Raw genomic sequence first — 56,783 nt, 5'->3', positions numbered from 1 at the left:
AAGTGCTTAAACGCTCGATCAAACGCGTAGTCGCCAACCCCCAGGATATTCAGCGCTGCATCGCCGAGTTCTACCGGCTGGCCAGGTCGGTCAGCGGCGCAGATCAGAAGGCGGCGGCGCCCGGTAACTTCGAGCTGCTCAACCTGAGTGCCGGCGACGAGGAGCCGGATGCCAACGATGCGCATATCGTCAACATCGTCGACTGGCTGCTGCAGTACGCCTTTGCCCAACGGGCCAGCGATATCCATATCGAACCCTGCCGCGACCAGAGCCGTGTGCGTTTCCGCATCGACGGGTTATTGCACGACGTCTACCAGTTCCCGCCGCAGGTCACCATGGCGGTGGTCAGCCGCTTGAAAAGCCTGGGCCGGATGAATGTGGCAGAAAAACGCAAACCCCAGGACGGTCGGGTCAAAACCAAGAGCCCGACGGGCGCGGAAGTGGAACTGCGCCTTTCCACCTTGCCGACGGCCTTTGGCGAAAAGCTGGTGATGCGGATTTTCGACCCGCAGGTATTGCTCAAGGATTTTGATCAATTGGGCTTGTCGCCCGCGGATCAGCAACGCTGGCACGCGATGACCGGCCAAGCCAACGGCATCATTCTGGTCACCGGCCCTACCGGCTCGGGCAAGACCAGCACGCTTTACGCCACGCTCAAGCAACTGGCGACCCGCGAGGTCAACCTGTGCACGGTAGAGGACCCGATCGAGATGGTCGAACCCGCCTTCAACCAGATGCAGGTGCAGCACAACATCGGCCTGACCTTCGCCAGCGGCATACGCGCACTGCTGCGTCAGGACCCGGATATCATCATGATCGGCGAAATTCGCGACCAGGAAACCGCAGAAATGGCGATCCAGGCCGCGCTCACCGGGCACCTGGTGCTGTCGACCCTGCACACCAACGATGCCCCCAGCGCCATCAGCCGCCTGCAGGAACTGGGCATTGCTCATTATTTGATCAAAGCTACGCTGATAGGAGTGATGGCGCAGCGTTTGGTGCGCCTCTTGTGCCCTCACTGCAAGCAAAGAGTAAATGCACCGGAAACTGCCCACGAGGCGGTCGGATGCGTGGAGTGTCGCGACAGCGGATATCGAGGCCGAGCCGGGCTCTACGAAATCATGCTGATGGACGAACCGCTCAAGGGATTGATCACGCCCGGGGCCGACGTGCAGGCGTTGCGCCGGGCGGCTGTCGAGCGAGGCATGTGCAGCCTGCGCATGGCCGGCCTGGAGAAAGTGAATGCCGGCCTGACCACATTGGCGGAAGTGTTACGGGTCACGCCTGGGGATTCAGAAACAAATCCTTTGATTGTGCAGCCGTGAAACCGTCCTTATCCGTGACCAGACCGTTACAATCGGTCGAACATCGTTTTACTGACACCTTCAGATAGGGAATCGCCATGCAGATCGGAACCGTACTGCTTTTGTTCGTGGGGTTGGCCGCCGCCATCCTGTTCATGGGTTTTAAAGTGGTGCCCCAGGGCTACCAGTGGACAGTCGAGCGTTTCGGCCGCTACACCAACACCCTCAAACCCGGCCTCAACATCATCATCCCGGTCATGGACCGCATCGGTCGCAAGATCAACGTGATGGAAAGCGTGCTGGATATTCCCCCTCAGGAAGTGATCACCGCCGACAACGCCACCGTGCAGATCGACGCCGTGTGCTTCTTCCAGGTGGTCAACACCGCCCAGGCGGCCTACGAGGTCAACAACCTCGAACACGCCATCCGCAACCTGCTGCAAACCAATATTCGTACCGTGCTCGGCTCCATGGAGCTGGATGCCATGTTGAGCCAGCGTGACGGCATCAACGAAAAACTGCTGCGCACCGTCGATGAAGCGACGGCACCCTGGGGCATCAAGATCACCCGCATCGAGATCAAGGACATCAGCCCACCTGCCGACCTGATGGCCGCCATGTCGGGCCAGATGAAGGCCGAGCGGATCAAGCGTGCGCAAATCCTGGAGGCCGAGGGCCTTCGGGCATCGGCGATCCTGACTGCCGAAGGCAAGAAGCAGGCGCAGATCCTTGAGGCCGAGGGTAGCCGTCAGGCGGCGTTCCTGGAATCCGAAGCCCGTGAACGTCAGGCCGAAGCGGAAGCCCGTGCGACCCAGGTGGTTTCGCAGGCTATCGCATCGGGCGACGTGCAGGCGGTGAACTACTTCGTCGCGCAAAAATACATCGATGCGCTGGGCAAGCTGGCTTCGGCCAACAACAGCAAGGTGATCCTGATGCCGCTGGAGGCCAGCCAAGTGATCGGCGCCGTCGGTGGCATCGGCGAAATCGTCAAGGCCACCTTCGACAACAAGAAAGGCTGAGGCACTCGTCATGTGGGATTTCCTGCAGCATCTGTCGTTCTGGGATTGGCTGGCACTGGGCACGGTGTTGTTGATCCTCGAGGTCTTCGGCGCCGGTGGTTACCTGCTGTGGATGGGCATCGCGGCGGCGGCCGTGGGCGTGATCAAGTTCCTGATCCCGCCGCTCGGGCTGGAATGGCAACTGCTGCTGTTCGCCGTGTTGTCGATCCTGACAGCGGTGTACTGGTGGAAACGCCAGCGCAGCAGCGCCAAGGTCAGCGATCAGCCGGGGCTGAACATGCGTGGTTCGGAGTTGATCGGTCGCACATTTGTGGTGCACCAGGCCATCGTCGATGGCCGGGGCAAGATAAAAGTCGGCGATGGGGTGTGGATGGTGACCGGGCCGGACAGCGCCGTAGGCGCTCAAGTACGCGTTACCGCGCAGAACGGGGCAGTTTTGCAAGTCGAAACTGTTTAGTCAGTGATGGAACTCGGTTGGGTTAACTACAATCAAATCGTTCAGATAACCCACCCGGAGTCACCCATCATGCGTCTTAAATATGCTGTCGCAACCCTTGCCGTGCTTTCTCTTCCTGTCGGCTCAGCCATGGCCGACAGCTTCTGGCGTAACGTCATCTCATCGGGTGCTACCACCGGCTCGACCTACCTGACCTTCAAGGACCACAAGATGGTCGTTGCCGCGCAAGACGACGCCGGCAGCTTCGTTGCCAGCGATGGTGGTATTCGCGGGCCGTACCTGGAAGCCGCCATGCAGAAAGTCCGCGCCGACAACCCTGGCCTGAAGGCCACCGACATGGAACTGGCTAACGCCATCCTGGCGAAAAATGCCGTTACCGAGTAATAGCACTCGCTGAAAAAATGCCGCTTTCTGAAGCGGCATTTTTTTGCCCGTACCATGACGATTCATTCACGTGTGACAGCCTATATTCAGTCAAACCGTGCAACCATGCGGTATTGATACGTCTATTATTCATCGTTTACCTGAAACGGATGCCTTCTTCGTCATGAGCCAACAGCCTTTTCTGCCGTTCTCCAAACCTACCATTGATGAAGCCACCATCGCGGCAGTCGGCGATGTATTGCGCTCCGGCTGGATTACCAGCGGGCCGAAGGTGCAGGCATTCGAAGCTCAGCTATCGGAGTACTTTGGTGGGCGCCCGGTGCGCACTTTCAACTCGGGCACCTGCACCATGGAGATCGCCTTGCGCATCGCCGGTATCGGTGCTGGCGATGAAGTCATCACCACTCCGATCTCCTGGGTCGCCACAGCCAACGTGATCCTGGAAGTGGGCGCCAAGCCGGTGTTTGCCGATATCGACTCGGTCACCCGCAATATCGACCTGGCTCAGGTAGAAGCCGCAATTACCCCGCGCACCAAGGCGATCATCCCGGTGTTCCTGGCGGGCCTGCCCCTGGACATGCCAATGCTTTATGCGCTGGCCAACAAGTACAATCTGCGCATTATCGAAGACGCCGCTCAGGCGTTGGGTTCCAGCTGGGACGGCGAACGTATCGGCGCTACCGGTGACTTCGTGTCGTTCAGCTTCCAGGCCAACAAAAACATCACCTCTTCTGAAGGCGGTTGCCTGGTGTTGAACAACGCCGAGGAAGCGCGCCTGGCAGAAAAATATCGCCTGCAGGGCGTGACGCGTACAGGTTTCGATGGCCTGGACGTCGACGTGTTGGGCGGCAAGTTCAACATGACCGACATCGCCGCCGCCATCGGCCTTGGGCAGTTCGCTCATATCGAGAAGATCACCGCCCATCGCCAGAACCTGGCACGACACTACTTCAAATGCTTCGGCAGCGATTTTGAAGATAAATACGGCGCACAACTGCCACCCGCGGATTTCGAAAACAGCAACTGGCACCTGTTCCAACTCGTGCTGCCTGAACGCCAGGACGGCCTGCCGGCACGTGCGACATTCATGGAGCAGATGCAGGCCCACGGCGTCGGCATTGGCTATCACTATCCACCGATCCACCTGCTGAGCCTGTATCGGGCACAGGGGTTCAAGGAAGGCATGTTCCCGGTAGCCGAGCGTGTTGGACGTTTGATCGTGTCGTTGCCGATGTTCACGGCGATGACAGAGGCGGATGTCGAGCGGTCTGTAGCTGCTGTAAAAGCGGTATTGCAGCGCTGAAAAGCGTCGCTGGAGCCGGGTTGCCCGGCTCCAGCGGCAGCATCACTCGCCGATGGCGGCCTTGTAGCCGGCGGCATCCAGCAGTTTTTCCAGGTCAGCCGGGTTGCTTGGCTTGAGCTTGAAGATCCAGGCGCCGTAAGGATCGGAGTTCAACAATTCAGGGCTGGCACTCAGCTCTTCGTTGACCGCAATCACTTCGCCAGCAATCGGCGAGTAGATATCCGAAGCCGCTTTCACCGACTCGACCACCCCCGCCTGGGCCTCTGCGGCAAACACGTTGCCGACTTCCGTCAGCTCAACGAACACCACATCACCCAGCGCTTCCTGAGCATGGTCAGAGATCCCGACGGTCACCGTGCCGTCAGCTTCCAGACGGGCCCATTCGTGGCTTTCGGCAAAACGCAGTTCGGCAGGGATATCGCTCATAGTCTGTGTCCTCAAGAAGAAATGTCAGCGGCCTTCGGCCTGCCGGAAATAGGTTAGATCAAGGTTTTGCCATGGCGCACGAAGGTCGGCTTGACCACTCGAACCGGGTACCACTTGCCGCGGATTTCCACTTCGGCCCGATCGGCGGTGGCCGTCGGTACACGCGCCAAGGCAATGGATTTACTCAGCGTAGGAGAGAAACTACCACTGGTGATCTCTCCTTCGCCAACATTGGCGATACGAACCACTTGATGAGCGCGCAAAACCCCGCGTTCCTCCAGCACCAGCCCGACCAGTTTGAACTGCACACCTGCGGCTTTTTCCGCCTCCAGTGCCGCACGGCCGATGAAATTGCGCTCGACAGGCTCCCAGGCAATGCTCCACGCCATATTGGCCGCGAGCGGTGAAACGTCCTGGTGAATATCCTGGCCATACAGGTTCATACCGGCTTCCAGGCGCAACGTATCGCGGGCGCCAAGACCGATGGGTGAAATGCCGGCGCCGACCAGGTCGTTGAAAAAGCCCGGAGCCTGATCGGCAGGCAGGACAATCTCCAGGCCGTCTTCGCCGGTATAACCCGTGCGGGCAATAAACCAGTCGCCGTCGGCCTGGCCCTCAAAGGGCTTGAGCTGGTGGATCAGGTTGCTGCGGGACTGGGTCACCAGTTCGGCGATTTTCTGCCGGGCATGCGGGCCTTGGATAGCCAGCATGGCCAACTCGGACCGCTCTTGCAGCTGCACCGAAAAATGCCCCAACTGCGCCTGCATCCACGCCATGTCCTGGTCGCGGGTGGCGGCATTGACCACCAGCCGGTAACCGGTTTCGGTGCGGTAGACGATCATGTCGTCGACCACCCCGCCCTGCTCGTTGAGCATGGCGCTGTACAACGCACGGCCGCTGCCGTGCAAACGATCCACATCATTGGCCAGTAAATACTGAAGCCATTCCTTGGCCTGACGGCCTGTGACATCGATCACGGTCATATGGGATACATCGAACACCCCGCAGTCGCGTCGCACCTGGTGGTGTTCTTCAACTTGCGAACCGTAATGCAGAGGCATATCCCAACCGCCAAAATCGACCATTTTCGCGCCGAGGGCGAGATGCAGGTCATACAGAGGCGTACGCTGTCCCATGGGTTTCTCCTTCCGGGCTTGGCGAAGGTGCGCGGAGCAGCTATTCGCGCCTGAACGCCTTGAATTACAAGGCCCGCAGCCACGTCCAGCGACCCGCTCCGAAAGACGAAGCGCACCGAATGCCGCGCATTGTAGCCGCAAGCCGGAGTACTGACACCTAACCGATTTGCCTCGCAGACCTGCGGATCAGCCCAATCACCGGCAAAAGGCCGACCAGTACCAGCGTCAGTGCCGGCAAGGAGGCCCGTGCCCATTCGCCCTCGCTGGTCATTTCAAAGATGCGCACCGCCAAGGTATCCCAGCCGAACGGGCGCATCAGCAAGGTAGCGGGCATTTCCTTGAGGACATCCACGAACACCAGCAGTGCTGCGCTCAACGCCCCGGGCAGCAATAACGGCAGATACACTTTGAAAAACAGTCGCGGGCCACCGACGCCAAGACTGCGCGACGCTTCCGGCAACGATGGGCGTATTCGCGCCAGGCTGCTTTCCAACGGCCCGTAGGCCACCGCCAGGAATCGCACCAGATACGCCAACACCAACGCCGACAAACTACCCAGCAACAGCGGCTTGCCCGCGCCACCCAACCAGCCCGACAGCGGCACCACCAGCTCGCGGTCCAGATAACTGAACGCGAGCATGATCGACACCGCCAGTACCGAGCCCGGCAAGGCATAGCCGACATTGGCCAGGCTGATGCCGGAGCGAATCGTTCGTGTCGGTGCCAGACGGTTAGCGAAGGCCAGGATCAACGCCACGCTGACCGTTATCAGCGCCGCAATGCCCCCCAGGTAGAGCGTGTGAACAATCAGCCCGGCGTAGCGCTCATCCAGGTCGAACCGGCCTCGCTGCCAGAACCAGGCAATCAGTTGCAGCATCGGAATCACAAACGCGCAGGCGAACACCAGCATGCACCAGCCGCTGGCCGCCAGAGCCTTGAACCCGTGCAGCTGATACAGTGCCTTGCCCCGCGGCCGCTCGTTGCTCGGTCGACTCGCGCCACGGGCGCGCCGTTCGCCGTAGAGCACCAACATGACGACCAGCAACAACAAGCTGGCAAGCTGTGCCGCGCTGGACAGGCTGAAAAATCCATACCAGGTCTTGTAGATCGCGGTGGTGAAGGTGTCGAAATTGAACACCGATACCGCGCCAAAATCCGCCAGTGTCTCCATCAGGGCCAAGGCGACGCCGGCGCCAATCGCCGGCCTGGCCATGGGCAACGCCACGCGCCAGAACGCTTGCCACGGCGACTGCCCCAACACGCGCGCGGCCTCCATCAAGCCTTTGCCTTGGGCGAGAAACGCGGTGCGCGCCAGCAGGTAGACATACGGGTAGAACACAAGCACCAGCACGATAACCACACCGCTGGTGGAACGCACCCGTGGCAGGCGCAAGCCCGCGCCGAACCACTCACGCAACAGCGTTTGCAACGGGCCTGCGAAGTCCAGCAGGCCGACAAACACAAAGGCCAGCACGTAGGCGGGAATCGCAAAGGGCAGCATCAGCGCCCAGTCGAGCCAGCGGCGTCCGGGGAATTCACACAGGCTGGTCAACCACGCGAGGCTGACACCCAGCAGCGTCACGCCAACACCCACGCCCAGCACCAAGGTCAAGGTATTGCCCAGCAGGCGTGGCATCTGGGTTTCCCAGAGGTGGGACCAGATCTGCGGGTCGATGCTTTGCCAGGACAACAGCAGCACGCTCAGCGGTAGCAGCACCAGCGCCGCTACGGTGAAGACCGGCAGGTACCAGCGGCGTTGGGCGGGGTGGGCCAAAATCAGTGCTCAGTCAATAAATTGCATGCCATCACCGCAGTTCGATGTGGGAGGGGGCACCCCCTCTCACATTTGCAACTGCGATGCCGTTCAGTTCCAGCCGGCGCGATCCATCAACCGAATGGCCTCGGCCTGACGCTTGCCCGCCACTTCAACCGGCAGGGTGTCCGCCACGAATTTGCCCCAGGTCGCCACTTCGGCCGAAGGTGGCACCGCCGGGTTGGCCGGGAATTCCTGGTTCACATCCGCAAAGATCTGCTGAGCCTCGGGCGTGGTCATCCATTCCACCAGCGCCTTGGCCGCTTCCGGGTGGGGAGCATGCTGGGTCAGGCCGATGCCCGACAAGTTCACATGCACGCCACGGTCGCCCTGGTTCGGCCAGAACAGTTTCACCGCCAGGTTCGGGTTCTGTTTATGCAGGCGGCCGTAGTAGTAGGTGTTGACGATACCCACGTCGCACTGCCCGGCGTTGATGGCTTCGAGCACGGCAATGTCATCGGAGAACACGTCGGTGGACAGGTTGTTGACCCAGCCCTTGACGATTTCTTCGGTCTTGGCCGCGCCATGGGTTTCGATCAACGTGGCGGTCAGCGACTGGTTATAGACCTTCTTCGCCGTGCGCAGGCACAGGCGGCCTTCCCACTGCTTGTCGGCCAGGGCTTCGTAGGTGGTGAGGTCGCCCGGCTTTACCCGGTCGGTGGAATAGGCGATGGTCCGCGCGCGCAGGCTCAAGCCGGTCCAGGTGTGCTTGGACGAGCGGTATTGCAGGGGAATGTTCTTATCGATCACCGGGGAAGTGAACGGTTGCAGGATGCCCATTTGCTCAGCCTGCCAGAGGTTGCCGGCATCGACGGTGAGCAGCAGGTCGGCGGTGGCATTTTCACCTTCGGCCTTGATGCGCTGCATCAACGGAGCCTCCTTGTCGGTGATGAACTTCACCTGCACACCGGTCTTCTGGGTGTAGGCGTCGAACACCGGCTTGATCAGCTCGTCGATGCGCGAGGAGTAGACCACGACTTCGTCGGCGGCCTGCACGGTGGTACTGCCGATGAGGGTGAGTGCCAGGGCAGTCAGGAGGCGCTTGGGTGCCGACATGGGTGCGGTCTCTCATTTGCAAAAAGAGGGCAAATGATAAGGACTCACATTTGGTAGCGCTCAGCGGAGGCGTTACCAGATGTTGCACATCGGCCTCAGGGCCTGGCCAGCTCCGGCAGATCTCCGCTCAATCCCAAAGCCTGGCGCACAAACACCGCCTTGGCCTCAGGCATCTGATCGACCATTTTCAAGCCTGCATTACGCAGCCAGCGCAACGGCAACTGGTCGGCCTGGAACAACCGCTCAAACCCTTCCATCGCCGCCATCAGCGCGAGGTTATGCGGCATACGCCGACGCTCGTAACGACTGAGTACCTTCACGTCCGCCAGACGCTCACCACGCTCGGCGGCCGACAACAACACTTCGGCCAGCACCGCTGCATCGAGAAACCCCAGGTTCACGCCCTGCCCCGCCAGCGGGTGGATCACATGGGCCGCGTCGCCGATCAATGCCAGGCCTTCGGCTACGTAGCGCTTGGCATGACGCTGGCGCAACGGCACGCAGACACGTGGGTCGGCGCTGACCACCGTGCCGAGACGCCCTTCAAAGGCACGCTCCAGCTCACGGCAGAAGCCTTCATCATCCAGCGCCATCAGGCGTTCAGACTCAGCCGGCGTCGTTGACCAGACGATCGAACACCAATCCTCCTGCCCATCACGCACCAAGGGCAGGAACGCCAGCGGTCCGGTATCGGTAAATCGCTGCCACGCCGTGCGCTGATGCGATTGGCTGCTGCGCACGCTGGTGACGATGGCGTTATGCAGGTAATCCCATTCACGGGTCGGCGTGCCGGTCAGGCGGCGCACGGCAGAGTTGGCGCCATCGGCGGCGATCACCAGTGGCGCACGCAACGTGCGGCCGTCGGCCAGGGTCAGCAGCCAGTCATCGCCGGAGCGGCGCATCTGTTCCAGGCGCGCATTGGCCAACAGGCCCAGGTCGCAGTCATGCAGCCGGTCGAGCAAGGCATCCTGAACCACGCGGTTCTCGACGATATGCCCCAGTACGTCAGCGTGCACGCTGGCCGCCGAAAAGTGGATCTGCCCCGTACCGCTGCCATCCCACACCTGCATCTCGCCGTAAGGGCTGGCACGCCGTTCGACGATGCCTTCCCACACGCCAAGTCGCTCGAGAATGCGCTGGCTGGCGGCCGACAACGCGCTCACGCGAGGCTCGAAGGCCGCCTCAAGGTCGAACGGCTTGACACTCAGCGGGCTGCCGTCGAGCAACAGCACCTGCAGGCCACTGCCCTGCAACGCCAGCGCGAGCGCGCTTCCGACCATTCCGGCCCCGACAATCAGCACATCTGCGCGCATGTCCATGCTTTAAGCCTTGTCTCGTGTGCGGCACAGGCCGCGAATAAAGAAGTGGGCCGGTTCAAACATCGGGACGCGTGCCCAGCCCCATGGCCTGGCGGGCGAACCAGCGTTTGGCCGGTGGCAGTAGATCCAGCCCCAGCAGCCCGAGGTTGCGGCCCAAGGCCACTACCGGTTGTGCGCTGCCAAACAAACGCGTGACCTGGTCGGAGAAGCCCACGGTCAGGTTCTGGTCCAGGCGCTGGCGCTCGCGATAGCGCTGCAGGGTCGCCAGGTCACCCGGTATCGCCGGCCCGGCCAACAACGCCTCGGCCAGGGCACTGGCATCGCGCAGGGACAGGTTGAACCCTTGCCCGGCGATCGGGTGCAGGCTGTGGGCGGCATTACCGAGGATGACCAGGTGCGAACGTACCTGCTCTTCGGCCTCCACCAACGTCAACGGGTACAGGTGACGGGCGCCGACTTGCTTGAGGGTGCCCAGGCGATAGCCGAACACGCCCTGCAGCTCGCTCAGGAAACTGCGCTCGTCGAGGTTGGCCAAGCGCTGGGCGTCCATGCCAAGCCGCGTCCAGACCAGTGCGCAACGGTTGTCCGGCAACGGCAGCAGGGCCATCGGGCCTTCATCGGTGAAGCGTTCGAAGGCCTCGCCGTTGTGAGCTTCGCTCGGCGTGATGTTGGCGATCAAGGCGCTCTGGTTGTAGGGGCGGGTTTTGACCCCGATGCCCAGTTGCTCGCGCAAACCGGAGCGACCACCGTCGGCCAGCACCGCCAGGTCGCATTCCAGCACGGTCTCATCGTTAAGCGTCAGGCGATAGCCGTCGGGCAGCGGCTCCAGGCGGGTCACTTCCGCCGGGCAGCGCCAGCTGATCACGTCTTTGTCCAGACCTTGCCACAGGCATTGGCCGAGCCAGGCGTTTTCCACCACGTAACCCAGGGCAGGCACGCCCTCCTCCAACGCGGACAACCGCGCGGTGGAGAAACGACCACGGTCCGACACGTGAATCTGCTTGATCGGCTCGGCGCGTCGGGAGATTTGCTGCCACAGGCCCAGGCGCTGATAAATCTGCCGGGCACCAAACGACAGCGCCGATGAACGCGCGTCATAGCTGGGTTGGTAAGTGTCACCGGGGGCGAACGGCTCGATCAGCACGATCTTCCAGCCCCGTGCCTTGGCCCCGGCCTGCAGGGCCAGCGCCAGGCTGGCACCTACCAGGCCGCCACCGATAATCGCCAGGTTGACGCGGCTCATCGGGCAGCCGCCATCAACGCTTCGATGTCAGCGACGGTCTTGGGTACGCCGCCGGTCAGGATTTCACAGCCTTGCTTGGTCACTACCACGTCGTCCTCGATGCGTACGCCAATGCCACGCCACTTCTTTGCCACGTTCTGGTTGTCCGGCGCGATATAAATCCCCGGCTCCACGGTCAATGCCATGCCGACTTCCAGCACACGCCATTCACCGCCCACCCTGTATTCGCCCACATCGTGCACATCCATGCCCAGCCAATGGCCGGCGCGATGCATGTAGAACGCGCGGTAGGCCTCGCTGGCGATCAGTTCATCGACATCGCCCTGTAACAACCCCAGGTCCACCAGCCCCGTAGTGATGACGCGCACCGTCGCCTCATGGGCCTGGTTCCAATGCTTGTTCGGCGCGATCTCGGCAAAGGCGGCTTCCTGGGAGGCCAGCACAATTTCGTAGATCGCCTTTTGCTCGGGCGAAAACTTGCCGTTGACCGGCCAGGTGCGGGTGATGTCACTGGCATAGCAGTCGATTTCGCAACCGGCGTCGATCAGCACCAGGTCACCGTCCTTGAGCAGTGCGTCATTGCGCTGGTAATGCAGGATGCAGCTGTTGCGCCCGGCGGCGACGATGGAGCCATAGGCCGGCATCTTGGCACCACCCTTGCGGAACTCGTAATCCAGCTCGGCTTCCAGGCTGAACTCATACAAGCCGGCGCGACTGGCCTGCATCGCCTTCACGTGGGCCGCACAGGAGATACGTGCAGCCTCACGCATCACCTTAACTTCTGCCGCCGATTTATACAGGCGCATGTCGTGGAGCAGATGATCCAGGGCAACAAATTCGTTCGGCGGCTGCGCGCCCAGGTGCGCTTTGGAGCGGATCACGTTGATCCACTCCATCAGGTGCCGGTCGAACTCGGCGTTGCTGCCCATGGCCGAATACACCCGGTCGCGGCCTTCGATCAGGCCGGGCAGGATGTCGTCGATATCGGTAATGGGAAAGGCGTCGTCGGCGCCAAAGTCACGCACTGCGCCTTCGGTGCCGGCGCGCAGGCCGTCCCACAATTCGCGTTCGGCATTGCGCTCGCGGCAGAACAGCACGTACTCGCCGTGCAGGCGACCGGGCATCAGCACAATCACCGCTTCAGGCTCGGGGAAGCCGCTCAAGTACTGGAAGTCGCTGTCCTGGCGGTATATGTGTTCGACATCACGGTTGCGGATCGCCACGGCGGCGGCCGGCAGGATCGCGATGCTGTTGGGTTCCATCTGCGCCATCAGCGCCTTGCGGCGCCGGGCGTATTCCGCTCTGGGGATATGAATCATGGGCAGATGGGCGTCCTTTCTTAATGCAGCGAAGGCTTGGGGGCAGCCGGCTCAGCGGACTTGCGGGTCTCGGTGAACAGCAGCAGCGGTGCGACGCGCAGGTATTCCATCACTTCCATATAGTCGCTTTCACCGTCTTCGGACTCTTCCAGGGCGTCTTGCACCTGGGAGATGGCTGCCAGGTCCTGCAGCACTTCCTTGGCGTCGGTGCTCAACTCCAGGCCGGCGGCGTTGACGCCAAAACCGTGGAGGAAGCCTTGGCACCATTGGCCCAGCGCTGCAGCGCGCTCGGTGAGTGGCGCGTCGTCGGTCGGCAGCAGCAGCACCACGGTGACATCGTCTCCCGTCAGCTCGCCCTTGACCATTTCCTGCAGGCCGATCAGCGCGTTGCGCACGTTATCTTCTGGCTCTTTCTCCAGCAGCTCGGCCACATCGGCCAGCCAATTGTCCGCGTCAAAGCCGACACCTGTGCAGCTGCGGCCCACCAGCACACCGTGCAGTTCGGCAGGCGAGCAAGGATGACCGCTGGTGCTCAGCAGTTTGGAAAAAGCATCATACGGGGAGTTCTGAATAGGCATGGTGAGCTAGGCGCCAGCCGGCGCAATGTCTAGAATGAAGCGCTGTATCCTAGCACCGGCAGACGTACCAAGACTATCGAGGGCGTCAGATCGTTTATCCTGAAGTTGCCATTCATCAGACAAATCCAGTGGAACCCAATGGAAGACACCGACCTGCAAGCGCTGATGGCCAGACTCGAACTGCTAATTGATCGGGTCGAGCAACTTAAGAGTCAAAACGGACTCCTATTAGCTCAGGAAAAGACCTGGCGCGAGGAACGCGCTCACCTCATTGAAAAAAACGAAATCGCCCGGCGTAAGGTCGAATCGATGATTTCGCGCCTGAAGGCCCTGGAGCAAGACTCATGAGTTCAAGCAATAGCGTAACCGTGCAGATCCTCGATAAAGAATATTCGATCATTTGCCCCCAGGAAGAGCGCAATAACCTGGTGAGCGCCGCCCGTTACCTGGATGGCAAGATGCGTGAGATCCGCAGCAGCGGCAAAGTGATCGGTGCCGACCGTATCGCGGTGATGGCCGCGCTGAATATTACCCACGACTTGCTGCATAAGCAGGAACGGCCTGACGTACAGGCCAGCGGGTCGACGCGTGAGCAGGTGCGTGACCTGCTGGAACGCGTTGATCTGGTGCTTTCCAGCGATTCGGACGCACCCAAGGGCTGATTGACGCCTCGGTTTAAGGTATACTCGCCCCACTCCCTGGCGTGTTTGCCAGTCGGCGATGTCCCTGAGCCGATTCGCACTACCCTGGAAGTTGCACGTTGGGCTGGTGTGCATGTCCGCTAGACGGAAAGCCTTAAAGCCTACTGCTTCTTCCACCTTGAACTTTCGGGTTCAAGGGCTAAGTCGACAGCGGCTCTGTCGGGGAGCCTGAATTCCCAAACTCAATGCCAGTCTCAGGACTGGCATTGTTTTATGAGCCGAAAAACCATGACCGAACCTGCGCCGCTTTCCCGTCCGCAACTTCGACGCATGTTGCGCAAGGCCCGCCGCGAACTATCGCCGAGCGAGCAGCGCAAGGCCGCCCATGGCTTGTATCGGCAACTGGCACAGCATCCGCTGTTTCGCCGGGCCAGGCATATCTCCTTGTATCTACCGACAGACGGCGAAATCGATCCGCGCTTGCTCTTGCGCGCCGCTCAGCGTCGGGGCAAGGCTACCTATCTACCGGTACTCAGCGCCTGGCCACGGACCAAAATGGTGTTCCAGCGTGTGCGGCCTGGGGATAAGTTGTCGCCTAATCGCTTTCGCATTCTTGAACCGCAAGTGAATGCCAACCGCCAACGCCAGGTCTGGGCGCTGGATCTGGTGCTGTTACCGCTGGTGGGGTTCGATGATGTGGGCGGGCGCCTGGGCATGGGCGGTGGGTTTTATGATCGCAGCCTGGCTTACCTGTCGCGCCGTCAGAGCTGGCGCAAGCCGACGCTGTTGGGGCTGGCCCACGAATGTCAGAAAGTCGATCGCCTGACGCAGGCAAGCTGGGATGTGCCGCTGGCGGGCACCGTCACCGATAGGCAGTGGTATGTCGCGCAAGCGCCGCTGCAAACAGCGACGCCTTGAAAGGAAGGGTTAACGCTTGAACGGTTGCTGCTGAGCCAATTCAATCGGCGCATCGGTCTTGTTCGACCACAGGCTCTGGGCATATCCCGTGGTCACGACGCCCAGACCAAACAAAATAACCAAAATCCATAGTAAATCCGGTTTACGTTGCATCGACTGCCCCCCTTCAGGCACCTCGTACACGATGACAACAACGTTCCAAAGTAGTCCGTTGCAGCTGCGTCAAGCTTTAAAAGGCGGCATTCTGCGGTAACGTGAACCAACACGCAAACCTTGACGCCAACCGACTGTCGGTTTGTCATGGAATTGCCTGACAACTTGCCCAATGCCTTTTTCAGGAGCCTAAAAATGGCCTATTGGCTGATGAAATCCGAGCCCGATGAACTCTCCATCAACGGCCTGGAAAAGCTCGGCGAAGCCCGCTGGGACGGGGTGCGCAACTATCAGGCGCGAAACTTCCTACGAGCCATGGCCGTGGGCGATGAGTTTTTCTTCTACCACTCCAGTTGCCCCGAGCCGGGCATTGCCGGCATCGGCAAAATCATCGAAGCGGCGTATACGGACCCGACGGCACTGGAACCGGAAAGCCACTATTTCGACGCCAAGGCCAGCGCGGAAAAAAATCCGTGGAGCGCCATCAACGTCGCTCACGTGAAAACCTTTCCCAAAGTACTGAGCCTCGGTTACCTGAAACAGCAAGCGGCTCTTGCCGAACTGCCATTGGTGCAAAAAGGCAGCCGGCTTTCAGTGATGGCCGTCACGCCTGAGCAATGGGCCGCCGTGATCAATCTGCTTTAACTGACCGGCATCAAGTCCTCGCCAGGGCACACCGGTCACACTAGGACGTTAATGCCGCAGGATGCAGCCATGTCAACGAACCACACTCTGTCGCGCCTGTTTGCCAGCGCACTGATAGCCCTGCTGATCGGTGCCGGTAGCTTCGGTTACTGACGCTCCACCCAGGACCGCTTGCCCGCCGGCTTGAGCATGGGCAACGGTCGCCTGGAATCCACCGAAGTGCAGATCGCCGCCAAGATCCCCGGACGCCTGGCCGAAGTGCGGGTGGATGAAGGCGACAAAGTGCTCAAAGGCCAACTCCTGGCGCGCATGGATACACGCACCCTTGAAGCCCAACGCGCCCAGGCCGAAGCCGAAGTACTGCGCGCCAAGGAAAACTTCGCGGCCGCCGAGGCCAACGTGCAATTGCGCCAAAGCGAGCAACTGCTGGCCAACCAGGAACTCAAGCGTACCCAGGAGCTGTACAAGCGGGGCTTCGCCAGCAGCCAGTTGATCGACCAACAGCAGGCGCGCCAAAACACCGGCAATGCTGCCGTGATTGCCGCACAAGCCCAGGTCAACTCAGTGAAGGCCGCCATCGGCGCCGCCGAGGCCCAAGTCGCCCAGCTCACCAGCGAGATTGACGACAGCAGCCTGCGCGCGCCCATCGACGGGATTATTCAGCTCCGCCTGGCCGAACCTGGCGAAGTGCTTGGCGCGGGTGGACGCGTGTTGTTGCTGATCGATCCGAATGATCAGTACATGAACCTGTACCTGCCCGCCTCCGTCACCGGGCGCCTGACCGTCGGCAGTGACGCACGCATCGTGCTCGACGCCCTCCCTCAGCAACCGCTGCCGGCAACCATCAGCTTTGTTGCCGCCAAATCCCAGTTCACCCCCAAAGAGGTGGAAACCCGTGACGAACGCCAGAAGCTGGTGTTTCGCGTCAAATTGCGCCTGACCCAACCCAGTGCCGTGCCCCAAGCCAAACCAGGCATGCCCGGTGCCGGCTATGTGCGCACCGCTGACATCGCCTGGCCGGCCAATCTGCAATGACCGGCCTGGCGCTGCATGCCACGGGGATCAACCACCGCTACGGCAAGCAACCGGCACTGGTCAACATCGCCTTCAGCCTGCCCGCCGGCACCCGCTGCGGGTTGATCGGCCCGGATGGTGCCGGCAAATCGAGCCTGCTGGGGTTGATCGCCGGAGTCAAAAAACTCCAGGAAGGCCAACTGGAAGTACTCGGCGGCTCCATCGAAGACCGCCGCCACCGTAACAGCCTGTACCCGCGCATCGCCTTCATGCCCCAGGGCTTGGGCGGCAACCTGTACCCCGAGCTGTCCATCAACGAAAACATCCGCTTCTTCGCCACGCTGTTCGGCCTGTCGCAAGCCGATTGCGAACAGCGCATGCACAACCTGCTGCTGGCCACCGACCTCGCACGCTTCGCCGAGCGCCCCGCCGGTAAACTCTCCGGCGGCATGAAACAAAAGCTAGGCCTGTGTTGCGCGCTGATCCATGACCCGGACGTGTTGATCCTCGACGAACCCACGACGGGCGTCGACCCACTGTCACGCCGACGCTTCTGGGAACTGGTTGAAACCGTACGCAGCGAACGCCCACAACTGACACTGCTGGTGGCCACGGCCTACATGGAGGAAGCCGAGCAGTTCGAACACTGCCTGATGCTTGATCGCGGCAAGCTGATTGCGGATGGCCTGAGCCGCGAGCTGGCCGCCGCCACGCCCAGCGGCAAACTGGACGATGCGTTCACTCACTTCCAGGGTCACAGCGCCCACGACAACCAGCCGCTGGTGATTCCATCGCGTGCAGGCGACAACGCCGCAATCGCCATCGAAGCCCACGACCTGACCCTGCGCTTCGGTGACTTCACTGCCGTCGATAAAGTCAGTTTCGCCATCGGTCGTGGCGAGATTTTTGGCTTCCTCGGCTCCAACGGCTGCGGCAAGACCACCACCATGAAAGTGCTCACCGGGCTAATGCCGGCCACCGAAGGCAGCGCGACGCTGCTGGGCAACCCGGTGAACGCCAAGGACCTGGCGACCCGCAAGCGCGTGGGGTTCATGTCGCAAAGCTTCTCGCTGTACGGCGAACTCAGCGTGCGGCAAAACCTGTTGCTTCATGCGCAATTGTTCGACTTGCCCAAGGCCGACAGCGGCCCACGCATTGATGAACTGATCCAGCGCTTCGACCTGGGGGAGGTGGCCGAGCAACCTTCCGGCGAATTACCCCTCGGCCTGCGCCAGCGTTTGTCGCTGGCCGTGGCGGTGCTGCATCGCCCTGAAGTGCTGATCCTCGATGAACCGACCTCGGGCGTCGACCCGGCCGCCCGGGATGACTTCTGGCGGCTGCTGATCGAGCTGTCCCGGGAGCAGGGCGTGACGATCTTCCTGTCCACCCACTTCATGAACGAAGCCCAGCGCTGCGACCGTATTTCCCTGATGCACGCGGGTAAAGTGCTGGCCTGTGACACACCGCAGGCACTGCAACAGCAGTTCCACGGCGACACCCTCGAAGCGGCCTTCGTCACCTGCCTGGAGCAGGCCCAAGGTGGGCCGGAACCCACTGCGCCCAGCGCCACCGTCAGCGAAGCCGGCGCGCCGCCCGTCAGCAAGCGCGGTTTCAGCCTGGCCCGGCTGTTGGCCGTGGCCAGCCGCGAAGGCAAGGAGTTGCTGCGCGACAAAGTGCGCATGGCCTTCGCCCTGCTCGGGGCGATGTTCATGATGGTGATCTTCGGCTACGGCATTTCCCTGGACGTGGAAAACCTCGCCTTCGCCGTCTATGACCAGGATCAGAGCCCACAAAGTCGCGCCTACCTGGAAGCCTTTCGCAGCTCGCGCTACTTCGCCGAACAAGCGCCGATTCACGACGCCAACGAACTGCACCGGCGCCTGCAACGCTCGCAAATCAAACTGGCCCTGGAGATCCCACCCGGTTTTGGCCGCGACCTCTATGCCGGGCGTCAGCCCACGGTGGCCGCCTGGCTCGATGGCGGCATGCCGTTTCGTGCAGAAACCAGCCGCAACTATGTAGAGGCGGTGCACCTGGGCAATCTCCAACAGTTGGCCGAACTGAGCAGCCTGCCCCGGGGTAACCAGGCCGCGGCCAAGCTGGAAACGCGCTTTCGCTACAACCAGGACGTGGTCAGCGTCAATGCCATCGGCCCAGGGGTGATGGCACTGATTCTGGCGTTTATCCCGGCCATGCTCACGGCCCTGGGCATTGTGCGCGAAAAAGAATTGGGCTCGATCACCAACTTCTATGCCACGCCCCTGACGCGCCTGGAGTTCCTGCTGGGCAAGCAGGCACCGTACCTGGCCGTCAGCCTGGTCAACCTGGCGCTGCTGGTGGCGATGAACCGTTGGCTGTTCGGCGTGCCCTTCAAGGGCAGCGGTGTGGCCCTGGCATTCGGCGGTTTGTTGTATGTGCTGGCCACCACCAGCATGGGTCTGCTGATTTCTGCGTTCACCCGCACCCAGATCGCGGCGATCCTCGGCACCATGATTATCACCAGCCTGCCGACCATCCAGTTTTCCGGGCTGATCGTGCCGCGTTCGTCCCTGGAAGGCGCGGCCGCGCTGATGGGCACGCTGTTCCCGGCGGGACACTTCCTGGACATCGCCGTAGGCACCTTCACCAAGGCCCTGGACCTGCGCCAGTTGTGGCCGCAATGCCTGGCGCTGTTCGGGTTTTTCGTCGGGTTCACCGGGTTGAGCCTGATCATGCTCAAGAAGCAGGAGGCCTGATGCACAGGTTCGCGCATATCCTGCGCCTGGGGATCAAGGAACTGACCAGCCTGCGCCACGACAGCGTGCTGCTGTTGTTTCTGTTCTACGCCTTCACGGTGGCCATCTACATGCCCGCCGCCGGTTCGGTGATCGGTGTGCATAACGCCAGCGTGGCCATTGTCGATGAGGACCACAGCGCGCTCTCGCGGCAGATGGCCGAAGCGTTGCAGCCGCCCGAGTTTCAGCCGCCTGTGCCGTTGGCCTACGATCAGTTGGACAAGGTCATGGATAGCGGCGCGTATACCTTTGTGATCAATGTGCCGGCCAACTTCCAGTCGGACCTGTTGGCGGGTCGCCAACCGGACATCCAAGTGAACGTCGACGCCACGGCGATGAGCCAGGCATTCATGGGCGCAGGCTATATCGGCAGGATTTTCCAGCGTGAATTGCAGCGCTACAGCGACCAGGCCAATGCCGCCGGCAAGGCACCGGCGCAGCTGACCACGCGCGCATTATTCAACACCAACCTGGAAGGTGGCTGGTTCCTGGCGGTGATCCAGATCGTCAACAACATCACCATCCTCGCCATCGTATTGACCGGCACCGCGCTGCTGCGTGAGCGCGAACACGGCACCCTCGACCATTTGCTGGTGCTGCCACTGACCGCTCTGGAAATCATGCTGGCGAAAATCTGGAGCAACATGCTGGTGGTGGTGCTGTGTACCTGGCTGTCCGTGGAATGGGTGGTCAAGGGCCTGCTCGGTGTGCCGCTGGCCGGTTCCCTGAGCCTGTTCCTGCTGGTCACGGCGCTGTACCTGTTTGCCAGCACCGCCCTGGGGATTTTTCTCGCCACCCTCGCCCGCTCGACGCCCCAGTTCGGCTTGCTGGCGATCCCGGTGATCATCCCGATGCTGCTGCTCTCCGGTGGCAGCACGCCGCTGGACAGCATGCCCGAATGGTTGCAGTGGGTGATGCAGGGCTCGCCGTCAACGCACTTTGTGAGCCTCAGTGCGGCGATCCTGTTCAGGGATGCCGGCGTGAGCGTGGTGTGGCCGGACCTGTTGGCACTGGCGGGAATCGGGCTGGTGTTCTTTGCGGTGGCGTTGGCCAGGTTTCGTAAAAGCCTGGCCTCCTGAGGCGCCTGTACCGCCGTCATCGGGGGCAAGCCCCCTCCCACACCCGATCAAATGTGGGAGGGGGCTTGCTCCCGATAATCGCGCAGCGACTTACTGGATGATCAGGTTGTTGAACAACAGGTCTTCCACCATCGGCTTACCGGTTTCGTCATTCATGACTTGCTGGGTCTGCTTCAAGGCTTCCTGGCGCAGTTTCTCTTTGCCTTCGACCGTGCTCATGGCCTCAGTGGTCTGCTGGGTGAACAGCGCCACCAATTGGTTACGGATCAATGCATCGTTGGCTTTGACCGCAGCAGCGGCTTCAGGCCCGGTCACACGCAGCGCGATGTCGGCCTTGTACACCTTGAGTTTCGCCGTACCGTCCAGGCCGTAGTTGCCCACGAACGGCGGCGTCAGGCTGATATAGCTGACCTTCGGCGCCTCGCCTTCTTTGGCTTCTTCGGCCTGGGCCGCCATCGGCAAGGTCAGGGCCAGCATCAACAGAATCCACGCTTTCACAGTTCAATCCTCACATTCGGTTGCCCGGTAGCATAACGCTAGCAAGGCTGAGCACAAGCTTATGGCGGCTTATCAGGCCCGGGCATGCTCGTTGACCCACCGGCGTACCCTCCTACACTTATCGGCCACGACGCCAAAAGGAATAGTCCGATGAAAGCTGTGCTGTGCAAAGCCTTCGGCCCCGCCGAAACCCTGGTGCTGGAAGAGATCGAGAGCCCGGCGCTCAAGAAGAACGAAGTCCTGCTGGACGTGCACGCTGCCGGGGTGAACTTTCCGGACACCTTGATCATCGAGGGTAAATATCAGTTCAAGCCGCCCTTCCCATTCTCGCCGGGTGGCGAAGCGGCAGGCGTCATCAGTGCGGTCGGTGAAAACGTCAGCCACTTGAAAGTCGGTGACCGGGTCATGGCGCTGACGGGCTGGGGCAGCTTTGCCGAGCAGGTCGCTGTGCCGGGCTACAACGTGCTGCCGATTCCACCGAGCATGGATTTCAACACCGCCGCCGCATTCAGCATGACCTACGGCACCTCGATGCACGCCCTGAAACAACGCGCCCACCTGCAACCCGGTGAAACCCTGCTGGTGCTCGGTGCCTCCGGTGGCGTGGGCCTGGCGGCCGTGGAGATCGGCAAGGCCATGGGCGCCCGCGTGATCGCCGCCGCCAGCAGCGCCGAAAAACTGGCCGTGGCCAAGGCCGCCGGCGCCGATGAGCTGATCAACTACAGCGAGGCGAGCCTCAAGGAAGAAATCAAACGCCTGACCAACGGTAACGGCGTCGATGTGATTTACGACCCGGTGGGCGGCGATCTGTTTGATCAGGCCATTCGCTCGATTGCCTGGAACGGCCGCCTGCTGGTGGTGGGTTTTGCCAGTGGGCGCATTCCCGAACTACCGGTGAACCTGGCCCTGCTCAAGGGCGCGGCCGTGGTCGGGGTGTTCTGGGGCTCGTTCGCCCAGCGCCAGCCACAGGACAATGCGGCGAACTTCCAGCAATTGTTCACCTGGCATGGCGAGGGCAAGTTGAAGCCGTTGGTGTCGCAGGTGTACCCGCTGGAGCAAGCGGCTCAGGCGATCAATGACTTGGGGCAGCGCAAGGCAGTGGGCAAAGTGGTCGTCCAAACCCGCTAATCAACTTGAAATGCGGGCAAATGTGGGAGGGGGCTTGCTCCCGATAGCAGGGTGTCAGTCACTGTATTTATTGACTGACCCACCGTTATCGGGGGCAAGCCCCCTCCCACATTTTGATCTGCATTATTTCTAAGAAGCAGATTACGACCCACGCTTGTCTATTAGCGACATGTTCGTAAGAGAACATGCAATCGCTCCGTTTTCCTGTGTTTGCAGATAAGAGGCGATGCTATTTTCGGTAACGAAACTGTAACATTCGCATCCGCAGTCAAAACAAGAAATTTGGAGCTCTTGAATGTTTGCTTTCTTTCGTCCTGCCGCACACCAGGCACCCCTGCCTGAAGAAAAAATAGACAGTACCTACCGACGGCTGCGCTGGCAGATCTTCGCCGGTATCTTCTTCGGTTACGCCGGGTACTACCTGCTGCGTAAAAACTTCTCGCTGGCCATGCCCTACCTGATCGACGAGGGTTACACCCGTGGCGAACTGGGCCTGGCGATGTCGGCGATCGCGATTGCCTACGGTCTGTCCAAGTTCCTGATGGGCCTGGTGTCCGACCGCTCCAACCCCCGCTACTTCCTGACCTTCGGCCTGCTGGTCTCAGCGGGGGTGATGTTCATTTTCGGTTTCGCACCTTGGGCAACGTCCAGCGTGACCATGATGTTCATTTTGCTGTTCATCAACGGCTGGGCCCAGGGCATGGGCTGGCCACCCAGTGGCCGGACCATGGTGCACTGGTGGTCGCAGAAAGAACGCGGCGGCGTGGTATCGGTATGGAACGTGGCGCATAACGTCGGCGGCGGTTTGATCGGCCCGCTGTTCCTGCTGGGCATGGCCTGGTTCAATGACTGGCACGCGGCGTTCTACGTCCCGGCCACCGTGGCATTGCTGGTGGCGGCCTTTGCCTTCATTACCATGCGCGACACGCCGCAATCGGTGGGCCTGCCACCGATCGAGCAATACAAGAACGATTACCCGGAAGGCTACAGCGCCAGCCACGAAGAAGAGTTCAGCGCCAAGGAAATCTTCGTCAAATACGTGCTGCGCAACAAAATGCTGTGGTACATCGCCTTCGCCAACGTGTTTGTCTACCTGCTGCGCTACGGCGTATTGGACTGGGCACCGACGTACCTCAAGGAAGCCAAGCACTTCGACGTGGACAAAACCTCGTGGGCGTACTTCTTCTACGAGTGGGCCGGTATTCCCGGTACTCTGCTGTGCGGCTGGATGTCGGACAAGATCTTCCGTGGCAATCGTGGCCTGACCGGCGTGGTGTTCATGGCGCTGGTGACCGTGGCGACCCTGGTTTACTGGCTCAACCCAGCGGGCAACCCGACCATCGACATGATCGCGCTGTTTTCCATCGGTTTCCTGATCTACGGCCCGGTCATGCTGATCGGCCTGCAGGCGCTCGAACTGGCGCCGAAGAAAGCTGCGGGAACCGCTGCGGGTTTCACCGGGCTGTTCGGTTACCTGGGGGGCTCGGTGGCGGCGAGCGCGGCCATGGGCTACACCGTCGACCATTTCGGCTGGAACGGTGGGTTTGTGTTGTTGGTAGGCGCGTGCCTGCTGGCCATCGCGTTCCTGGTTCCTACGCTGTGGCATACCAACAGCGTCAGCGAAGCGCGATCAGCTACCGCTTGAGCAATCCTTGGTACAACGCTTGAGCCGCGCCTCCAGATTCTTATCTGGCATGGCGTGGCTACGCAGGGCGTTCACGGTCTGCTCGACATAATCGCGAGTGGTGCCGTAACGCCCGCAAGCGCTTTGCAGCACATGATTGAGTACGATATCCGGCAAGTTTCCGGCATAGCTGGGCAAATGCCGCTCCAACACAAACCCCAGCGCCTGCACCTGATTGCCATCTTCCAGGCGGCAACTGAGCCAGTGCGGCCGGTACGAGGGGTAAGGCATTTCGCGCTGCCATAAGGCGTACAACGAGGCTTCCAGTTGGTCTTCCGGCAAACGGTAGGCAAACCCGCTGCAGGAACCCCCGCGATCCAGGCCAAACACCAACCCCGGCAATTCCGGCGTGCCACGGTGCTCGTGAGACCACAGGTACAGGCCGCGGTGATAACCGTGGACTCGCGCCCGCACCCGCTCGGTCGACGAACATTCAGGACGCCAGATCAGCGAACCATAAGCAAATAGCCAGACCGGCCCTCCCTTATGCCGAGCCATAGTGGCCTGCATGGAGCTCATCAATTGTTCGTGAGTCAGTTGCGGCCCCAGATCGAGCCGCGGAGGGTAAGCCAATTGCAAAAGATCGGTTTCAATGGCGGTCATGGCGAAAAACAGTGCGCCCCCTGTGTATTACCAGTTGTAAGCAACTTTACCGTAATAAAACGCGCCGCTGTAACCGTACGGCGAAAAAGTGCTGTAGGCGAGATTGCCGCCGCTGCTGGCGTACGCGTTGACCTTCTCCGGGTATTTGTCGGTGATGTTGTCGCCGCCCAGGGTGAAGGTCCAGTTCTTCAACTTGTAGTCCGCCGAAAGGTCGAGCACCCAGGCGGCCTTGAAGGTCTGGTCGTTGACCTTGTCCGCCTGGTAACTGGTGAACTCGCCATAGCGCACCAGGTTGCTGTGCAGTGCCCAGTTGCCATAGGTGAAATCGTTGCCCAGGCTCAACTTGTGCTGCGGTGTGGTATCGCCGAGCAAACCGATGCGCTCACGACGATCGACCCGCACCAGGTTGGCTCCCAGGCTGTCCAGGATCGCCGGGTTGGCTTTCACGTCAGTAACCTGGGTGTGGTTGTAGTTGTAGCCGACGGTGCTGTTCCAACGAATGCCGTTATCGAACAGGTAGCGATAGTTGGCCACCAGGTCGACGCCGTCGGTGCTGGTGTCGGTGGCATTGGTGAAGTAACGGGCGCTGGTGTAGTTGATATTGCCGACACCGTTGGCTTGCAGGTACGCGATGGTCGCCGGGTTCAGGTTGAGGTTGGAGGACAGACTGATGCGGTCGCGGATATCGATGCGGTAGACGTCGAGCGTCACGGTCAGGTCATCGGTCGGCTCCAGCACCAGGCCGAGACTGTAGTTGCGCGATTTCTCGGGCTTCAGGTCTTCAGCACCGAGCAAGCGGGCGACTTGGCTGCTGGCCGGAAAGGTGCCGGCCTCCTGGATAGTGCTGCCGATCAGTTGCGACGAGGTGTAGGCAAAGTTCTGTTGGGCCTGGGACGGCGCGCGGAAGCCGTTGGAAAGGCTGCCGCGCAAGGCCACTTGCGGGGTGAAGTCATAGCGGGCCGACAGCGAACCGCTGACGTTGGAGCCGAAGTCGCTGTAATCCTCATGCCGCACGGCGGCCGAGGCGCTGAGTTTTTCGGTGAAATTGGTTTCCAGGTCCAGGTATTGGGCCCAGTTATGACGAGAGGTGCTGCCGGCGTCGGCGTCGCGGAACCCACCTAAGCCCGAACTGCCGGTCTGGTAGTAGGACGCCGGCTCGCCCGCTTCGATTTGATAACCCTGGCGCAGGTATTCGCCACCCAAGGCCACCGAAACAGGATAGGGCAAGAACCCCACGTCGAACTCTCGCGACAGGTCCAGGCTGACTTGGCGCTGGTCATTGCTCAGGGTGCCGTTGTTGAATTTGCGCGGCGTGGCCAGGCCAAGGGAGGTGTTGATGGTTTCGGTCCCCAACTCGTACTGGTTTTTGCCGTAGTTGGCCGACAAGTCGTAATGCCAGTCGTAGGCCAGCAACCCACGCAATCCCACGACCAGTGAGGTGTCTTCCAGGTTGCCTTTGATCAACGGCAGGTAGCCATTAGGGTTGAGCGCCGCAATGTTGTTGGACGCATTGCTCGCCCGGTAAAACGCAGCCGTCTCGCCGCGCCGCTTGCTGTAGCCGCCAAAGCTATAGAGCTCGGCCGCATCGCTGAACGCATATTCGGCGTTGAACTGGAACTTGCCTTCATCCGTGGCCGGTTCGCCCTGGCGGAACACTCGTTGGCCATAGGTCGTGGAGCCTACGCTGGCGGGGCGAAAATCGTTGCCGGCGCGGTTGGTGTAATCGTTGTCGGCCCCTTCGCCCGAGAGATTGATAAAGCCGTTATCGCCCAGCGCCAGCCCGGTGTTGCCGCTGAGGTTGCGCTGGATACCATCACCTTTTTTGTATTGGCCGAACTTGCTGGAGATCGAGCCGCCGTGGTCGGCGTGCTTGAGGATTACGTTGATCACCCCGGCAATCGCATCCGAGCCGTAACGGGCGGACGCGCCATCGCGCAGCACTTCGATATGGTCTACCGCCGACAGCGGGATCGCATTCAAATCCGCCGGCGCAGAACCACGCCCCACGGCACCGCCGAGATTGACGAAAGCGCTGGTATGCCGCCGTTTTCCGTTAACCAGCACCAGGACTTGATCCGGCGACAGGCCGCGTAACTGTGCCGGGCGCACCAGTTCGGCACCGTCCACCAGGCTCGGACGGGGGAAGTTGATCGATGGAATCAACCGTGCGAGTACCGCGCCCAACTCATCGGAGCCGGTGCTGCGCAGGGCTTCACCGGAAATCACATCGACAGGCGACAGCGATGCGCTGGCGGTGCGCTCTTGGGCGCGGGTGCCGGTGACGATCACGGTGTCGAGTTTCGGTGCCTCAGCGGCGGCTTCGGCCGCGTGGACTGGATTAAATCCCACAGCGGTCAGCAAATTGGCCGACAAAAGTGCTGTGTACAACCTGTACGTCTTGTAGCTCCCCATACCGCTCCCCTTGGAATCTACTCGGAACTTCAATGCTCTGAGTTCTGACGATCGATCCGGCTGGCGGGCGGTGGCGGTCATTTATTGGTTATTGGCAGAAAGTCGGTAGTCCGTTGCTTATAGCTTAATAAGATATTTCTTACTTAAAAAATACCGAAATTGCATAAGCATAGGCGACCTGATTGTCAGCTCAGGTTCAGGCCACGCAGGACGCCAACCGTCAAACTGTAGGCGTCCAGCGACCCACCCTAGCCGCCCCTTCAAACGACTACCGAGGTCGAACCATGAAATATCTTATTACCGGTCTGCTGCTATTGGCGCCGGCTGCCACAACGCTGGCCAGCGAAGACGAAAAAGGTTTCTGGTACGCACAGACCAGCCTGTACACCCGGCATTTTTCACCGGATCCACAGCACAACAACCATCAGGATCTGATCAACCTGGAGCGTAACGAAGCGTCAGGGCGGGTGTATGGCGCAGCGACGTTTCGTAACTCGTTCAGTCAGCGCTCTTACTATGTCTACGCCGGCAAGCGCTACGATATTGCTCAATCACCGCTCTACGTGAAGGTGACAGCGGGCGCACTTCAGGGTTATCGCGGCCAATACCGCGATAAAATACCGCTCAACCGATTCGGCGTGGCCCCGGCGATCATCCCCTCAGTGGGCGTGCATGTCGGCCCGGTGGCCAGTGAGTTCGTGCTGCTGGGTTTCAATGCCGCAATGCTCACGGCCGGCGCGCGTTTTTAAGGGCGAGGTGCGTAGGCAAATACGTCGGCACGCATCTGGTGTGCATCCATGCCGGCCTCGACCAGCGCATCCAAAGTGCCATAGATCATGGCCGGAGAGCCGCTGGCGTAGACATGGACGGCCTTGAGATCGGCAATGTCTTCACACACGGCTTCATGCAACAACCCGCAACGCCCTTCCCAGCCGCATAGATCGCTGACCACTTTGTGCAGGAACAGGTTGGGCAGTTGCTGCCACTGTGGCCAGTGTTCGATTTCGTAGAAGTCTTCGGGTCGGCGCACGCCCCAATAGAGATGTACCGGGTGCTTGAAGCCAGAGGCGCGGCAATGCTCGATCAGGCTGTGCATCTGCGCCATGCCGGTACCGGCGGCGATCAACACCAGCGGCCCGTCGGGCAATTCGGCCAAGTGAGTGTCACCAAATGGCAGTTCGACGCGAGCCATCTGGTTACGCTGCAACTGGTCCAGCAAGTTGCGGGCGCTGTCTTCGCGCGCCAGTACATGCAGCTCCAGATCGCGCCCGGCGTGGGGCGCTGAAGCCAGGGAGAATGCCGATTTCTCGCCGTTCTCCCGCTCGATCATCAGGTACTGGCCGGCGTGGTAACGCACCGCCTTACCGGCCGGCGCACGCAGGCGTACACGCCACACATCGCCGCCCACCTCCACGCACTCGCTCAGCTGGCACGACAATTTGCGCAACGGCAACTCTCCCGGCGCCAGCACGCCATCCCACAACACAATGCAATCTTCCAGCGGTTCTGCGATGCACGTGTAGAACTCACCGTGGTCACGCACCTCACCGGCCTGCCGCACGCGGCCCTCCACCAACAGCGCCGCACACACATGGCACACGCCATTGCGACAGGCCTGAGGGCACTCATAGCCGAGGCGGCGCGCGCCTTCGAGGATTCGCTCGCCAGGGACCAGCTCCAGCACGGCGCCGGAAGGTTGCAGGGTTACACGCATCAATCTATTCCCAATTCTTTCCAGATCGCATCGACACGGGCAGTGACGGCCTCATCCTTGACGATTACTCGGCCCCACTCGCGGGTGGTCTCACCCGGCCATTTGTGGGTGGCATCCAGCCCCATCTTCGAACCCAGGCCCGATACCGGCGAGGCGAAGTCGAGATAGTCGATCGGCGTGTTGTCGATCATCACCGTGTCGCGCTTGGGGTCCATGCGCGTGGTGATGGCCCAGATCACGTCGTTCCAGTCGCGGGCATTGATGTCGTCGTCAGTGACGATAACGAACTTGGTGTACATGAACTGTCGTAAAAACGACCATACACCCAGCATTACCCGCTTGGCATGCCCTGGGTATGACTTCTTCATGGTCACAACGGCCATGCGGTACGAACAGCCTTCCGGCGGCAGGTAGAAGTCGGTGATCTCCGGGAATTGCTTTTGCAGGATCGGGACGAACACTTCGTTCAATGCCACGCCGAGAATGGCCGGCTCATCCGGCGGACGGCCGGTGTAGGTGCTGTGGTAGATCGGCTTGATCCGGTGAGTGATGCGCTCCACGGTGAACACCGGGAAGCTATCGACTTCATTGTAATAACCGGTGTGGTCGCCGTAGGGGCCTTCATCGGCCATCTCGCCTGGATGAATCACGCCTTCAAGGATGATTTCCGCGGTGGCTGGTACTTGCAGGTCATTGCCACGGCACTTCACCAGTTCGGTACGGTTACCGCGCAGCAGGCCGGCGAACGCATATTCGGACAGGCTGTCAGGCACCGGGGTCACGGCGCCCAGGATGGTGGCCGGGTCAGCGCCGAGGGCCACGGAAACAGGGAACGGTTTACCCGGGTGTTTTTCGCACCATTCACGGTAATCCAGGGCGCCGCCACGATGGCTCAGCCAGCGCATGATGACCTTGTTACGGCCGATCACTTGCTGACGGTAGATGCCGAGGTTCTGACGCTCCTTGTTCGGGCCTTTGGTGACGGTCAGGCCCCAGGTGATCAGGGGGCCGACATCGCCGGGCCAGCAGGTCTGCACCGGGAGCATGGCCAGGTCGACATCGTCGCCTTCGATGACCACTTCCTGGCAGACCGCGTCCTTGACCACTTTGGGGGCCATGGCGATGATCTTGCGGAAGATCGGCAGCTTCGACCAGGCATCTTTCAAGCCCTTCGGCGGCTCGGGCTCCTTGAGGAAGGCCAGCAGCTTGCCGATCTCGCGCAACTCGCTGACCGACTCGGCCCCCATGCCAAAGGCCACGCGCTCGGGCGTGCCGAACAGGTTGCCGAGCACCGGGATATCAAACCCGGTCGGGTTCTCGAACAGCAGCGCCGGGCCCTTGTTACGCAAGGTGCGGTCGCAAATCTCAGTCATTTCCAGCACCGGCGAAATCGGCATCTGGATACGTTTCAACTCTCCGCGCTGCTCAAGTTGCTGCACGAAATCCCGAAGATCCTTGAATTTCATTAACCATGCCACCCGTAAAATAGGCGTACATCCTACCTGCTCTGAGGGCGGCTGGCAGCTTATTGCACGCCATTATCCGTCACGGCAGAGGCGTGCGACGCGTTGAACAAGGGTTCGAGGAATGCCTCGACAAACCGCGCGCCCACATCCGAGAGGTGATTGTCGTCGGTGTACAATGAATGCCCCTCAAGTTCGACGCCGCACCATCCCCCGGCGTCGCACAGCCTGGAGGCCGGGTCCAGCAACATGACACCGGAGTCCGCCTTGGCAAGCTGCTCGAACACATCATTGATATAGGCTTGACGCTGGAGGTGATCCGCGACGGGCATGCCTTCTCTATCCGTCGGTCGCCCCAGCATTGCCAGGCGACTCAGACGATAAGGCGCGCTGAAGGGCAGCAGCGGCACCTCTTTGACCAACCACACCCGATGGCCGCCGGCGCGCAGCCGCTGGACTTGCGCACGCACAGCAGCGGCAAAAAGCTGCTCGGCGACAGCACGGTCATACTTGCCGGTCGCCGGGTCGTGAATCGAGGCGCCGGTATCACCGGAGTGTTCGCCATAGACATAGAGGCTCCAGCGCGCGGCCAGAACCACGTCACTGAACGCCCCCTGCTCCAGCACTTCGGCGACGCGCTGATTGAACGCCTGGCATCCCGGTGTGCTTTCCTTGCGGTAGAACGGCGTACAACCAGAATACCCGGCCTGGGTAATGCTCAAGCCGTACCTGCTTGCGCCATCCTTGAGTGCGGGAATCAAGGCCGAAGCATGACTGTCGCCCCAGACCAGAACACGGCTGGTGGAGTCCGGGCCAAAATGACATAGCTCTCGATGATCGTTTTTCTTGTCATCCGACAGGCAATTCATCAGTTTAGGGCTCCAGACCCGCGCCTGGGCGAACTGCAACGCCTGCGGCGATAGCCGCCAAGGCGCGCCGTCTGTCCAGGTCATGCTTTTGCCGACAAGCCCCAGGCCGACCAGCCCGATAACCGCCGCAACCAGAATTGAGCGCCGCCCCGCCAACAGCCGCTTCTCACGAAACGGCGCCTCGACGAAACGCCAGGACATGTAACCCAAGACCATACTCAAACCCAGCAACCCGCCAAGTTCCCATGCCGCCAGACCATCAAGGCTGGCGTATTTGCCATAGACCAGCACAGGCCAATGCCACAGGTACCACGAGTAGGAGATCAGCCCTATACCCACCATCACCCGGCTGCCCAGCAATTGCCCGACCAGTGTGACTTGCTGGCCGTTGGCCCAGATCAGCCCGACCACGCCCAATACCGGCAACAGCGCGGCAGCCCCCGGAAAATCAGTGGTTGCGTCATAACCGAACACCGCCACCAGGATCAGGGCCAGGCTGGCAAGACTGATACCTTGAGCCAATATTGGGCTTGCTCGATATGCCCGCAGCGGCATCACCGCCAGCAGGGATCCGGCCAGCAGCTCCCAGGCCCGCATGGGCAGCAGGTAAAAAGCTTTTTGTGGATAACGGGGCAGTGTCCAGACACAGGCGGCAAAGGACGCCAGCGCCAGGACCAACAAAGCCATGCGCCAGCGCTTTACCTGACTCGAGAGCAACGTCAGTAACAGCGGAAAAACAATGTAGAACTGTTCTTCAACCGACAGCGACCACGTATGCAGCATGGGCTTCATATCGGACGCTACATCGAAGTAGCCATCCTGGCGCATGAAAAACAGGTTTGAGATGAAAATTACCTGGTTGTGAATCGAACGCCCCAGTTCCTCGTAGTCCTTGGGCGCCAGCAGGAACCAGCCCACAACCACTGCCGTCAGCATCATCACGCACAGCGCCGGCAGGATACGTCGGGCGCGCCGGGCCCAAAAATCCACAAAGCTGAAACGCCCGGCTTCACGCTCGCGCCAAATGATCGTAGTGATCAGATAACCGGAAATCACAAAGAAAACATCAACGCCGACAAAGCCGCCAGTGAAGCCCGGCACGCCGAAATGAAACAGCACGACCGCAAGCACTGCGATGGCACGTAACCCGTCAATGTCTCGTCGATAAGCAAGGGTGGTCATAAATCAGTGAGCCAGTCAGGTAAAAAGTACAAAGATTAACAATGAAAGAGATTTTTTTGTTTCTTAACTGACACGTTCACGATGAAAAGCTCCCTTTCTCGATAAAAAAAAGGCGCCCCTGGGGGCGCCATTCTTTCAGACCTGAAACGTCGTATTACTTACGCTTCATCGACAAGAAGAACTCGTCGTTGGTCTTGGTGGTTTTCAGCTTGTCGACCAGGAACTCGATGGCGGCGACTTCGTCCATCGGGTGCAGCAACTTGCGCAGAATCCACATGCGTTGCAGTTCGTCGTCGGCGGTCAGCAACTCTTCACGGCGGGTGCCGGAACGGTTGATGTTGATCGCCGGGAACACACGTTTCTCGGCAATACGACGGTCCAGGGGCAGTTCCATGTTGCCGGTACCCTTGAACTCTTCGTAGATCACTTCGTCCATCTTCGAGCCGGTTTCAACCAGCGCGGTGGCGATAATGGTCAGCGAGCCGCCTTCTTCGATGTTCCGCGCAGCGCCGAAGAAACGTTTCGGTTTCTCCAGGGCGTGGGCATCGACACCACCGGTCAATACTTTGCCGGAGCTTGGGATCACAGTGTTGTAGGCACGGGCCAGACGGGTGATGGAGTCGAGCAGGATCACCACGTCTTTCTTGTGTTCAACCAGGCGCTTGGCCTTCTCGATCACCATTTCGGCAACCTGCACGTGGCGGGTTGGCGGCTCATCGAACGTCGAGGCGACCACTTCGCCGCGCACGGTGCGCTGCATTTCAGTCACTTCTTCCGGACGCTCATCGATCAACAGCACGATCAGGTGAACTTCAGGATTGTTACGTGCGATGTTCGCTGCAATGTTCTGCAGCATGATGGTCTTACCGGCCTTCGGCGGTGCGACGATCAGACCACGCTGGCCTTTGCCGATCGGGGCGCACAGGTCGATTACACGACCGGTCAAGTCTTCGGTGGAGCCGTTACCGGCCTCCATCTTCATGCGCACAGTCGGGAACAGCGGGGTCAGGTTCTCGAAGAGAATCTTGTTTTTCGCGTTCTCGGGACGATCGAAGTTGATCGTGTCGACCTTGAGCAGGGCGAAATAACGCTCGCCTTCCTTCGGAGGACGGATCTTGCCAACGATGGTGTCACCGGTACGCAAGTTGAAGCGACGGATCTGGCTCGGCGAGACATAAATATCGTCAGGGCCGGCGAGATAGGAAGCGTCTGCAGAGCGGAGGAAGCCGAAGCCGTCCTGGAGAATCTCCAGCACGCCATCACCGGAGATTTCCTCGCCGCTTTTCGCGTGCTTTTTCAGCAGGGAGAAAATCACGTCCTGCTTGCGCGAACGGGCCATATTTTCTATGCCCATCTGTTCGGCCAATTCGAGCAGTTCGGTAATCGGCTTTTGCTTGAGTTCAGTCAGATTCATATAGGAATGACGTAATCATTTATGGAGGGGGGAAATTAAGCTTTTGGCTTAATGAGGCCGCGCCGCAGAGAAGGCGACAGGATCGCGTACTAATCGAAAAGGAATGCGTCGGCGACGGCTTGCAGGGGGCAGTGGAGAAACCAGTGCGGGGCCGAATGTACCACCTGAGTTTCGGAGCGTCTAGCCCTGTTTAACGAAAAAGCCCCGCGATTTGCGGGGCTTTTTTCACGACGCTTAGATGTTTGCGTCGAGGAAAGCTTGCAACTGGGACTTCGACAGCGCGCCCACTTTAGTAGCCGCAACCTCACCGTCCTTGAACAGCATCAGGGTCGGGATACCACGTACGCCATGCTTGGCCGGGGTTTCCTGGTTGTCGTCGATGTTCAGCTTGGCAATGGTCAACTTGCCTTCGTAAGTGGTTGCAATGTCGTCCAGGACCGGAGCGATCATTTTGCAAGGGCCGCACCATTCAGCCCAGTAGTCAACCAGCACCGGGCCTTGAGCCTTGAGTACTTCGGCCTCAAAGGTCGCGTCGGTGACGTGCTTGATAAGATCGTTGCTCATGGATGTCTCCGGATTGTAAGCAAAAAAAACGTTGCCCATCATAGCCGCCCTTCCCCCGTTCAGGAAGCCGCCTCTGATTGAGTCTTCCTATGACGGCGCATGAGTTTGGGTATAGCCCAACTCACGGCGCTACCGGGGTGACGAAGGCGATACCGGTACGCAACGCCGCGTTGCGCACGTGCTCCTGCATGCTTTTCTGCGCCGCCGCACTGGCGCGCCGCGCCAGGGCACGCAGGATCCTGCGGTGCTCCTGCCAGGTTTCCATGGCACGCTCCGGCCGGATGAACGGTAGTTTCTGGCTTTCCAGGAACACGTCGGCGCTGGCGCTCAGGATGCTCACCATCGCCTGATTACCACTGGCCAGCAAGATACGTTGATGGAATTCGAAGTCCAGCCGGGCGGCGGCTTCAAAGTCTCCCGCCTTGAGCACCTTGCGCATCGCCTCAAGGTTATCTTCCAACGTGTCCAGTTCATCAATCGTCAACATGACCGCCGCCAACCCCGCGGCAAACCCTTCAAGGGCATAGCGCAATTGGAAGATATCCAACGGCGTGGCCTGGGCGGCGAAGGGCCAGGCAAACCCCGGGGTCTCCTGTACCTCTTGAACGAACACGCCTTTACCTGGCTGCACACTGACCACGCCCAAGGCACTCAAGGATGACAACGCCTCACGCAACGAGGCTCGGCTCACGCCCAACTGCACCGCCAGGTCGCGTTGGGACGGCAGCGCATCACCGGCGGCGAAGCCCTGCTCCTTGATCAGTTTACGGATGGCCTGCAGGGCCGCTTCCGGTACGGCTTGGGCGATGGAATTCATAGAAGACTCAAGGTTCCAGAGAGCTGAGCAGCTAGTTGTAAAGCTATTCGCAGCCCTCGGCAAGCCACGCCCCAAAGGGGCTCGCGCGGTTTTGGCAGCGCTCGAAAAGGGTGCGAAACGCCAGCCGACTGTTCAGACCAGTAAGACCACAAGACTCAACAAACTCCAGCGTTCCAGAGCATTGGCAGTGTCATGGCATGGGCCGTGCAATAGCTCCAGACAGAACATTCCCCCGTATCTTCCGGAGAGTTGCCATGACCAAGCGCTACAGCGCCCTGCTCACTGCCTTGTTTGCCAGCCTGATGCTGGGCCAGGCACCCGCCCAGGCCAACGGTCTGGACGATATCGTTGCCCGCGGCACCCTCAAGGTCGCCGTACCCCAGGATTTCCCCCCCTTCGGCTCGGTCGGCCCCGATATGAAGCCTCGCGGCCTGGACATTGATACCGCCAAGCTGGTGGCCGACCAGCTCAAGGTCAAGCTGGAGCTGACCCCGGTCAACAGCACCAACCGCATCCCGTTTCTCACCACCGGCAAGGTCGACCTGGTGATTTCCAGCCTGGGCAAGAACCCCGAGCGAGAAAAAGTCATCGATTTCTCCAAGGCCTACGCGCCGTTCTACCTGGCCGTGTTCGGCCCGCCTGACGCACCCATCAGCACCACCGACGACCTCAAGGGCAAGACCATCAGCGTGACCCGCGGCGCCATTGAAGACATCGAGCTGACCGCCGTGGCGCCCAAGGAAGCCACCATCAAACGCTTCGAAGACAACAACTCGACCATCGCTGCTTACCTTGCCGGCCAGGTCGATCTGATCGCCAGCGGCAACGTGGTGATGGTGGCAATCAGCGAGCGCAACCCGAAACGCGTACCGGCGCTGAAGGTGAAACTCAAGGACTCGCCGGTGTATGTGGGGGTGAACAAAAACGAGCCGGCCCTGCTGGAGAAGGTCAATCAGATTCTGGTCGCGGCCAAGGCTGACGGCAGCCTGGAAAAGAACGCGATGCAATGGCTCAAAGAGCCGTTGCCTGCCGATCTCTGAAGCGGAGCTGATCCATGGCCTATCAATTCGACTTTGTGCCGGTACTGGCCAATACCGATCTGCTATTGCGTGGCGCCTTGTTCACCCTTGAGCTGACAGCCATCGGCGCAATCCTGGGGGTGGCCCTGGGCACAGTCGGTGCCGTGGTGCGGGCGTGGAAGATTCAGCCATTTGCCTGGCTGTTCGGTGTGTATGTCGAGTTGATCCGCAACACGCCGTTCCTGGTGCAGTTGTTTTTCATCTTTTTCGGCCTGCCGTCCCTGGGGCTGAAAATCACCGAGTGGCAAGCCGCCGTGCTGGCAATGGTGATCAACCTGGGCGCTTACTCAACCGAGATCATCCGCGCCGGTATCCAGGCCATCCCTCGCGGGCAACTGGAAGCCGCCGCCGCGCTGGCAATGACGCGCTTCGAAGCGTTTCGCCACGTGGTATTGCTGCCGGCGCTGGGCAAAGTCTGGCCGGCCCTGAGTAGCCAGATCATTATCGTGATGCTCGGTTCGGCGGTGTGTTCGCAGATCGCCACCGAGGAACTCAGCTTTGCCGCCAACTTTATCCAGTCGCGCAACTTCCGAGCCTTTGAAACCTATGCCCTGACCACCTTGGTCTACCTGTGCATGGCACTGATGATTCGTCAGTTGCTCAACTGGATCGGTCGCCGATTTGTGATGAGGAACAGCCGATGAGTGATTTTTCCTTCTGGGATATCGTGCGCAACCTGGCCACCGGCCTGCAGTGGACCTTGATATTGTCGCTGGTGGCATTCATCGGCGGCGGCGTGATCGGCCTGCTGGTCATGACGATGCGTATCAGCCGCAAGGCCTTCCCGCGCAATGTCGCCCGTACCTACATCGAACTGTTTCAGGGCACGCCGCTGCTGATGCAACTGTTCCTGGTGTTTTTCGGCATCGCCCTGCTCGGGGTGGATATCTCACCGTGGCTGGCGGCGGCGATTGCCCTGACCCTGTTCACCAGCGCCTACCTCGCTGAAATCTGGCGCGGCTGCGTCGACTCCATCGCCCATGGGCAGTGGGAAGCGTCGGCCAGCCTGGCGCTGAACCCGCTTGAACAACTGCGCTACGTCATTCTGCCCCAGGCCCTGCGCATTGCAGTGGCCCCCACCGTGGGTTTCTCGGTGCAAGTGGTCAAAGGCACCGCCGTGACTTCGATCATCGGCTTCACCGAATTGACCAAGACCGGCGGCATGCTCGCCAACGCCACCTTCGAGCCCTTCATGGTCTATGGCCTGGTGGCCCTTGGTTACTTTTTGCTCTGCTACCCCTTGTCCCTCAGTGCGCGCTACCTGGAAAGGAGACTGCATGCCTCTGCTTAGAATTTCCGCCCTGCATAAGTATTACGGCGACCATCATGTACTCAAGGGCATCGACCTGACGGTGGATGAAGGCCAAGTGGTAGCCATCATCGGCCGCAGCGGCTCGGGTAAATCCACCCTGCTGCGCACCCTCAATGGTCTGGAGTCCATTAACGATGGCGTGATCGAAGTCGATGGCGAATATCTCGACGCCGCCCGCGCCGACCTGCGCAGCCTGCGACAGAAAGTCGGCATGGTGTTCCAGCAATTCAACCTGTTCCCGCACCTGACGGTCGGTGAGAATGTGATGCTGGCCCCCCAGGTGGTGCAGAAAGTGCCCAAGGCCAAGGCGGCACAACTGGCCCGCCAGATGCTGGAGCGGGTCGGCCTTGGGGAAAAATTCGACGCATTCCCCGATCGCCTCTCTGGCGGCCAACAACAGCGTGTAGCGATTGCCCGTGCCCTGGCCATGTCGCCCAAAGTGTTGCTGTGTGACGAGATAACCTCGGCCCTCGACCCGGAGCTGGTCAATGAAGTACTCAGCGTCGTGCGCCAACTGGCCAAGGACGGCATGACCTTGATCATGGTGACCCACGAAATGCGCTTTGCCCGGGAAGTCGGCGACAAGCTGGTGTTCATGCACCAGGGCAAGGTGCATGAAGTGGGCGATCCCAAGGTGTTGTTTGCCAACCCGCAAACCCCGGAGTTCGCCAATTTCATCGGTTCAGTGGAACAGCCGGACTGACCAGTTCGAAATTGCCCTGGCTTTCCAGTACCGTCTGATAGCGCACCTCAAAGGCATCGGCAGGCAGGTCAGTGTCGACATCGACCTGGGCCGTCAGCCTTTTGCCCAATGCTCGTGCCATCAGGACCTGGCCCGGTAACAACTGCCCGCGAGTGGCCTCACCGGGCAGGTGTGCCAGCCCCCAATCGACGGCGCGCCCATCCATCAGGGCATGCTTGAGACTCAGCCGCAGGCGCCCCTGTTGCCCGAACCGGAAACCTCGCCCATCTGCCGCGCCAATGAATCGCAACGCGATGGCCGAAGGCTCTGCACACAGCACGCTCAAGTGCAGCGTGCGCGAACCGAGCGTCACCGTCGGGCTTTCGCGCAACGCCTCGCGGTGAACAACGCCATAGTCGATGCGCGACTGGCTCAGCGAGAGCCGACAGTTTTCTGCTCGAACGCCCTGGGCCACCGATACCGTGCAGAACAGTGCAAGCCCCATGCATTTCAGCTTAACGGCCATGGCACACCGCCGAGGCTGTCTCGTAGAACTTGCCATTGTCGGGCTGGGCATTTACGGCAAGGTCCAACACACACGAGGAAGAGTCCGACAAGGAAACCCGCAAATCTTGCGCGTCGTTAAGGTCGTTCAGGAAAATCATGCCCTCTCCCACCACACTGGTCAGAAAACGATTGTGCTTGTCGAAGACCGCAGCCCCCTGGGGCAGAGGTCGACCTTGTGAGTCACTGGCAGTCAGCAGGACGCGGCGCACTTTGACCACCTCGAACGCCACGGTATTGACCGACCCTCGCCCGGCCGCGAGCACCTGGGTGCCGTTCTTCAAGTCAACACGCTTGGGCAAGGACCGGGTCTGAACTTCAAGACGGCTGCTGGTGTACGCGGGCAAGCCAGGGATCACCGCCTGCCCTTTGAAATCGGTCCACACCGGCCCCTGCGGGGTGTCGATTCTTGCAGCGCCGATGTCGCCCACCGAGGCGATCCCAAACGTGTCCTGCACGGTGTAAGGCGAGAATGTCAGCCCGCCGGCGTGGGCCACGACGCCTCCTTGCAACTGCCCTGTATAGCTACTGCCCTGGGCATCTCGGCTGACACCCAGACCGAGTCGGGTATAACGGGGCGTCAGGTCCACCTGGCCACGAACCGACTGCTCCCGATTACTGAGGTCACGCTCGGTGCCCACCTCGTAACGCACGTAGTCATTGACCCGCTCACTGAACGCAGTGCCGGCACGGGCCTGATTCCCACGCCGGCTGACGTAACTGTTTACACGGCGCTCGCCACCCAGGGGCATGCTGACCTGCAGTCGCACGGACAAGTCATTGTCCAGGTCACGCTCACGGCGGCGGTCATCGCGCCCGGCGTCATGGCGGGACTGAGAGCCACCCACCTGTGAATCAGCGACCAACGCCACATCGGCGTAGCGGAACGACTTGTTCCAGGCAGCAAACACATGCTCGGCGGTTTGCCCGTCAAATTGAGCACTGCGGGTATAGCCCAGGGAGAACACTCCCAACGTAGGTTCAACCCAGCTCACACCCGCCGTGTACTGATGCTTGAAGCGCGACCCCAGCTCATCGGCCGTGGTTCGGCGGCCCGCTTCAACGACCTCGCGGTAACCCCGGGTCTGCTGGGTCGAACTGAGGTTGAGATCAACGTTGGCGGCCACCGGGCTGCTTACGGTGACGCTGCTGCGCGAGCCGGATACCGCGTTGCGACTGTCCCGGGACAGGTTATGACGTGCCCCGACGGAAACCCGCTGGAAAAATACACTGCTCAGCGTACCGCCGGCCGCCCCGTATTCAGCGGTGCCCAACACACCGAACCCGGCTGACGAATCGCGCCCCAAACCCCAAGTGCCACTGCCCATGGCGACGACGGGCGATGGCGCCTCATCCAGCGTGTTATCCCGTATCTTGCCGAGGGAAAAATAGTAACCGGGCGCAGCCGGGGCAGCTCCCGCGAAAGAGGCCGCGGGCACCACGAAGTTGCGCTTGGCGCCACGCACATCGATGACGCTGACCTCCAGGTCGCTGGTACCGTTGAGCAGAGGCAAGCCCGTAAGCCTGAAAGGCCCTTCAGGCACCAGCGTGCTGTGGATCAAGACGCCCGACTGACGCACCTCAATTCGCGATTGGCTTTGGGCCAGCCCCTCCACCACGGCGTTGTTGCTGCCTGCCGGCGCTCGCGACTGGCCATCAGGAGAAAACTGCACACCCGATAACTGGATACCGCCAAACAGCGGGTTATTCGTGGAAATCTGGCCGGCCTGGAAAGTCGACTGCAGTGCAGCGATGTCCCGCTGGGCGTAAGCATAGAGATGCTCGGTTCGGGCGTTCCCGTTGTCGGATACTTAGAATTGACGACTGCGAACAATCCAATCGCCCAAGTTGAAACCTGCCTCGGTATAGGCCGAAACGAATCGGCTCGGCCCGCTGCGCGAGCGGCTGTCAAACCCCTGCACGTCATAGTTGAACAACGCCGCGGCGCCGCCTCGGGAAAAGTCTGCGGCTTCCCATTGCGGCTCACGCAGTGATTGAGTGGGTACCACCAGCGCCACTTCATTGCTGCCGGGCCGAAGCCGTACCATCGTCGTCGGGAAGGCGCCAAGGAAATCATGGCAGGCCGCACTCGAGGCGTCGCCTTCACGGACAAGACCGGCGGGCTTCACCAAGCCTGCTTTATCCAGCAAGCCCGGGGTAAAACACAGCTGCCCTTGTGCGTCGAACTGCGCATCCACCAACCCAAGCGGGTTTCCATTGATCCGCAATCCCACCACATGCACACCTTCGCGAAAACGCGCGGCACTGCGAAAGTAGTCGGAAACCTTCGGATCAATACCGTGCGTGGTCAGCGCCGCCAAGTCGAAACCTTCCCCCAGCTCCAGTGCGGGGACGAGGCCGGGCAAGCTCCATAGCGTCGCAACCCCCACAAACAGGCTGGGTCGCCTGGGCCATAACGATGCGACAAGTCTGTTACTCGATGTCATGGGTCAATCAACCCCACTGACATTGATAAGGGCCCGATAGCTGTCCGCCGAAAACCCATAGACCGTGGCCGGTTGAATCTCGACCTCAGTCAAGCCCTCTAGCCCGCCGTCAACCCTCACCGTCAGGGTTTCACCCGGCAAAATGTAGGTCCGTGGCAAAGTAGCCGCAGACCTTCGTGGCAGCAATTGCACCTCCGGCGCAAGGCGCACCACATAAAGGCTGTCGTTGTGAACGGTGAGGCGCTCCCCCGCCTGTACCCACTTCAGCAGTTCCCAAGGAGTTTGATGTACCGGCAGGTCTCGCGGATGCAGGATCAGCGGTAAATTCTGCCGCAGGGTGATACCAATGGTCGCACCACCCGCCGCACGTGCCTGGGGAATCCCCTCGAAGGTCACTCGCTTCAGCCGCTGGGCCTGGAGTGGCGCCTCAAGGGTACTGATGAAACGCACCAACTGAGTCTCACCGGCCTCCACACGCGTAATGGGCGGTGTAACAATCAATAGCGGCTCAGGATCTTCCGGTATGTTTTCAATGACCGAATGCAGCAGCGCCGGCGTCGCATCGGTATTTTTTATATTGATGGTGGCTTCGCCCTGCGCTTCATAAAGCACAACCACTGTAGTTTCCGGCAACATACCGTCCGCAGTTGCAACGCCGATAAAACACAAGAACAACCCTGCATATAACAACCACGAATGACTTACTACTGAAAGACTGGGCACTCAGTACGCTCCACGACAGGGAAGTGACAATTGATAAACTGAAATCCACTTAGAAACAGCCGACAAGAAACGAGTCAGTTTCCTGATCGGCTGTATTCCAGTCGCTTAGATGTAGCTCAGTTCAAGTGTCGCGCGCCCATCCAGGGTAATGTCGCGACTCAGGTCCAGATCCTGGCCTTTATTGATCACCGCCCTGACAGCGATAGTCCCGGTCAGTTGTGCGACCGGAGCGGGAACGGCAGTAACGCCGGATCGCCAGGAGTATTGGGTAGGCGACTGCGCGACTTTTCCGTCACTGTTCTGCCAGGCACCGGCGCCGATACGCATGATGGGGTTGAGCACAACGGCCGAAGCCCTGAGATCCTTCAGGGTGACGGCAAAACCGCCGGTCTTGCGGCCAGACACAAGGCCCAGGCCAAAGTTATGCGTCTCGGTATAGCCCGCGCCAAGCGCATTCAGGATGCCAGGCACCTTGCTGCCGGCCTGCAGGTCGACAAATTTCAGCCCGAACTTGGCGGGCGTGGTACCGCAACTGACGGTCAGCGGGGTAGTCCTTTCCGCAAGCGGATTGAATGCCGTCGGGAGCAGTTGACCCGAAGGAATTTCGCCGTAGTTGATAATGCCGCCGCCGGTCATGCTGAGGTTACACGCCGCCGGTTTGATCGTACCCCTGACGATCAGCTCGGCAGTAGTGGAAGCCTGTGCATTGAGGGTTGCGGCCAGGCAAGCGATACCAAGAGTCAATCCAACAATTTTTTTCATATTCAACCTGTCACAAAAAGTTATCAGGTGTATTTATTTTTCTTTACAAGACAAGCCATAAATAAATAACACCACGGCAAAATTGCCGAGTGACAGTCTGTTCGCTTGATAGTTGACTAAAGAATAAGACGGCACCTCAATTATTGTGGGAGCGGTAAAAAGAAACTGTCAGCGTGGCAACCTCCAACGGTAGGTTCAACTAACATAAGGAATAAAAACTGCACGCCTGGATTGTAGGCAAAATCATAATCGGACTTAAAACCTACACTAGTTAAATATCCTACGCCGCCCCAGAAGCACCTCTACAAAAGCCTGGAAAGACAACCTACATTTCCTACAAAAAAGTCTCACGTACAGCCTCAGAGAAATTCCCGAAGCACAACGCGTTGGCGCCAGCGGTCGATCGTGGCACGATGGCAAGGTTATCGACCGAGACCCCAAACCATGCCGCAATCCCAAGCCAAGAATCTGTCCCTGATCGCCGCCATCGACCTGGGCTCCAACAGCTTTCACATGGTCGTGGCCAAGGCCCAGAACGGCGAAATCCGCATCCTTGAGCGGCTCGGCGAAAAAGTACAGCTGGCTGCCGGGATCGACGACGAGCGTCAACTCAATGAAGAATCCATGCAGCGCGGGCTCGACTGCCTCAAGCGCTTTGCCCAACTGATCAACGGAATGCCCCCGGGCTCCGTACGGATCGTGGGCACCAACGCATTGCGCGAAGCGCGTAACCGCAACGACTTCATCCATCGCGCCGAAGAAATCCTCGGGCACCCGGTAGAAGTCATCTCCGGCCGTGAAGAAGCCCGCCTGATCTACCTCGGCGTTTCCCACACCCTGGCCGACACTCCGGGCAAACGCCTGGTGGCGGACATCGGCGGCGGCAGTACCGAGTTCATCATCGGCCAGCGCTTCGAACCACTGCTGCGTGAAAGCCTGCAGATGGGTTGCGTCAGTTACACCCAGCGTTATTTCAAGGACGGCAAGATCACCCCGGCGCGCTACGCCCAGGCCTACACGGCGGCACGGTTGGAGATCATGAGCATCGAGCACGCCCTGCACCGCCTGACCTGGGATGAGGCCATCGGCTCGTCCGGCACCATCCGCGCCATCGGCCTGGCCTTGAAAGCCGGCGGCCATGGCACCGGCGAGGTCAACGCCGAAGGGCTGGCGTGGCTCAAGCGCAAATTGTTCAAGCTGGGCGATGCCGAGAAAATCGACTTCGATGGCATCAAGCCCGACCGTCGCACCATCTTCCCGGCCGGCCTTGCGATTCTCGAAGCGATCTTCGACGCCCTCGAACTGCAACGCATGGACCACTGCGATGGCGCCCTGCGCGAAGGCGTGCTCTATGACCTGTTGGGGCGCCATCACCATGAGGACGTGCGTGAGCGTACCCTCAGCTCGCTGATGGAGCGCTACCACGTCGACCTGGAACAAGCGATTCGCGTAGAGCGCAAGGCTTTGCATGCGTTCGACCAGGTGGCCGCGGATTGGGACCTGGAAGACGGCGTATGGCGCGAGTTGCTCGGCTGGGCCGCCAAGGTGCATGAAGTGGGTCTGGACATCGCCCACTATCATTACCACAAGCACGGCGCCTACCTGATCGAGCACTCCGACCTCGCAGGCTTCTCGCGGGAAGACCAGCAGATGCTCGCCCTCCTGGTGCGCGGCCACCGCCGCAATATTCCCAAGGACAAGTTTGCCGAATTCGGCGACGACGGCATCAAGCTGATACGCCTGTGTGCGCTGCTGCGCTTTGCGATCCTGTTCCACCACATCCGTGGCACCCAGGAAATGCCTCAAGTGACCCTGAGGGCCAACGGCGACAGCCTCGACGTGGTATTCCCCAAAGGCTGGCTGGATGAAAACCAGTTGACCCAGGCGGATTTCGCCCAGGAAGCGGAGTGGCTGACGCGGGTGGGGTTCAGCCTGAACGTGCGCTGACCCAAAGAACAAAACAAATTGTGGGAGGGGGCTTGCCCCCTCCCACACTTTTTAGTTCACGGTGAGAATCGGGCTACCCAACTTCTCCAGCAACGTCGCCTGCGCACTGCGCGGGTTCTGGTTGCCGGTTGGCGTGTTGCGCACGTAGCGGCCGTCCGATTGCAGGCTCCAGCTATGCGTGTTGTCGGTGAGGTAGCTTTCCAGCTCCTTCTTGACCCGCATGATCAGCTTCTTGCCTTCCACCGGGAAGCATGTCTCTACACGCTTATCGAGGTTGCGCTCCATCCAGTCGGCGCTGGAGAGGAACATCTGCTCTTCGCCTCCGTTGAGGAAGTAGAAGACCCGCGTGTGCTCCAGGAAACGACCGATGATCGAGCGCACATGGATGTTATGCGACACCCCCACAATGCCTGGGCGCAGGCAGCACATGCCACGCACCACCAGGTCGATGCGCACACCGGACTGGCTGGCCTTGTAGAGCGCGCGGATGATTTTCGGATCGGTCAGCGAGTTGAACTTGGCGATGATGTGCGCCGGCTTGCCGTCGAGGGCGAACTGGGTCTCGCGGGCAATCATGTCGAGCATGCCCTTCTTGAGCGTAAACGGCGCATGCAGCAGCTTCTTCATGCGCAGGGTCTTGCCCATGCCGATCAACTGGCTGAACAACTTGCCAACGTCTTCACACAACGCATCGTCGGAGGTCAGCAGGCTGTAGTCGGTATAGAGCTTCGCGTTGCCGGCGTGGTAGTTACCGGTACCCAAGTGGGCATAACGGACGATCTCACCGGCTTCGCGGCGCAGGATCAGCATCATCTTGGCGTGGGTCTTGAAACCGACCACACCGTAGATCACCACCGCACCGGCCGCTTGCAGGCGGCTGGCCAGTTGCAGGTTGGACTCTTCGTCAAAGCGTGCACGCAGTTCGATCACCGCGGTGACTTCCTTGCCGTTACGCGCAGCGTCGACCAATGCATCCACGATTTCCGAGTTGGCGCCGGAACGGTACAGCGTCTGGCGCACAGCGAGCACATGCGGGTCCTTGGCAGCCTGGCGCAGCAGGTCGACCACCGGGGTGAAGGACTCGAACGGGTGCAGCAGCAGGATGTCCTGCTTGCTCACGACGTTGAAGATGTTCTCGCTGTTTTGCAGCAGCTTCGGGATCTGCGGGGTGAATGGCGTGTATTGCAGCTCCGGGTGGCTGTCCAGGCCGGTGATGCTGAACAGGCGCGTCAGGTTCACAGGGCCATTGACCTGATACAGCTCGGTCTCGCCCAGGTTGAACTGCTTGAGCAAATAGTCCGACAGGTGTTTCGGGCAGGTATCGGCCACTTCCAGGCGCACCGCATCGCCGTAGCGCCGCGAGAACAGCTCACCGCGCAGGGCACGGGCCAAGTCTTCGACGTCTTCGGAATCCAGCGCCAGGTCGGCGTTACGGGTCAGGCGGAACTGGTAGCAGCCCTTGACCTTCATGCCCTGGAACAGGTCATCGGCGTGTGCATGGATCATCGACGACAGGAATACATAGTTGTCGCCAGCCCCACCGACCTCTTCCGGTACCTTGATGATCCGTGGCAGCAAGCGCGGCGCCGGGATAATCGCCAGGCCCGAGTCGCGACCGAAGGCGTCGATGCCTTCGAGTTCCACGATGAAGTTCAGGCTTTTGTTCACCAGCAACGGGAACGGGTGCGTCGGGTCGAGGCCAATCGGGGTGATGATCGGTGAAATCTCGTCGCGGAAGTAGCGGCGCACCCAGGTCTTGATCTTGGTGGTCCAGTGACGACGACGGATAAAACGGACCTGATGCTTCTCCAGTTCCGGCAACAGGATGTCATTGAGGATCGCGTACTGGCGATCCACTTGGCCGTGAACCAGCTCGCTGATGCGGGCCAGGGCCTGATGCGGCTGCAGGCCATCGGCACCGGCTTGCTCGCGGGCGAAAGTGATCTGTTTCTTGAGGCCGGCGACACGGATCTCGAAGAACTCGTCCAGGTTGCTGGAGAAGATCAGCAGGAACTTGAGCCGCTCCAGCAGCGGGTAGGACTCATCCAGCGCCTGCTCCAGCACGCGGATGTTGAATTGCAGTTGCGACAGCTCGCGGTGGATGTACAGGCTGCTGTCATCCAGGTTGGTCACGACGGGAACCGGGGCCGGCACAGGTGGCTCAGTCGCCACGGCAGGCGGTGCCGGCTCCAGCTCCGGCGGGGTCTCGGTGACTTGTTCAACCACCGGGTGAGCGTCTTTTACGGCAACTTCTGTAAGTCCTTCGGTATTCATCGAGTGTTCCTGTGAGGGCTATTGTTGCTCTCTAAGCAATTGGGCAGCGCGGGCGGCGAAGTAGGTCAGAATGCCATCGGCGCCGGCACGTTTAAAGGCTGTCAGGGATTCGAGGATCACCCCTTCACTCAACCAACCATTCTGGATCGCGGCCATGTGCATGGCGTATTCACCGCTGACCTGATAGACAAAGGTCGGCACCTTGAATTCCTCTTTGACCCGGTAAAGGATGTCCAGGTAAGGCATCCCTGGCTTGACCATGACCATGTCGGCGCCTTCGGCCAGGTCGGCCGCCACTTCGTGCAGGGCTTCATGGCTGTTGGCCGGGTCCATCTGGTACGAAGCCTTGTTGGCCTTGCCCAGGTTCAGCGCCGAACCCACCGCATCGCGGAATGGGCCGTAATAGGCACTGGCGTACTTGGCCGAATAGGCCATGATCCGCACATTGACGTGGCCGGCCAGTTCCAGGGCTTCGCGAATCGCCTGGATGCGGCCATCCATCATGTCCGAGGGCGCAACGACCTGGGCACCTGCCGCAGCGTGGGACAGTGCCTGTTTGACCAGCGCATCGACAGTGATGTCGTTCTGAACATAGCCGTCTTCGTCAAGAATGCCATCCTGCCCGTGGGTGGTGAACGGGTCCAGGGCCACGTCGGTGATCACCCCCAACTCCGGGAACCGTTCACGCAGGGCGCGGGTAGCGCGCTGGGCGATCCCGTCGGGGTTCCAGGCTTGCGCAGCATCCAGCGACTTGAGTTCAGGTGGGGTCACGGGGAACAGCGCCAACGCCGGGATCCCCAATTCAACCCAACCGGCCGCTTCTTCAAGCAGCAAATCAATGGTCAAGCGCTCCACACCCGGCATCGAGGCCACCGTTTCCCGGCGATTTTCCCCGTCCAGCACAAAGACCGGCAAGATCAGATCATTCGTAGTCAGTACATTTTCACGCACCAGACGGCGGGAAAAATCATCACGACGATTGCGACGCAGACGGGTGGCGGGAAACAGGCGATGGGCAGGGGTAAAGCTCACGACAGACTCCTGAGCCCGCGTTTACGGGCGAGCGTTGCAGTTATAAGCGGCCATTATGACGAAGGAATGACAGTTGTGCTTATCGATGCGACCTGTAGTCGCATTCGTCGTTTATGTAGGATTTGTTCACTTCGTGACACATCTCGATACTTTCATGAATGTTCGCGAAGGCGTAGGCTGCGCGTTCATTTCGCCAGCATCCCCAGACCATGCTTCAACAATTTCTGCATGACTTCGGCTACTTTGCGCTCTTCCTGGGCACCTTTTTCGAAGGCGAGACCATTCTGGTCCTCGCAGGCTTCCTGGCTTTCCGTGGCTACATGGATATCAACCTGGTGGTCGTCGTTGCCTTTTTCGGCAGCTACGCCGGTGACCAGCTTTGGTACTACATGGGCCGCAAACACGGTCGCAAGCTGCTGGCGCGCAAACCGCGCTGGCAATTGATGGGCGACAAGGCCCTGGAACATATCCGCAAACATCCGGATATCTGGGTGCTGAGTTTCCGCTTCGTCTACGGGTTGCGCACGGTAATGCCCGTGGCGATTGGCCTTTCCGGCTACCCGCCGTTGCGCTACCTGATCCTCAACGGTATTGGCGCCGCTGTGTGGGCGGTGGCCCTGGGCGCTGCGGCGTACCACTTCGGCGCAGTGTTGGAAGGCATGCTGGGCAGCATCAAGAAGTACGAGCTGTGGGTATTGGGCGCGTTGCTGGCACTGGGCTTCGGCCTGTGGCTGCGTCGTCGGATCAAAAACGCCCGCATCGCCCGCGAGGCCTGCGCCGAGGCCAAGGCCCGACTGGCAGCCGAGCCGGTCCCTGTCGCCCCCCCTAAGACACCAGTCGAGTAACCTGGCTTCTGCAGCAGTAGAGGCCAATCACGCTGAGCAGGCTGTAGCTCAACAGGCCCAGCCAGCCCAGATGGCTGGCCGGCCATAGCCCGACCAGCGGCGCCAGCCATACCAGCGGCACATTCAACACCAGCCGCAAGAGTTCGGCCTTCAGTGCCCACGGGCGATTCTCAAGGGCCACGCCCAAGGTAAACAGCCCCAGCGCCATGGCACTCCAGCCCAGTATCAACGCGGCCGTGGGCAACCCCTCGCCGAAATTCATCAGATAACTGCCAAACCCGACATACGCGGCAAATTGCAGGGCGATATAAACCTGCTGTCGCGTATCCAACGGCACTTCGAATTTGCGGAACTGGCTCAGGTCATGTTTGGCCATTGGATACTTGGCCTTTACATCCGCCGGGCGCCAGCCGGTGCGCATGAACCAGATGCGCAGCTTGTCCCACCAGCGCTCGGTGCGCCGCGCATCGTTCCACAGCTGTGCATAAAACTGCAGGTTGGCCCAGAGCGGGTTCCAACTGGCCAGGGGCGTGGTGACGCCAAAGATCACCGGCTCGTTATCGTCCTCTTCCTGGAACGAGCCGAACAGCCGGTCCCAAATAATGAACACGCCGCCGTAATTGCGATCCATGTAAAGCGCGTTCTGTGCATGGTGGGCGCGGTGATTGGAGGGCGTCACGAAGAACCACTCGAACCAGCCAAGCTTGGGCACATGACGGGTGTGCACCCAGAATTGGTACAGCAGGTTGAGCGACGCCACACTGATAAACACCACCAGCGGCACCCCGAGCACGGCCAGGGGCAGATAGAAGATCCAGCTCAACAGAAAGCCGGTGCTGGTCTGACGCAGTGCGGTGGTGAGGTTGTAGTCCTCGCTTTGATGATGCACCGAGTGCGCGGCCCACAGGATATTGCGCTCATGCCCCATGCGATGGAGCCAGTAGTAACAGAAGTCGTAGAACACGAAGGCGAACACCCAGGTCCACACGCTGTGGGCCGACAGTTCGATCAACGCCAGGTGCTTGAGAGCGAAGGCGTACGTCAACAGCCCCACGCCTTTGGTCAGGAGCCCCGTAGTGGTCGATAACACGCCGGTGCTGAGACTGTTGATGGCGTCCGCCACCCGATAGTTGCGTGCGCCACGCCAGCGGTCGGCGAGCAGCTCGATCACGATCAAGGCGATGAAAAACGGTACCGCGTAAGGCACGAAGTCCATGGGCTAGTCCGATGTATTTTTGTTACATCAAGGTTAGGTGTAGCGGCAGGAGATCCCATTGGCAACAGGTGACAAATTAGTAGACATTTAACGCCACGAAATAGGGAGAAGTACTCATGAGCAAAAAGATTGCAGTGATCCTTTCGGGCTGTGGCGTATACGACGGCGCAGAGATCCACGAAAGCGTGATCACCCTGCTGCGCCTCGATCAGCGTGGCGCCCAGGTTCAATGCTTTGCCCCGGATGTCGCGCAATTGCATGTGATCAACCACCTCACCGGCGCGGAAATGCCCGAGTCGCGCAATGTGCTGGTGGAGTCGGCGCGCATCGCCCGTGGTGAAGTGAAGGACATTCGCGAAGCGAGCGTCGACGACTTTGACGCGCTGATCGTGCCCGGCGGATTTGGCGCGGCAAAAAACCTGTCGAACTTTGCGGTGGAAGGAGCCGGTTGCAGTGTCAACCCGCAACTGCTGGCATTGGCGGAAGCTTTTGCAGAGGCCGGCAAACCCGTGGGGCTGATCTGCATCGCCCCTGCCCTGGCCGCAAAAATCTACGGCCCTGGCGTAACCTGCACCATCGGTAACTGTCCCGACACCGCAGCGGCACTGGACAAGATGGGCGCCACCCACCAGGAATGCGCGGTGGAAGATATCGTTGAGGACAAGGCCCGCAAGCTGGTGAGCACGCCGGCCTATATGCTTGGCAAACGCATCAGCGAGGTCGCTTCAGGCATCAACAAGCTCGTGGATCGCGTCTTGGAACTGACCCACGAGAACGAACACCCCTTGTAGTGAGCGGGCTTGCCCCGCGCTGGGCGGCATAGCCGCCCTAATCCAGCCATCGCGGTGACTCAGCTAAAACGCGGTGGCTGGGTTTGGGGCGGCTTCGCCCCCCAGCGCGGGGCAAGCCCGCTCACTACAAGGTGACGGCTCGGCGTTTTTCGGCCAGGCGACTACGGCCATACAGCACCATAATCGCCAGAATCGCCACGGCCTGTGCACTCAGCGAGTAAGCATCGGCATGAATGCCCAGCCAGTCGAAGTCAAAAAACGCCACCGGCCGGGTGCCGAAGATACCGGCTTCCTGCAAAGCCTTCACACCGTGCCCGGCGAATACCACCGACAGTGCGCACAACAGCGCGGCGTTGATGCCGAAAAACAGCGCCAATGGCAGTTTCGCCGAGCCGCGCAAGATCACCCAGGCCAGGCCCACCAGCAGCACCAGCGCCGTGGCGCCACCGGCCAACACGGCGTTGTGCCCTGCCGGGCCAGCTTGCAGCCACAAGGTTTCGTAGAACAGGATCACTTCGAACAGCTCGCGATAGACCGAGAAGAACGCCAGCACGGCAAACCCAAACCGCCCACCGCCGCCCACCAGGCTACTCTTGATGTAATCCTGCCAGGCTGCCGCGTGGCGGCGGTCATGCATCCACACGCCCAGCCACAACACCATCACACTGGCGAACAATGCGGTGCAGCCCTCAAGCAATTCGCGCTGGGCGCCGCTCACGTCAATCACATACGCCGCCAATGCCCAAGTGCCCAGCCCGGCCAACAGCGCCAGGCCCCAACCTACGTTGACACTGCGCACTGCCGATTGCTGGCCGGTGTTACGCAGGAAGGCGAGGATCGCCGCCAGTACCAGGATCGCCTCCAGACCTTCGCGCAGCAGGATCAGCAAACCCGAGATGTAACTCAGAGACCAGCTCAGGCCATCACCGCCCAACAGGCCGGCAGACTCGGTGAGTTTGCCCTTGGCCACATCCAGGCGCTGCTGCACCTGCTCGATCGGCAAACCATCCTGCAGAGACTGTCGATAGGCCATCAACGCCTTCTCGGTGTCCTTGCGTACGTTGGCGTCGACGTTATCCAGGGAGCTTTCCACCAGCTCGAAGCCCTCCAGGTAAGCCGCTACCGACAGGTCATACGCCTGCTCGTGGTCACCGTTGCGGAACGCGATGAGGCTCTTGTCCAGGGTGGCGGCGGTGTAGTCGAGCAACTGCGCCGGACCACGCTTGACCTGCGGCGGTTGCGCGCGCTGGGCACGGAAGGTGGCGGCGACCGTCGGGCCGTCTGCTGCCAGCACTTCATTGGGGGTCTGGCGAGCGAGGTCGGCAAGGTTGAACGCTTGCTCGTTTTTGGCGGCAGCCGGATCGGCGGTGAAACCCGCGATGTAGGTGGCCAGGTCCCAGCGTTGACGGTCGTCCAATTGGTCGGCAAAGGACGGCATGTCAGTGCCCTCAACGCCCAGGCCGAGGGTGTTGTAGATCGCGTAGAGGCTCAGGCGGTCCAGGCGCGTGGCATCGCGCAGGTTGGCGGGTGGCGGGGTCATGCCGGTGCTGGCCGGGCCGTCACCGGCGCCGGCAGTGCCGTGGCACACCGAGCAATGCTGGGCATAAAGCGGTGCGCCGCGAGTCGGGTCGGGAGTGATGGCCGGTGCCTGGCTGACTTCATAAGCCACCGCCAGTTTGGCCCCTAATTGACGGGCTTGATGGGCAACAGCCACACCGTCTTCATGCGCGGTAACCGCCGCCAGCAATTCATCGACGCCTTTGACCAGCTCTGCGCGCTCAGGCCGTTCCGGCAACTGCGCGACCAAACCTTGCAGTACCCCCAGGAACTCAACCTGTTCCTGGTATTCCGACTCGTCAACCACCTTGCCGGCTTCCACCGTCGGGGGGTAGTCAGCGCCAATATAGTCCAGCAAATGCAGGGCTTGTGGGGCGCCCTCGGCTGTCGCAGCCAGCAGATTGAAGCTGCACGACATCAGTGCCGGCAACAGCAGGCAGGCGAGAAAACGAAAGGGGGCAATCATGAATGAATCTCAAAGCTAAACACGAAGTAACACATTGTTGTGCTTTAGAGGGTTTGACTCAAGGCGTAAGTGAATTGATGTACGCAGGGTGGAGCTTTTTTAAGCCAGGTGGGAGGGAATTGCTCCCTCTCACCTTTCTAATGAATTTCGTCGGTTACGCGGTTGCGCGATGCAGGCTGGCCAGGAAACCCGCCGCCCCCACGAACAACCCGGCAAACGTACGATTCATGCGTTTTTGCTGCTTCGGCGTACGCAACAGGCGCAGGACTTTCGAGGCCAGCCCCGTGTAGCCCGCCATCACGATCATGTCGACACTGATCATCGTCGCGCCCAGGATCAGGTACTGGATCAGCAACGGCGCCTGCGGGTTCACGAACTGTGGCAGCACCGCCAGCATGAACACCAGCGCCTTGGGGTTGCTGGCGTTAACCAGGAACCCACGGAACATCATCGCCACCGGCTTGCCGATCGGGCGCCCCGCCGCATCATCGGTCATGTCCATGGGTAAGGCGCGCCATTGCTTGATCGCCAGGTACACCAGGTACGCCACACCAAACCATTTGATGGCGTAGAACGCCGTGGAAGACGCCGCCAGAATCGCGCCAAGGCCACCCGCGACCACGGCGATCTGCATCGCCAGGCCAATCTGCAGGCCCAGGGCGTTCCAGTAGCCGCGCAAAAAGCCATATTGCAGGCCGCTGGACATCGAGGCGATGGCACCTGCGCCAGGCGAAAGGGAGATGATCCAACTGGCCAGGAAAAAGGCCAGCCATGTATCGAGAGCCATTACCCACCTCGTTGCAAATTCGTCGTAAGCGCTAAGCTAACTCCGACCACCGAAGCCTGGCTATCAATTTTTATACAGGCGTGTTCCAACGTCGCACCGAGCGCTGGAAGAACAAGCTGTTGGGCACCTGCACCGTTGCGCAGTGAGTACCGGCTTCTTCCAACTCGACCAGCGTGGTGTAGAGCAGGTTGATCGCCACGACACGCCCCTTCACGCCTGGCTTGTCGAGGGTGTCTATCAGTTCGACGATGTCACCCAGACGGAAGGGCCCGACGGTAAAAATCAAAATCGCGCACAACAGATTGGACAGCACCGACCACATGGCAAAAAACGCCACGGCAGCGACCGCGACAAAACCCGACAGCGCCGTCCACAGCACCGTGGCGGAGACACCCAGGCGCTCCAACACGAAGATCAGTGCACTGCCCATGATCAGCCAGCGCAAACCACCGCGCAGGGGCATCAGCAGTTGCGGAGGGAATGGGTAGCGCTCACCCAGGCGGGTGAGTCCTTTGGCTACAAAGCGTTGCGCAAGGTAGCCGGCCAACAGGATCAGCAGGATTTGCACGCCAATCCACACCGGCTCGACCCACTGCGCCGGTAACGGCAATTGCAGCGCCTCCATCAGGACAGCGCCTCCAACTCCGCTTGCAAGGTTTCCAGCAGTTCGAGAGCCTCCATCCAGGCTTCCTCCAACTGCCCTTCACGCACCTTGAGCTTGGCCTGTTCGGCCAGCAGGTCGCGCAGTTCGTCCTTGCGTGCGGCTTCGTACACGGCGCTGTCGCCCAGGCTGGCCTCGATCTTGGCCAGACGCTCGTGCACCTTGCCCAGTTCAGCTTCCAGCTTGTCGGCTTCACGCTTGTGCGGCGCCAACTGTTGGCGCAGCGCGGCGGCAGCCTGGCGCTGGGCCTTCTTGTCAGTCTTGTCCGGGTTGACCGGCGTGTTGCTGACCGGTGCGTTACGCAGGCGGTAGTCCGTCAGCCAGCGTGCGTAGTCATCCAGGTCGCCGTCGAACTCCTCAACCTTGCCGTCAGCCACCAGCAGGAAGTTGTCGGTCGTGCTCTTGAGCAAGTGGCGGTCGTGAGACACCACCAATACCGCGCCACTGAACTCCTGCAGGGCCATGGTCAGCGCCAGGCGCATTTCGAGGTCCAGGTGGTTGGTGGGTTCGTCGAGCAGCAACAGGTTGGGCCGATCCCAGGCAATCAACGCCAGGGCCAGGCGGGCTTTTTCGCCGCCGGAGAAGTTCAGCACCGGCTCGTCGATGCGCGCACCGCGGAAGTCGAAACCACCCAGGAAGTCGCGCAAGGTCTGCTCGCGCTCGGTTGGCGCCAGGCGTTGCAGGTGCAGCAAAGGGCTGGCCTTGGCGTCGAGCGAATCCAGTTGATGCTGGGCGAAGTAACCCACCACGGTGTTCTCGCCACGGGTCAAACGACCCGCCAAGGGCGACAGCTCCCCGGACAGGTTCTTGATCAGCGTCGACTTGCCCGCACCGTTGGGACCGAGCAAACCAATGCGCGCACCGGGCGTGAGCTGCAGCTTGACCTTCTCCAGGATGGTTTTGTCGCCATAACCCAGGCGAGCATCCGAGAGGTCCAGCAGCGGGCTCGAGATCTTGGCCGACTCGCGGAACACGAAATCGAACGGCGAATCGACGTGGGCCGCCGACAGCTCTTCCATGCGCTCCAGGGCTTTGATTCGGCTCTGGGCCTGGCGAGCCTTGGTGGCCTGGGCCTTGAACCTTGCGATATAGCTTTCCATGTGCGCACGCTGCGCCTGCTGCTTCTCGTAGGCCTGTTGCTGCTGGGCCAGACGCTCGGCACGCGCACGCTCGAACGCGGTGTAGCCGCCACGATAGAGGGTGATTTTCTTCTGCTCGACATGGGCGATGTTATCGACCACGGCGTCGAGGAAATCCCGGTCGTGGGAAATCAGCAACAAGGTGCCCTGATAGCTCTTGAGGAAGTCTTCCAGCCACAGAATCGCATCGAGGTCCAAGTGGTTGGTCGGCTCATCGAGCAGCAACAGATCCGAGGGGCACATCAGCGCCTGGGCCAGGTTCAGGCGCATGCGCCAGCCACCGGAGAAGTCGGCGACCGGACGGTCCATCTGTTCGTTGGTAAAACCGAGGCCGGCGAGCATCTTGCGAGCGCGGGCGTCGGCGGTGTAGCCGTCGGCGCTGTCGAGTTCCGAGTGCAGGCGGGCCTGGGCAGCGCCGTCCTGGGCTTTCTCGGCCTCGGCCAGGTCGTTTTGCACCTGGCGCAGACGCAGGTCGCCATCGAGCACGTAGTCGATCGCGATGCGGTCCAGCGTGTCGATCTCCTGGCGCATATGGGCGATACGCCAGTCTGCCGGCAGCAGGCAGTCCCCGGAATCCGGGGTCAGCTCACCCAGCAACAAGGCGAACAACGTGGATTTTCCGGCGCCGTTGGCGCCGATCAGGCCGGCTTTGTGACCGGCGTGCAGGGTCAGCTCGGCGTCTTCGAGAAGACGTTGCGGGCCACGCTGTAATGTTAGGCTTTGAAGTCGGATCATAATGGCGGCGGAGTCTACCAGCTTCGTTGGCCGCTGGCTTGGGTGTGAATATGTGTGCTGACCTGTGGAGCTTTGCCCTCTCGACTTACGCCCGCCCGGGCGTCGAGGCCGCTTGCCTGCGCCTGCAGGAACGGGGAGCGAATGTGTGCCTGTTGCTCTGCGGAGCATGGCTGGAACAGCGCGGCGTGGAAGTGCGCACCGAACGAATTCAGGCCCTGAAACACATCGCCGAACCTTGGCAGACGCAGGTGGTTGAGCCGTTGCGGCAGGTGCGTGTGCAATGGCGTGCGTTATCGCAGCAGGATGAGTCGTTGGCGTCGTTACGCGAGCGGGTCAAAGCCCTGGAGCTGGAGGCGGAACACGAGTTGCTGGTGCGACTGGAAGCTGTGTCACAAGAGTGGCCGACAGAGGCGCAGGCAAATCACCAGCCGTGGCTGGAGAGACTGGCGGCTGAGGCTGCCGCCAACCTTGACCACGACGCGCAGCGGCTGCGCGCCGTGATCACCAACACTTAGGAAGCGCTGGTTGGAGTGGTGCTGGGTGCTGCCGGTGCAGGGGTGCTGCTGGCCGGAGCAGATGGTGCGGTAGACGCTACCGGAGCAGCGGCAGGTGCTGCTGGCTTGGCCGGGGCTGGTTTAGCGGCAGCAGGTTTGGCTACTGGCTTGGCCGCTGGTTTTGCAGCAGCGGTTTTGGCAGCTGGCTTAGCGGCTGGTTTTGCAGCGGTGGTTTTAGCAGCTGGCTTGGCAGCTGGTTTCGCTGCAACGGTTTTAGCAGCTGGCTTGGCGGCTGGTTTCGCAGCAGCGGTTTTGGCAGCTGGCTTGGCGGCTGGTTTCGC

At 60.6% G+C, this 56,783-nt stretch carries 51 protein-coding genes, 1 other RNA gene and 2 pseudogenes (1 of these 54 running past the window's edge); 24 read left to right on the top strand and 30 right to left on the bottom strand.

The window, feature by feature from the left end; all coding sequences use genetic code 11:
* The 5 genes from DK870_RS27715 to DK870_RS27695 all read left to right on the top strand — a co-directional run.
* Window positions 1-1,325, top strand: partial view of a GspE/PulE family protein gene (locus tag DK870_RS27715; RefSeq protein WP_161550272.1) — the 3' portion only. The gene continues 364 nt to the left of window position 1, outside the view; 1,325 of the gene's 1,689 nt are visible here — the last part of the coding sequence; its start codon lies off the left edge, out of view; it ends in the stop codon at window positions 1,323-1,325.
* Window positions 1,326-1,402: 77 nt separating this feature from the next.
* Window positions 1,403-2,323, top strand: a complete 921-nt coding sequence (locus DK870_RS27710; protein ID WP_060753555.1) for an SPFH domain-containing protein — start codon at window positions 1,403-1,405, stop codon at window positions 2,321-2,323.
* Between the two features lie 10 nt (window positions 2,324-2,333).
* Window positions 2,334-2,780, top strand: a complete 447-nt coding sequence (locus tag DK870_RS27705; protein ID WP_060753556.1) for an NfeD family protein — start codon at window positions 2,334-2,336, stop codon at window positions 2,778-2,780.
* 69 nt (window positions 2,781-2,849) lie between these two features.
* Window positions 2,850-3,164 carry a DUF2388 domain-containing protein gene (locus DK870_RS27700; protein WP_060753557.1) on the top strand — a complete coding sequence of 105 codons (315 nt, stop codon included), beginning with the start codon at window positions 2,850-2,852 and terminating at the stop codon, window positions 3,162-3,164.
* 163 nt (window positions 3,165-3,327) lie between these two features.
* Window positions 3,328-4,467 carry a DegT/DnrJ/EryC1/StrS aminotransferase family protein gene (locus DK870_RS27695; protein WP_161550271.1) on the top strand — a complete coding sequence of 380 codons (1,140 nt, stop codon included), beginning with the start codon at window positions 3,328-3,330 and terminating at the stop codon, window positions 4,465-4,467.
* A 42-nt stretch (window positions 4,468-4,509) separates the two neighbouring features.
* On the opposite strand, the gene gcvH is transcribed toward DK870_RS27695, so the two are convergent.
* From gcvH to DK870_RS27655, 8 genes are all read right to left on the bottom strand, one after another.
* Entirely contained in the window at window positions 4,510-4,893 is a 384-nt protein-coding gene (gene gcvH / locus DK870_RS27690) for a glycine cleavage system protein GcvH (RefSeq protein ID WP_060753559.1), read from the bottom strand.
* 53 nt (window positions 4,894-4,946) lie between these two features.
* The gene (gene gcvT, locus DK870_RS27685; RefSeq protein ID WP_161550270.1) at window positions 4,947-6,029 is read right to left on the bottom strand and encodes a glycine cleavage system aminomethyltransferase GcvT; all 1,083 of its coding nucleotides are present in this window, start codon (window positions 6,027-6,029) and stop codon (window positions 4,947-4,949) included.
* Window positions 6,030-6,186: 157 nt separating this feature from the next.
* Window positions 6,187-7,803 carry an iron ABC transporter permease gene (locus DK870_RS27680; RefSeq protein WP_161550269.1) on the bottom strand — a complete coding sequence of 539 codons (1,617 nt, stop codon included), beginning with the start codon at window positions 7,801-7,803 and terminating at the stop codon, window positions 6,187-6,189.
* 90 nt (window positions 7,804-7,893) lie between these two features.
* Window positions 7,894-8,898 carry an extracellular solute-binding protein gene (locus DK870_RS27675; RefSeq protein ID WP_161550268.1) on the bottom strand — a complete coding sequence of 335 codons (1,005 nt, stop codon included), beginning with the start codon at window positions 8,896-8,898 and terminating at the stop codon, window positions 7,894-7,896.
* Window positions 8,899-8,993: 95 nt separating this feature from the next.
* On the bottom strand, window positions 8,994-10,211 hold the full coding sequence (locus tag DK870_RS27670; protein WP_162843548.1) for a 2-octaprenyl-3-methyl-6-methoxy-1,4-benzoquinol hydroxylase: 1,218 nt from the start codon (window positions 10,209-10,211) through the stop codon (window positions 8,994-8,996).
* Between the two features lie 61 nt (window positions 10,212-10,272).
* Window positions 10,273-11,460, bottom strand: coding sequence for a 2-octaprenyl-6-methoxyphenyl hydroxylase (ubiH, locus tag DK870_RS27665; protein WP_060753564.1), 1,188 nt, complete (start codon window positions 11,458-11,460; stop codon window positions 10,273-10,275).
* The gene (gene pepP, locus DK870_RS27660) at window positions 11,457-12,779 is read right to left on the bottom strand and encodes a Xaa-Pro aminopeptidase (RefSeq protein WP_060753565.1); all 1,323 of its coding nucleotides are present in this window, start codon (window positions 12,777-12,779) and stop codon (window positions 11,457-11,459) included. Before pepP ends, ubiH begins: the two co-directional genes overlap by 4 nt.
* A 20-nt stretch (window positions 12,780-12,799) precedes the next feature.
* The gene (locus tag DK870_RS27655; RefSeq protein WP_060753566.1) at window positions 12,800-13,357 is read right to left on the bottom strand and encodes a YecA family protein; all 558 of its coding nucleotides are present in this window, start codon (window positions 13,355-13,357) and stop codon (window positions 12,800-12,802) included.
* A gap of 138 nt (window positions 13,358-13,495) precedes the next feature.
* Between DK870_RS27655 and DK870_RS27650 the strand changes: the two genes are divergently transcribed.
* From DK870_RS27650 to DK870_RS27635, 4 genes are all read left to right on the top strand, one after another.
* Window positions 13,496-13,705, top strand: coding sequence for a TIGR02449 family protein (locus DK870_RS27650; protein WP_003177365.1), 210 nt, complete (start codon window positions 13,496-13,498; stop codon window positions 13,703-13,705).
* On the top strand, window positions 13,702-14,019 hold the full coding sequence (locus DK870_RS27645; RefSeq protein ID WP_003176812.1) for a cell division protein ZapA: 318 nt from the start codon (window positions 13,702-13,704) through the stop codon (window positions 14,017-14,019). The genes DK870_RS27650 and DK870_RS27645 overlap by 4 nt, the downstream gene beginning before the upstream one ends.
* A 30-nt stretch (window positions 14,020-14,049) precedes the next feature.
* Window positions 14,050-14,228, top strand: a non-coding RNA gene (gene ssrS, locus DK870_RS27640) — 6S RNA.
* Between the two features lie 58 nt (window positions 14,229-14,286).
* Entirely contained in the window at window positions 14,287-14,916 is a 630-nt protein-coding gene (locus tag DK870_RS27635; RefSeq protein WP_161550278.1) for a 5-formyltetrahydrofolate cyclo-ligase, read from the top strand.
* Between the two features lie 9 nt (window positions 14,917-14,925).
* Here DK870_RS27635 and DK870_RS29475 read toward each other — a convergent pair whose 3' ends face one another.
* Window positions 14,926-15,069, bottom strand: coding sequence for a hypothetical protein (locus DK870_RS29475; protein ID WP_090368070.1), 144 nt, complete (start codon window positions 15,067-15,069; stop codon window positions 14,926-14,928).
* Window positions 15,070-15,264: 195 nt separating this feature from the next.
* Here DK870_RS29475 and DK870_RS27630 point away from each other — a divergent pair, with 195 nt between their 5' ends.
* From DK870_RS27630 to DK870_RS27615, 4 genes and pseudogenes are all read left to right on the top strand, one after another.
* On the top strand, window positions 15,265-15,714 hold the full coding sequence (locus tag DK870_RS27630; RefSeq protein WP_060753568.1) for an EVE domain-containing protein: 450 nt from the start codon (window positions 15,265-15,267) through the stop codon (window positions 15,712-15,714).
* Window positions 15,715-15,783: 69 nt separating this feature from the next.
* Window positions 15,784-16,749 (top strand): annotated as a pseudogene (locus DK870_RS27625) (HlyD family secretion protein).
* Window positions 16,746-19,463 (top strand): ribosome-associated ATPase/putative transporter RbbA, encoded by a 2,718-nt coding sequence (gene rbbA / locus DK870_RS27620; protein ID WP_161550267.1) that lies wholly within the window; start codon window positions 16,746-16,748, stop codon window positions 19,461-19,463. The pseudogene DK870_RS27625 and the gene rbbA overlap by 4 nt, the downstream one beginning before the upstream one ends.
* Window positions 19,463-20,581, top strand: a complete 1,119-nt coding sequence (locus tag DK870_RS27615; RefSeq protein ID WP_090368062.1) for an ABC transporter permease — start codon at window positions 19,463-19,465, stop codon at window positions 20,579-20,581. The genes rbbA and DK870_RS27615 overlap by 1 nt, the downstream gene beginning before the upstream one ends.
* Window positions 20,582-20,671: 90 nt before the next feature.
* Here DK870_RS27615 and DK870_RS27610 read toward each other — a convergent pair whose 3' ends face one another.
* The gene (locus DK870_RS27610) at window positions 20,672-21,079 is read right to left on the bottom strand and encodes a flagellar basal body-associated protein FliL (protein ID WP_161550266.1); all 408 of its coding nucleotides are present in this window, start codon (window positions 21,077-21,079) and stop codon (window positions 20,672-20,674) included.
* Between the two features lie 150 nt (window positions 21,080-21,229).
* Here DK870_RS27610 and DK870_RS27605 point away from each other — a divergent pair, with 150 nt between their 5' ends.
* Together DK870_RS27605 and glpT are read left to right on the top strand one after the other, a co-directional pair.
* A complete protein-coding gene (locus DK870_RS27605; protein WP_161550265.1) occupies window positions 21,230-22,207 on the top strand; it encodes an NADPH:quinone oxidoreductase family protein in 978 nt (325 codons plus the stop codon).
* A 295-nt stretch (window positions 22,208-22,502) separates the two neighbouring features.
* Window positions 22,503-23,852 carry a glycerol-3-phosphate transporter gene (gene glpT / locus DK870_RS27600; RefSeq protein ID WP_060753574.1) on the top strand — a complete coding sequence of 450 codons (1,350 nt, stop codon included), beginning with the start codon at window positions 22,503-22,505 and terminating at the stop codon, window positions 23,850-23,852.
* Here the strand turns inward: glpT and DK870_RS27595 are convergent.
* Both DK870_RS27595 and DK870_RS27590 read right to left on the bottom strand, forming a co-directional pair.
* Window positions 23,838-24,494: a gamma-glutamylcyclotransferase gene (locus DK870_RS27595; protein ID WP_060753575.1), complete on the bottom strand. Its 657-nt coding sequence runs from the start codon at window positions 24,492-24,494 to the stop codon at window positions 23,838-23,840. The two genes, glpT and DK870_RS27595, sit on opposite strands and share 15 nt — an antisense overlap.
* A 27-nt stretch (window positions 24,495-24,521) precedes the next feature.
* On the bottom strand, window positions 24,522-26,906 hold the full coding sequence (locus DK870_RS27590; RefSeq protein WP_161550264.1) for a TonB-dependent siderophore receptor: 2,385 nt from the start codon (window positions 26,904-26,906) through the stop codon (window positions 24,522-24,524).
* A gap of 284 nt (window positions 26,907-27,190) precedes the next feature.
* Here DK870_RS27590 and DK870_RS27585 point away from each other — a divergent pair, with 284 nt between their 5' ends.
* On the top strand, window positions 27,191-27,655 hold the full coding sequence (locus DK870_RS27585; RefSeq protein WP_060753577.1) for a hypothetical protein: 465 nt from the start codon (window positions 27,191-27,193) through the stop codon (window positions 27,653-27,655).
* Here DK870_RS27585 and DK870_RS27580 read toward each other — a convergent pair.
* From DK870_RS27580 to DK870_RS27555, 6 genes are all read right to left on the bottom strand, one after another.
* Window positions 27,652-28,620 (bottom strand): CDP-6-deoxy-delta-3,4-glucoseen reductase, encoded by a 969-nt coding sequence (locus tag DK870_RS27580; RefSeq protein ID WP_060753578.1) that lies wholly within the window; start codon window positions 28,618-28,620, stop codon window positions 27,652-27,654. The two genes, DK870_RS27585 and DK870_RS27580, sit on opposite strands and share 4 nt — an antisense overlap.
* Window positions 28,620-30,086, bottom strand: a complete 1,467-nt coding sequence (gene ubiD, locus DK870_RS27575) for a 4-hydroxy-3-polyprenylbenzoate decarboxylase (RefSeq protein WP_104994984.1) — start codon at window positions 30,084-30,086, stop codon at window positions 28,620-28,622. The genes DK870_RS27580 and ubiD overlap by 1 nt, the downstream gene beginning before the upstream one ends.
* 59 nt (window positions 30,087-30,145) lie before the next feature.
* Window positions 30,146-32,134, bottom strand: a complete 1,989-nt coding sequence (locus DK870_RS27570; protein ID WP_161550263.1) for an acyltransferase family protein — start codon at window positions 32,132-32,134, stop codon at window positions 30,146-30,148.
* A 154-nt stretch (window positions 32,135-32,288) separates the two neighbouring features.
* Complete coding sequence (gene rho / locus DK870_RS27565) at window positions 32,289-33,548, bottom strand: transcription termination factor Rho (RefSeq protein ID WP_003206716.1); 1,260 nt, start codon at window positions 33,546-33,548, stop codon at window positions 32,289-32,291.
* 234 nt (window positions 33,549-33,782) lie between these two features.
* Complete coding sequence (trxA, locus tag DK870_RS27560) at window positions 33,783-34,112, bottom strand: thioredoxin TrxA (protein WP_060753581.1); 330 nt, start codon at window positions 34,110-34,112, stop codon at window positions 33,783-33,785.
* Between the two features lie 121 nt (window positions 34,113-34,233).
* Entirely contained in the window at window positions 34,234-34,929 is a 696-nt protein-coding gene (locus tag DK870_RS27555; RefSeq protein WP_104994986.1) for a FadR/GntR family transcriptional regulator, read from the bottom strand.
* A 254-nt stretch (window positions 34,930-35,183) separates the two neighbouring features.
* Between DK870_RS27555 and DK870_RS27550 the strand changes: the two genes are divergently transcribed.
* Genes DK870_RS27550 through DK870_RS27535 form a run of 4 tightly spaced genes read left to right on the top strand, consistent with a single transcriptional unit; the run spans window position 35,184 to window position 38,023 of the window.
* Window positions 35,184-35,969 (top strand): transporter substrate-binding domain-containing protein, encoded by a 786-nt coding sequence (locus DK870_RS27550; RefSeq protein ID WP_060753583.1) that lies wholly within the window; start codon window positions 35,184-35,186, stop codon window positions 35,967-35,969.
* A gap of 14 nt (window positions 35,970-35,983) precedes the next feature.
* Complete coding sequence (locus tag DK870_RS27545) at window positions 35,984-36,652, top strand: amino acid ABC transporter permease (RefSeq protein WP_058426445.1); 669 nt, start codon at window positions 35,984-35,986, stop codon at window positions 36,650-36,652.
* Complete coding sequence (locus tag DK870_RS27540) at window positions 36,649-37,299, top strand: amino acid ABC transporter permease (protein WP_060753584.1); 651 nt, start codon at window positions 36,649-36,651, stop codon at window positions 37,297-37,299. Before DK870_RS27545 ends, DK870_RS27540 begins: the two co-directional genes overlap by 4 nt.
* A complete protein-coding gene (locus DK870_RS27535) occupies window positions 37,286-38,023 on the top strand; it encodes an amino acid ABC transporter ATP-binding protein (protein WP_060753585.1) in 738 nt (245 codons plus the stop codon). Before DK870_RS27540 ends, DK870_RS27535 begins: the two co-directional genes overlap by 14 nt.
* Here DK870_RS27535 and DK870_RS27530 read toward each other — a convergent pair.
* The 4 genes and pseudogenes from DK870_RS27530 to DK870_RS27515 all read right to left on the bottom strand — a co-directional run bounded on the left by DK870_RS27530 (window position 37,995) and on the right by DK870_RS27515 (window position 42,498).
* Complete coding sequence (locus DK870_RS27530) at window positions 37,995-38,528, bottom strand: hypothetical protein (RefSeq protein ID WP_104994989.1); 534 nt, start codon at window positions 38,526-38,528, stop codon at window positions 37,995-37,997. The two genes, DK870_RS27535 and DK870_RS27530, sit on opposite strands and share 29 nt — an antisense overlap.
* Window positions 38,518-41,013 (bottom strand): annotated as a pseudogene (locus DK870_RS27525) (fimbria/pilus outer membrane usher protein). The gene DK870_RS27530 and the pseudogene DK870_RS27525 overlap by 11 nt, the downstream one beginning before the upstream one ends.
* Window positions 41,014-41,016: 3 nt before the next feature.
* On the bottom strand, window positions 41,017-41,736 hold the full coding sequence (locus DK870_RS27520) for a fimbria/pilus chaperone family protein (RefSeq protein WP_104994991.1): 720 nt from the start codon (window positions 41,734-41,736) through the stop codon (window positions 41,017-41,019).
* 105 nt (window positions 41,737-41,841) lie between these two features.
* Window positions 41,842-42,498 carry a DUF1120 domain-containing protein gene (locus DK870_RS27515; RefSeq protein WP_060753589.1) on the bottom strand — a complete coding sequence of 219 codons (657 nt, stop codon included), beginning with the start codon at window positions 42,496-42,498 and terminating at the stop codon, window positions 41,842-41,844.
* Window positions 42,499-42,942: 444 nt separating this feature from the next.
* Here DK870_RS27515 and ppx point away from each other — a divergent pair, with 444 nt between their 5' ends.
* Window positions 42,943-44,445: an exopolyphosphatase gene (gene ppx, locus DK870_RS27510; RefSeq protein ID WP_090368040.1), complete on the top strand. Its 1,503-nt coding sequence runs from the start codon at window positions 42,943-42,945 to the stop codon at window positions 44,443-44,445.
* Window positions 44,446-44,496: 51 nt separating this feature from the next.
* On the opposite strand, the gene ppk1 is transcribed toward ppx, so the two are convergent.
* Entirely contained in the window at window positions 44,497-46,719 is a 2,223-nt protein-coding gene (gene ppk1, locus DK870_RS27505; protein ID WP_060753591.1) for a polyphosphate kinase 1, read from the bottom strand.
* 18 nt (window positions 46,720-46,737) lie between these two features.
* Window positions 46,738-47,751, bottom strand: a complete 1,014-nt coding sequence (hemB, locus tag DK870_RS27500; protein ID WP_060753592.1) for a porphobilinogen synthase — start codon at window positions 47,749-47,751, stop codon at window positions 46,738-46,740.
* 209 nt (window positions 47,752-47,960) lie between these two features.
* Here hemB and DK870_RS27495 point away from each other — a divergent pair, with 209 nt between their 5' ends.
* Window positions 47,961-48,596, top strand: a complete 636-nt coding sequence (locus DK870_RS27495) for a DedA family protein (protein WP_104994993.1) — start codon at window positions 47,961-47,963, stop codon at window positions 48,594-48,596.
* Here the strand turns inward: DK870_RS27495 and DK870_RS27490 are convergent.
* Window positions 48,577-49,812 (bottom strand): sterol desaturase family protein, encoded by a 1,236-nt coding sequence (locus DK870_RS27490; protein WP_161550262.1) that lies wholly within the window; start codon window positions 49,810-49,812, stop codon window positions 48,577-48,579. The genes DK870_RS27495 and DK870_RS27490 overlap by 20 nt on opposite strands.
* A gap of 116 nt (window positions 49,813-49,928) precedes the next feature.
* Here DK870_RS27490 and elbB point away from each other — a divergent pair, with 116 nt between their 5' ends.
* Complete coding sequence (elbB, locus tag DK870_RS27485; RefSeq protein ID WP_060753595.1) at window positions 49,929-50,603, top strand: isoprenoid biosynthesis glyoxalase ElbB; 675 nt, start codon at window positions 49,929-49,931, stop codon at window positions 50,601-50,603.
* A gap of 124 nt (window positions 50,604-50,727) precedes the next feature.
* Here elbB and DK870_RS27480 read toward each other — a convergent pair whose 3' ends face one another.
* From DK870_RS27480 to DK870_RS27465, 4 genes are all read right to left on the bottom strand, one after another.
* Window positions 50,728-52,626, bottom strand: coding sequence for an FTR1 family protein (locus tag DK870_RS27480; protein ID WP_161550261.1), 1,899 nt, complete (start codon window positions 52,624-52,626; stop codon window positions 50,728-50,730).
* 154 nt (window positions 52,627-52,780) lie between these two features.
* Window positions 52,781-53,413, bottom strand: coding sequence for a LysE family transporter (locus DK870_RS27475; protein WP_060753597.1), 633 nt, complete (start codon window positions 53,411-53,413; stop codon window positions 52,781-52,783).
* Between the two features lie 70 nt (window positions 53,414-53,483).
* The gene (locus DK870_RS27470; RefSeq protein WP_060753598.1) at window positions 53,484-54,038 is read right to left on the bottom strand and encodes a mechanosensitive ion channel family protein; all 555 of its coding nucleotides are present in this window, start codon (window positions 54,036-54,038) and stop codon (window positions 53,484-53,486) included.
* The gene (locus DK870_RS27465; protein WP_104994997.1) at window positions 54,038-55,948 is read right to left on the bottom strand and encodes an ATP-binding cassette domain-containing protein; all 1,911 of its coding nucleotides are present in this window, start codon (window positions 55,946-55,948) and stop codon (window positions 54,038-54,040) included. The genes DK870_RS27470 and DK870_RS27465 overlap by 1 nt, the downstream gene beginning before the upstream one ends.
* 50 nt (window positions 55,949-55,998) lie before the next feature.
* Between DK870_RS27465 and DK870_RS27460 the strand changes: the two genes are divergently transcribed.
* Window positions 55,999-56,463, top strand: a complete 465-nt coding sequence (locus tag DK870_RS27460) for a TIGR02444 family protein (RefSeq protein ID WP_104994998.1) — start codon at window positions 55,999-56,001, stop codon at window positions 56,461-56,463.
* Here DK870_RS27460 and DK870_RS30100 read toward each other — a convergent pair.
* Window positions 56,460-56,783 (bottom strand): hypothetical protein (locus DK870_RS30100; protein WP_372241732.1); only part of this gene is annotated, 324 nt, incomplete at its 5' end. The two genes, DK870_RS27460 and DK870_RS30100, sit on opposite strands and share 4 nt — an antisense overlap.

This window comes from Pseudomonas sp. Q1 (genome assembly GCF_009935975.1).
Lineage (GTDB): Bacteria > Pseudomonadota > Gammaproteobacteria > Pseudomonadales > Pseudomonadaceae > Aquipseudomonas > Aquipseudomonas palleroniana.
This window is presented reverse-complemented; position numbering and strand designations above follow the sequence as displayed.

What these genes read in the sequence shown, in the direction of transcription:
- DK870_RS27710 (WP_060753555.1), top strand. Translation starts at nt 1,403, where the DNA reads ATGCAGATCGGAACCGTACTGCTTTTGTTCGTGGGGTTGGCCGCCGCC.
- DK870_RS27705 (WP_060753556.1), top strand. Translation starts at nt 2,334, where the DNA reads ATGTGGGATTTCCTGCAGCATCTGTCGTTCTGGGATTGGCTGGCACTG.
- DK870_RS27700 (WP_060753557.1), top strand. Translation starts at nt 2,850, where the DNA reads ATGCGTCTTAAATATGCTGTCGCAACCCTTGCCGTGCTTTCTCTTCCT.
- DK870_RS27695 (WP_161550271.1), top strand. Translation starts at nt 3,328, where the DNA reads ATGAGCCAACAGCCTTTTCTGCCGTTCTCCAAACCTACCATTGATGAA.
- gcvH (WP_060753559.1), bottom strand. Translation starts at nt 4,893, where the DNA reads ATGAGCGATATCCCTGCCGAACTGCGTTTTGCCGAAAGCCACGAATGG.
- gcvT (WP_161550270.1), bottom strand. Translation starts at nt 6,029, where the DNA reads ATGGGACAGCGTACGCCTCTGTATGACCTGCATCTCGCCCTCGGCGCG.
- DK870_RS27675 (WP_161550268.1), bottom strand. Translation starts at nt 8,898, where the DNA reads ATGTCGGCACCCAAGCGCCTCCTGACTGCCCTGGCACTCACCCTCATC.
- DK870_RS27670 (WP_162843548.1), bottom strand. Translation starts at nt 10,211, where the DNA reads ATGCGCGCAGATGTGCTGATTGTCGGGGCCGGAATGGTCGGAAGCGCG.
- ubiH (WP_060753564.1), bottom strand. Translation starts at nt 11,460, where the DNA reads ATGAGCCGCGTCAACCTGGCGATTATCGGTGGCGGCCTGGTAGGTGCC.
- pepP (WP_060753565.1), bottom strand. Translation starts at nt 12,779, where the DNA reads ATGATTCATATCCCCAGAGCGGAATACGCCCGGCGCCGCAAGGCGCTG.
- DK870_RS27655 (WP_060753566.1), bottom strand. Translation starts at nt 13,357, where the DNA reads ATGCCTATTCAGAACTCCCCGTATGATGCTTTTTCCAAACTGCTGAGC.
- DK870_RS27650 (WP_003177365.1), top strand. Translation starts at nt 13,496, where the DNA reads ATGGAAGACACCGACCTGCAAGCGCTGATGGCCAGACTCGAACTGCTA.
- DK870_RS27645 (WP_003176812.1), top strand. Translation starts at nt 13,702, where the DNA reads ATGAGTTCAAGCAATAGCGTAACCGTGCAGATCCTCGATAAAGAATAT.
- DK870_RS27635 (WP_161550278.1), top strand. Translation starts at nt 14,287, where the DNA reads ATGACCGAACCTGCGCCGCTTTCCCGTCCGCAACTTCGACGCATGTTG.
- DK870_RS29475 (WP_090368070.1), bottom strand. Translation starts at nt 15,069, where the DNA reads ATGCAACGTAAACCGGATTTACTATGGATTTTGGTTATTTTGTTTGGT.
- DK870_RS27630 (WP_060753568.1), top strand. Translation starts at nt 15,265, where the DNA reads ATGGCCTATTGGCTGATGAAATCCGAGCCCGATGAACTCTCCATCAAC.
- rbbA (WP_161550267.1), top strand. Translation starts at nt 16,746, where the DNA reads ATGACCGGCCTGGCGCTGCATGCCACGGGGATCAACCACCGCTACGGC.
- DK870_RS27615 (WP_090368062.1), top strand. Translation starts at nt 19,463, where the DNA reads ATGCACAGGTTCGCGCATATCCTGCGCCTGGGGATCAAGGAACTGACC.
- DK870_RS27605 (WP_161550265.1), top strand. Translation starts at nt 21,230, where the DNA reads ATGAAAGCTGTGCTGTGCAAAGCCTTCGGCCCCGCCGAAACCCTGGTG.
- glpT (WP_060753574.1), top strand. Translation starts at nt 22,503, where the DNA reads ATGTTTGCTTTCTTTCGTCCTGCCGCACACCAGGCACCCCTGCCTGAA.
- DK870_RS27595 (WP_060753575.1), bottom strand. Translation starts at nt 24,494, where the DNA reads ATGACCGCCATTGAAACCGATCTTTTGCAATTGGCTTACCCTCCGCGG.
- DK870_RS27590 (WP_161550264.1), bottom strand. Translation starts at nt 26,906, where the DNA reads ATGGGGAGCTACAAGACGTACAGGTTGTACACAGCACTTTTGTCGGCC.
- DK870_RS27585 (WP_060753577.1), top strand. Translation starts at nt 27,191, where the DNA reads ATGAAATATCTTATTACCGGTCTGCTGCTATTGGCGCCGGCTGCCACA.
- DK870_RS27580 (WP_060753578.1), bottom strand. Translation starts at nt 28,620, where the DNA reads ATGCGTGTAACCCTGCAACCTTCCGGCGCCGTGCTGGAGCTGGTCCCT.
- ubiD (WP_104994984.1), bottom strand. Translation starts at nt 30,086, where the DNA reads ATGAAATTCAAGGATCTTCGGGATTTCGTGCAGCAACTTGAGCAGCGC.
- DK870_RS27570 (WP_161550263.1), bottom strand. Translation starts at nt 32,134, where the DNA reads ATGACCACCCTTGCTTATCGACGAGACATTGACGGGTTACGTGCCATC.
- rho (WP_003206716.1), bottom strand. Translation starts at nt 33,548, where the DNA reads ATGAATCTGACTGAACTCAAGCAAAAGCCGATTACCGAACTGCTCGAA.
- trxA (WP_060753581.1), bottom strand. Translation starts at nt 34,112, where the DNA reads ATGAGCAACGATCTTATCAAGCACGTCACCGACGCGACCTTTGAGGCC.
- DK870_RS27555 (WP_104994986.1), bottom strand. Translation starts at nt 34,929, where the DNA reads ATGAATTCCATCGCCCAAGCCGTACCGGAAGCGGCCCTGCAGGCCATC.
- DK870_RS27550 (WP_060753583.1), top strand. Translation starts at nt 35,184, where the DNA reads ATGACCAAGCGCTACAGCGCCCTGCTCACTGCCTTGTTTGCCAGCCTG.
- DK870_RS27545 (WP_058426445.1), top strand. Translation starts at nt 35,984, where the DNA reads ATGGCCTATCAATTCGACTTTGTGCCGGTACTGGCCAATACCGATCTG.
- DK870_RS27540 (WP_060753584.1), top strand. Translation starts at nt 36,649, where the DNA reads ATGAGTGATTTTTCCTTCTGGGATATCGTGCGCAACCTGGCCACCGGC.
- DK870_RS27535 (WP_060753585.1), top strand. Translation starts at nt 37,286, where the DNA reads ATGCCTCTGCTTAGAATTTCCGCCCTGCATAAGTATTACGGCGACCAT.
- DK870_RS27530 (WP_104994989.1), bottom strand. Translation starts at nt 38,528, where the DNA reads ATGGCCGTTAAGCTGAAATGCATGGGGCTTGCACTGTTCTGCACGGTA.
- DK870_RS27515 (WP_060753589.1), bottom strand. Translation starts at nt 42,498, where the DNA reads ATGAAAAAAATTGTTGGATTGACTCTTGGTATCGCTTGCCTGGCCGCA.
- ppx (WP_090368040.1), top strand. Translation starts at nt 42,943, where the DNA reads ATGCCGCAATCCCAAGCCAAGAATCTGTCCCTGATCGCCGCCATCGAC.
- ppk1 (WP_060753591.1), bottom strand. Translation starts at nt 46,719, where the DNA reads ATGAATACCGAAGGACTTACAGAAGTTGCCGTAAAAGACGCTCACCCG.
- DK870_RS27495 (WP_104994993.1), top strand. Translation starts at nt 47,961, where the DNA reads ATGCTTCAACAATTTCTGCATGACTTCGGCTACTTTGCGCTCTTCCTG.
- DK870_RS27490 (WP_161550262.1), bottom strand. Translation starts at nt 49,812, where the DNA reads ATGGACTTCGTGCCTTACGCGGTACCGTTTTTCATCGCCTTGATCGTG.
- elbB (WP_060753595.1), top strand. Translation starts at nt 49,929, where the DNA reads ATGAGCAAAAAGATTGCAGTGATCCTTTCGGGCTGTGGCGTATACGAC.
- DK870_RS27480 (WP_161550261.1), bottom strand. Translation starts at nt 52,626, where the DNA reads ATGATTGCCCCCTTTCGTTTTCTCGCCTGCCTGCTGTTGCCGGCACTG.
- DK870_RS27475 (WP_060753597.1), bottom strand. Translation starts at nt 53,413, where the DNA reads ATGGCTCTCGATACATGGCTGGCCTTTTTCCTGGCCAGTTGGATCATC.
- DK870_RS27470 (WP_060753598.1), bottom strand. Translation starts at nt 54,038, where the DNA reads ATGGAGGCGCTGCAATTGCCGTTACCGGCGCAGTGGGTCGAGCCGGTG.
- DK870_RS27465 (WP_104994997.1), bottom strand. Translation starts at nt 55,948, where the DNA reads ATGATCCGACTTCAAAGCCTAACATTACAGCGTGGCCCGCAACGTCTT.
- DK870_RS27460 (WP_104994998.1), top strand. Translation starts at nt 55,999, where the DNA reads ATGTGTGCTGACCTGTGGAGCTTTGCCCTCTCGACTTACGCCCGCCCG.